The sequence below is a fragment of the Streptomyces sp. SID11385 genome, from assembly GCF_010548245.1.
In the GTDB taxonomy this organism is placed as follows: Bacteria; Actinomycetota; Actinomycetes; order Streptomycetales; family Streptomycetaceae; genus Streptomyces.
In genome coordinates this window covers 1-57,671 of record NZ_JAAGLR010000910.1, presented here as the reverse complement: position 1 = coordinate 57,671, position 57,671 = coordinate 1, and the positions used below count along the sequence as shown (strand labels likewise).

The following is a 57,671-nucleotide window of genomic DNA, read 5'->3' as shown; positions in this document are numbered from 1 at the left end:
CTCGCTGTCCGCCACCGCGGAGATACGCGTGTACACGCCCGGGCTGCCCGCCTCGGCGCAGCCGCTGCCCCAGGACACAAGGCCGATGAGCTTGCCCCCGGCGACGAGCGGCCCGCCGCTGTCGCCCTGGCAGGCGTCCTTGCCGCCCTCGCGCTCGCCCGCGCACAGCATCGTGTCGGCGTCGTAGGCACCGCCCCCGCTGCCCGGGTAGGCGCTGGCACAGTCGCTGTCCGGGAGCACCGCGATGTCGGCGGCGTGCAGGGTGCTGGCGTACGAGCCGCGTCCCGTCGTGTCCCCCCAGCCGTAGACCTGGGCGCGGGCGCCCGCCCGGTAGCCGGGGTCCCCGGAGAGGGCGAGCGGCAGGACGTGGCTCTCCGGCTGGGCGTCCTCCAGCGTCAGCGTGGCCACGTCGCCCGCATTGCTGTCCGGGTCGTAGTCCGGGTTGATCCACGTCTTCGTCACGCGCGCCTCCGTACCCGCCCGCCCCGAGAGGTCGTCGCGGCCGACGAGCACCCGCAGGTCCTTGAGACGGCTCAGCGGGACGCCGAGGACCTTCCCGCTGAGGCAGTGCGCCGCCGTGGCGACCGTACGAGGCCCGACGAGCACGCCGCCGCAGTACTGGCCCGAGCGTTCTGCCCCGAAGCGGCTGCGGCTGGAGAGGGCCACCACCCAGGGGTGATCCGCCACCGCCACCTGCTTGCCGCCGACGATCACTCCGTCGGCGGCCGCCGGTCCTGGGACGAGGACGGGGCTGAGCGCAGCGGCGGTGGCGAGCACTCCCGCGCTCAGCCGGGTGCGAAGTCCGCGAAGCGGCATACCGTACTCCTTCACTCTGGGTACCGAACTCGCACTCAGCGTGATTCAGCCACCCGAAGAGCGCACGCCCAGCCCCGGCGCTTCGGGCAACCGGCCCAATCCGCGCACCGGACGGGCGCACGCGCACGCCGAAGGCCCCGCCGGTCGAAACCGGCGGGGCCTTCGCGGACCTGCTCCCGGGCCTGTGGCCCCGCGGATCAGTCCAGGTAGTCGCGCAGCACCTGGGAGCGCGAGGGGTGCCGCAGCTTGGACATCGTCTTCGACTCGATCTGGCGGATGCGCTCGCGCGTCACGCCGTAGACCTTGCCGATCTCGTCGAGGGTCTTCGGCTGACCGTCGGTGAGGCCGAAACGCATCGAGACGACGCCCGCCTCGCGCTCGGAGAGCGTGTCCAGGACGGAGTGGAGCTGCTCCTGGAGGAGCGTGAAGCTGACCGCGTCCGCCGGGACGACGGCCTCGGAGTCCTCGATGAGGTCACCGAACTCGCTGTCGCCGTCCTCGCCGAGCGGGGTGTGGAGCGAGATGGGTTCGCGGCCGTACTTCTGGACCTCGATGACCTTCTCAGGGGTCATGTCGAGTTCCTTGGCCAGCTCCTCCGGAGTGGGCTCACGGCCCAGGTCCTGGAGCATCTGCCGCTGCACCCGGGCGAGCTTGTTGATGACCTCGACCATGTGTACCGGAATACGGATGGTGCGGGCCTGGTCCGCCATCGCGCGCGTGATCGCCTGGCGGATCCACCAGGTCGCGTACGTGGAGAATTTGTAGCCCTTGGTGTAGTCGAACTTCTCGACCGCGCGGATCAGACCGAGGTTGCCCTCCTGGATCAGGTCCAGGAAGAGCATGCCGCGACCGGTGTAGCGCTTCGCGAGGGACACCACGAGGCGGAGGTTCGCCTCCAGGAGGTGGTTCTTCGCGCGGCGGCCGTCCTCGGCGATGATCTCCAGCTCGCGCTGGAGCTTCGGCGCCAGCTTGTCGCTGTTGGCGAGCTTGTCCTCGGCGAAGAGACCGGCCTCGATGCGCTTGGCCAGCTCGACCTCCTGCTCCGCGTTGAGGAGCGGCACCTTGCCGATCTGCTTGAGGTAGTCCTTGACCGGGTCGGCGGTGGCACCGGCCGCGGCGACCTGCTGCGCCGGGGCGTCGTCCTCGTCGTCGTCGGACAGGACGAAGCCCTGGCTCTCACCACCGGCGGCCGGCTCGGCGGCCTCCTCGCCCTTGCCCGGCGTCTCCTCGGTGTTCTCCTCGTCGAGGAGCTCGTCCTTCTTGCCGGTCTTCTTCGCAGTGGCCTTCTTGGCCGTCGTCTTCTTGGCGGCGGTCTTGCGCGCCGTCGTCTTCTTGGCTGCGGGCTTCTTCTCGGCGGTCTCGTCCTCGACGGCCACCGCGGCGGAGGCGGAGGGAGCGGTCACGGTCGCTGCCGCGGTCTTCTTGACCGCCGTCTTCGTGGCCACCGTCTTCGTAGCGGTGCGCTTCGCCGGACTCTTCGCTGCGACGCTCTTGCGGGTGCGCTTGGGCTCCGCGGCACTGACCATCAGCGTCACACCCTCTTCCTCAAGGATTTGGTTGAGGCTGCGCAGTACGTTCTTCCACTGAGTGGCCGGAATCTGGTCAGCTTCGAAGGCCCGACGCACATCGTCACCGGCGATCTGCCCATTAGCCTTTCCCCGCTCGATGAGCGCCATGACAGACACAGACTCGGCGATCTCCGGCGGGAGCGTACGGGATGTGCTGGCCGACACGAACAACCTCTCGGAACGTTGGAAAACGGCTTCCGGCTCTCGCCCGAAGGGCGGGGGCCGACGACCGCCGGTGGGGATGACCGACGACGCGGGCGGGCGCCGCGGGGACCACAGCACCGGAACCAGTGGCCGTATTCCCCTGAGCGACTCTCACCTCTTAGGTCATCGCGCTGTACCCGGGAGCGTTACGCACAATCTGCGTGGCCCGAGTCACACACCGAAAGGACACAAGGAGGCACATAGACGAGCATATGCGGTCGTCAAACGTTCTGGAGTGGTCGGTGGCGGACGAGGAAGAGTCATAGACAGACGACGAGCCCCGGAGGCGGGCAAGGGTCCGGCTCCGAGACGGAGTCGGCGGTGCGGGCCTGCCCGGCCGACCTGGTCCGGCCTCCCCCGCAACGCCCGGGGCCCCTCCTCCGATACGGAGAGGGGCCCCGGGCCAAGGTCGCGCGCGACTAGTGCTGCTCACGGGGCCCGGGCACGACGCGCTCGCCCTCGGGGTGCACGGTGAGAAGCTGGCGCATCGCCGCCTCGGCGCCGACCCCGTCTCCCGAGGCGAGGGCGTCGACGATGCGGGCATGGTGGGCGACGGACGCCTCGTTGGGGCGCTCGCAGCCCATCGCTGGGCCGCCCGAGACGTGCAGGGCGGCACTCACGATCCCGGAAAGGTGCTCCAGCATGCGGTTGCCGCCGATCTGGATCAGCAGGGAGTGGAACTCGGCGTCGGCCCGCGAGAACGTGATGCCGTCTCCCTGCCCGAGCGCGTGCCCCATGATCTCGACCATGTCGACAAGTCGCTGCTGCACGTCCTCGCGGCCGTGTCCGGCGGCGAGCCGCGCGGCGAGTGGCTCGATGCTCCACCGCAGCTCATTGAGTTCGCGGCGCTGGTCATCGCGCTGAGGTCCGTAAGCACGCCATTCGATGATGTCGGGATCGAGCAGATTCCAGTCACTGACGGGACGCACCCGGGTTCCCACATTGGGACGGGCACTCACCAGGCCCTTGGCCTCCAGTACGCGCAGGGATTCCCGCACGACGGTACGGGACACCTCGAAACGCTGGCCGATCTCCTCGGGAACGAGGGGGCGGTCCGCACCCAGGTCACCGGAGACGATCATCTGGCCGAGCTGCTGGACGAGTTGGCCGTGCAGGCCGCGGCCTCGGCTGGCACCGCCGCGTCGCGGCACCCGGCCAAGTTCCGGCTCCGCGGCACCCCAGGAAGGAACTCCGATCCTGTCCTGGGCGGCCTCGGCATAGGGGTAGCGGTCGATGTCGCCCGGGCCGGCGAGGCCGGAGTCGGCGGAGCGGGCGGCGGTCATCATGGTGTGCGCAACGGTACTCACAAAAGGTTTGTCGGCGCTCTCCCCAACGGCCTTGAGTTCTTTGGTGAAAAGCACACGAAAGGGTGATCGCTTACCGTTGGCCAATTGACGCTTTATCGGAAATTACCGAGCAGCGGTCGGGTAGTTGCGCGCGTTTTCCCTCAGCTTCCCTGCATACAAGGCATCTTGCGGTACAGTCCGCGCCCGACGCCCGCCACAGCGGCCCAGCGACTCCCAACAGGCCCGTCGCTGCCCCGGTTTCCGGCCGCCGCAAGATCACGCAACGGAACGATCCCGAGAGAAAACCCTGTTCGGGTCGCACAGATCGCTACCCTCCGTGAGAAACGCACTCTTGTGCGCACCAAGGGAGCCGACCAGGCAACCCCGTGAGCGACCGGGCGGAAAGGGGTACGTGTCAGATCTCGGGGCGCAGCATGGGCGGATTCAACAGGGTGGCGCCGCCCGCCCGGAAAAGCTGTGCCGGCCTGCCGCCCTGCCGGGTCGTGGTGCCGCCGGTGGGCACAAGAAATCCCGGCGTACCTGTCACCTTGCGGTGAAAATTGCGGGGATCGAGCACCACTCCCCAGACAGCCTCGTAGACCCGGCGGAGTTCGCCGACCGTGAATTCCGCAGGGCAGAAAGCCGTGGCAAGCGAGGAATACTCGATCTTCGATCGGGCACGCTCGATCCCGTCGGAGAGAATGCGCGCGTGATCGAAGGCGAGAGGCAGTAGTTGCTCGTCCTCGCGCCCCGCGCCCTCTTCTCCCAGAAGCCGCTCGGCCGGCGCCCACGTGGCACCGCTGGCGTCACCGCCTGCCGTGGGCGAGGGAAGATCGGGGGCGAGCGCGAGATGGGCCACGCTGACCACGCGCATCCTGGGATCCCGGCCCGGGTCGCCGTAGGTGGCGAGCTGTTCCAGGTGCGCGCCGTGGCGCTCCTCGTCGGAGCCTTGCGTGCACTCACCGTCGTGAGCGCACAGACCGGTCTCCTCCTCCAGCTCACGGCCCGCCGCTGCCGCCAGGTCCTCCCCAGGACGGACAAACCCCCCGGGCAGGGCCCATTGCCCCTGGTACGGGGCCTCCCCGCGGCGGACGAGGAGCGCCCGCAACCCGTTGTGCCGCACCGTGAGCACCACCAAATCCACGGTGACAGCGAAGGGCGGGAAGTCGGAGGGGTCGTAGGGAGCCATGTGACCGATCATAGTCGTCCACCTGACGATAAACACGTCGTTCGTCAAAGCCCGTGGACGCCCTCGCCCCCTGACAAGGCCGCCGCTTTCACCAGCCCTCAGACCCCCGGACCAGGGCCACCGACCACGGTAGCGCCGTCGCGTGCCCCGCGTCTCAGGCCTCTTTCGCCCCGTGCATCCGCCTCTCGGCCAGGGCCACCCCGCACGAGCGCCGAGCGGCGCCACCTTCAACTACCCACACTCTGGGACCCTTTGTTCGGCCCGACAGACCTCGCACGCCGCGAACCGTCGCTCCCGAGTCGGCATCGGGCGCGTCAGTCCGTCGGCCGCACTTTCACGCCCGCAATTGCAGACGCCCAGGCGCCTCCTCCACCATCACGAGCCCGAGCCGGGTGACCCGCGCGGAGAAGCTCTCCCCCGCGACACTGAGGCCGGTCAGACCCACTTCGCCGAGCGGCGCGCCCCGCACCGGCCGCAACGCGACGGACCCTTCGGGCACATCGGGCCGGATGCCCACGAGTCCCGCGATCACGTGCACCCCGGCAGCGGCGGCCACGGCAGCCGGCCGACAGGCGGAGGGGTGCGGCCAGGGTCTGCTCCCCTCCCCCCGCTGCTCACCGGCGAACATCTCCGGCAGCCGGTACTCGAAGTGCTCCGCCGCCGCGAGCAGCCCCCGCAGCAAGGCATGGGACTGCACCTCGTAACCCGCTGCCGCGAGCCCCGTCACGGCGATCGCCGTCTCGTGGACCCGTACAGCGCCGCCCCGGTGCCCGAAGGGGCTGTAGCCGTACTCCTTCGCCCCGAGGCTCCGCAATCCCCAGCCGCTGTCCATCACCGGGGCACCCAGGAGGCGCGCGAGCTGTCCTGTCCGCGCCGAGTCGAGCAACGACGGGGCGGCCTGTCCCGCCGGGCCCAGGCCGCTGTCGAGCAGGTGGGCCGCCGCACTGCCCAGATGCGGCACCGGACGCCCCGCGGTGTCGAGCGCGGCGGGCGGGCGGCCACCACCTCGGTCATCGCACCAGAACTCACCCCGGAAGCGTTCAGCGAACTCAGCTGCCCATTCGCGGAGTTCACCGCATCCGGGCCGGTTGATCCCGTCCAGGAGGCCCGCTCCGAGGAGGGCGGCGCGGTAAGCGTGCGCCTGCGTCTCGACGCGCGCCATGCCGCCGGTCTCCCGGTCCCGCACGTAGGCGTGCCGCTCGGTCTCGCGCCGCAGCCACCCGAGGCAGGACTCGGCGACCGGGGCGAGTTCATCGACCACGGAGGCGTCGAGCCCCCATCTCCACGCCTCTGCCAGCAGCGCGGGGAAGAGCAGAGTCGCCTCCACGCTCGTGCTCCCTGGCGGCAGGTGCGGGCCTGCATCGCGCAACGGCCCTGGAATACGGCCTTGTTCGGGCCCCTCCGCCACCTGCGTACGCGCCAGGACCCGCAACGTGCCCGCCGCCAGCCGGGTGCCGAGCGGCAGGGCCATGCGGGCGGCGGCCAGCGCCTCGGCGGGAGCGAGGCCGCACCGCCAGGGCGCCCCCGCCGCAAGGTGCACCTCCCCCGCCTCGCCCGGCTCTCGCACAAGCAACGCGTTGAGGTCTCCGAGCGAGGCGCGCAGCAGGGCGGCAGCCCGCGGATCGTCCCCGGAGGCATCGGCCTCGGTGAGGACCGGTGTCCCGCCGCGTGCCACCGGCCGCCCGCCACCGCGGAGTTCCGGCCTCAGCCGCACCTCGATGGACTGCCTGCCTCCCGCTGGGATCTCCAACTCCCAGCGCAACAGGCCCGAGGCCGCCACGACATCGGCCGCGGGCGGCTCGGCGAGGAGCGCCACCTTGCCCGCCGGGGACGACCACTGCAACCCGGCGCCGTACACGGAGGCCCGCAGAGCGGGGACCCGGCGGCCGGCGGCCAGGGCCCCGAGGTCCGCGAGGTCGCACCCCAGGGTGAGTTCGACCACGAGTCGCAGCGGGCGCACCGACGTGCTCCGCAAGGTGATGCGCTCACTGCCCTCCGCGTGCCGCTCGCGCTCCACCAGCAGATCGGGATCGGGCCCGGGTCCACCGAGACCCCGCAGCACACCCGCGAACCGTGTCCGGTCCGCGCCCACAGCGCGCGCCTCCACGGGCAGGGGCTCCCGCCCCGCGACCTGGAGCCGGCACAGCGAGAGCAGCCGCTTCCCCGAGTGGTAGAAGCCTTCGAGCCCTTGCCCGGTCAGCTGCCCGTGCTCGGCGGAGATCGCCAGGCCCGGCAGGGCGACGGCGGTCAACGTCCGGTGTGTCGCGGGAGGTTCCGCCGGAGAGCGGACCCCTTTGCCGTGCGGGCCGAGCGCGGGCCCCGGCCTCCCCGGTGCGGATCGGTACTCGCGACCACCTGGCCGTGGTGCGGTCAAGGACATCAGAGGCTTCTTCCGCGTGCCGATCGAGAGAGGGGCGGGAGCGGGGGCGCAGGGTCCCCACGACTCCGCCACGGAATGAACGCCCGAAGGGGGGTATGGGTCACGGGCGCCGGACCAGTTGCCCCGACATTCCTCCGGCCGTCCGTCATAGCTCCCGTCCCGATCCGCCGGGCCACCGTCCGGTGCCCGGAAGCCCTTCCTCCACCGCACATCCCCCTCCCCTCGCGCCCCGGGAATCCGCCGCTGTTCCGCGCCGATCGAAAAGCCCTGGTCACCGCCGGGGGCGCTCCCCTGGACAGCATCACCTCCTGGCCGGACTCTCGCCGGCTAGCCATCACACCGCGGCTCGACTCCGGCTCGCCTAAAGTGCGTCCAGGTGGCCACTGCCCGGCCCCGTCCTCGGATTCTTCTGGCCTTCCTGCTCCGGACCGGACGTAAGGTCCTGCTGGTTTTCCCTGCCCGAAGCGGACCTGCGAGTCTCCTGGCTCCCGCGCTCCGCATCGGGTGCATACGTCTCGTGGCCTCCCTGCTCCGCATCGGGAGCCACGGTCTCGCGCTCGTCTGCCGCCAAGTCCTGCGCCGCCGCCTCCCGTCCGGGGAACCCCGGGCGCGGTCCGCCGCTCGTCAGGGGGGACTCGATCCGGTCCTTGGGCTGCGCGCGGTCCGCTTCCCCCTCCACTTCCCAGGGCCACACGAAGGCGTCCGAAGGCTGCGGATCGGTGTTCCCTCGCCCGTTCCGCGGCGAGCGGTCGACCGCGGCGCGACGATCGCTGGCTCCGGACTTCCCGATTTCGCGTTCCCGCTGTTCCTGCTCCTGCGAGCGCGCCCCTTCGCAACCGGGAGGCGATGCGGCGAGACGTCGCCGGGTCCGCGTGTACGCCTCCCTTCCACCGCCTTCCCTCCGCTTCACCACCTTGGCCCCGGGACGCCCCGGCGCGGCTCCGCCGGGCCGGCTCCCACTGCGTCGTCGCGTCGCCGGGCGGCCAGCGGAGCCCGTACGAGCGGCAGGGCCCGTCCTTGCGGCAGAGCCGGCGCCACGGCGTCCGCCGCCAGACTTTCCCTCGGCCGTCTCCCGTCCGGCGCCACTCTCCGGCGCCCCCTCGGCGTTCAAAGGCGCTCCCGGCCCCCGGTCGCCCGCAGGGACCGGTCCCGTGCCTTCGGCACCGAAGGTGGTGCGTGACGACGAAGGCTTGGCGGGGGAACGACGCGGGACCGGGGGTACCGTGCGCCCGCGCAACTGCTGCCGAATCTCGTCCGGTTCGACTCCCTTGTCGAACGCCTGGTCCAGGAGCGCCGCGAACACGTAGTGCGGATCGACCGCGAGCGACAGGTGCAGGGCCAGCCGCGCCTCGCCTTCGTCGCCGAGCGCCCAGGCCGTCCAGCCGACGAGCGAGAGCGGCGCCGCCGCGTGCTCCTTGTACGAGAGCACGCACCGGCGTGCGAGAGCGCGCCACAGGCGACGCGCGGCGTCGGGGAAAGCGAGGAAACTCGCCGCCTCGTCCCGGGCCTCCCGGTCCTGGAGGCCGATGACGAGCCGCGCGGCTTCCTCGTGGGTGAGCGCCTCGTCGTCAGCGAGGTCTGCTTCGAGCGGGTCCGGGAGGACGGGCACCGTCGCGAAACGTGTGAGGACGTTGTCGAGCAGCCCGATCGTCCCGCGCCGGATCTTGAGCACGTTCTCCCGGCTGCTCAGGATCTGCGGAAGGAGGTCGAGGGCGACCAGGTCGAGGACGCGTTCCTGTGCTTGCGCGGCAGCAGTGCGCCAGGGCAGCAGTCGGCTCTCCAGCACCGCGGCAGGGAGCGGAATCGGCACTCCCTCGTAGACAGAGGTCGCGGCGAGGACCGAGCTTCCGGCCGGCAGCAGGGCGGCGCCCGCCGGCTCCTGCTCTTCGAGCGGGGTCACGTAGGACCAGGAACGTCCGGTCGAGACACACAGCGCTTCGACGACCGGGACGTCGAAGCGGCCGCAGGCGACGCGGATGTGCTGGGCGAGGGGGCGCAGCCGCTCGCGCACCTCCGTGGCACCGGGCGGCGGCACGGCGCCGGGCCTGGCTTCCTCCGGCTCCTGGAAGAGAAAGGCGATGACGCCGTCGGGCAGGGAGCCTCCGCGCCGCTTCCGCAAGAAGGTGGTCACTCCCCTGCCGGGGCCATCTCCGGGGGAGTCGAGGAGCATCGTGGCCGCCCGCTCGGCGATCTGCGGCCACTGCGCCGGATCATCCGGGATACGCACGGCCGTACGTCGCCCGAGTCGGCCCCGTTCGCCGTGCAGCGCGAGCAGGACGACGCTGTTGCCGGGTACGTAGCCCAGGAGGTAGGGGAGGGAATCGGTGAGATCCGCGAGGGATTTCAGCGAAATCGCATTCCGTTCCGGGAGCGCCTTCTTGCAGGACTCCGCTTCGGGCACGAAAGCGGAGGGACCGGCGTGGGAGGCCGTGAAGGGGAGGGGCTCGTCCCACGGGACCGAGGGGTCGTGCTCGGGCGACCGCCGCTGCGCGGGGACCCTGGGATTCTCGGGCGGCGAGGCCGGAGAGTGCTCACCCCTGCGCTGCGCGGGAACGACGACGTCCGGCTCCTGCGCCGCCGCGGAGTGACCAGGCGGCGGCCCGGAGGGAGCCGATTCGGCGGCAGAGGCGGGCGACCGGGGCTCTTTCGTGGTGGAAGGCTGCTCCTGACTGGAGGGGCAGTCCTCGGTCGTGTCCGGCAACTGGACCTGGAGTGAACCTGAGGACCGGTCCTCAGCGGCGTCGTGGCGAGTGGCGTCATGGGGCTCCGGCGGAGAAGCGTCCCTCGCTTCGAGGCCGGTCGTCGGCTCAGCGGCCTGGATGGAGGGCTGCTCTTCGGGCGGAAGGGCGGACCGCTCGGTGGTAGGGACGGCGGGGAGTTCCGTGGAAGGGGCGACAGACTGCTCGCCGAAAGGGACAGCGGACTGCTCGGCGGAAGGAGTGGCGGACGAGTCGGATGCGTCGTTGCGATGCGTCATGGAGAGCACTGTGCACGGAAAAGCAAAATTCGTCCTCGCCCGCCTGTGGATAACCACTCGTATTGAGTTTTGTCGCACACATGATTTATCTGATTTTCCAAATCATCTCGCGCTCGTTCATCCGATGATCTCCGGGTGGGGAAGTTATCCACAGCTCGCGACGCCCTCGTTCGCCGGTTGTCGGTTCCATCAGGTTGCATGGGGGCATGAACGACGAAGACCTTCGCACTACTGCCGACGCGGTTCTCGCCCAGCTTGTGGGGGACCCCACCGGGCGAGCACGGCTGCGCGAGGACCAGTGGCAGGCCATCGAAGCGCTGGTCGTACACCACCGCAGGGCCCTGGTTGTGCAGCGTACGGGCTGGGGGAAGTCCGCCGTGTACTTCGTGGCCACGGCGCTCATCAGGCAGCGGGGCGGCGGCCCGACCGTCATCGTCTCTCCGCTGCTCGCCCTCATGCGCAACCAGGTGGAGGCAGCCGCCGCGGCGGGGATCAAGGCACGCACGATCAATTCGGCGAATCGCGAGGAGTGGGACGCGGTCCAGGAGGAGATCCGTGCCGGAGAGGTCGACGTGCTCCTCGTGAGCCCAGAGCGCCTCAACCATCCGGTGTTCCGCGACGAGGTCCTCCCGAGTCTCACGGCGGCGACGGGCCTGCTCGTGGTCGACGAGGCACACTGCATCTCCGACTGGGGGCATGATTTCCGCCCGGACTACCGGCGGCTGCGCACGATGCTCGCCGAGTTGCCGACGGGGGTTCCCGTGCTGGCCACCACGGCGACGGCGAACGCGCGGGTGACCGCGGACGTGGCTGAGCAGCTCGGGACCGGCGGGGGCGGGGACGGTGCTCTCGTACTGCGCGGACCGCTCGACCGCGAGAGCCTCAGCCTCGGAGTGCTGCGTCTGCCCGACGCCGCTCACAGGCTCGCATGGCTCGCGGATCACCTCGACGAACTGCCGGGCTCGGGCATCATCTACACCCTGACCGTCGCCACGGCCGACGAAGTGGTCGCCTACCTGCGCCAACGCGGCCACGAAGTGACCTCTTACACCGGACGCACGGAGAACGCGGACCGGCTGGAGGCCGAGCAGGCCCTCCTCGCCAACCGGGTGAAGGCGCTCGTGGCGACATCCGCCCTCGGCATGGGCTTCGACAAGCCGGACCTCGGCTTCGTGGTCCATCTCGGCGCCCCCTCCTCCCCCATCGCCTACTACCAGCAAGTGGGCCGCGCGGGGCGCGGGGTGGAGCACGCCGAGGTACTGCTGCTGCCGGGCAAGGAGGACGAGGCGATCTGGAAGTACTTCTCCTCTCTGGCCTTCCCGCCGGAGGAACAGGTACGGCGGACTCTCGACATTCTCGCCAACTCCTCCCGGCCGATGTCGACCCAGGCTCTCGAACCGCTCGTCGATCTGCGGCGCACCAGGCTGGAGGCCATGCTGAAGGTGCTCGACGTCGACGGGGCGGTCCGCAAGGAGAAGGGCGGCTGGACCGCTACCGGACAACCTTGGGCGTACGACGCGGAGCGTTACGCCTGGGTGGCCGGGCAGCGGGCGATCGAACAGCAGGCGATGCGGGACTACGTGACGGGCACCGGGTGCCGGATGGAGTTCCTGCGTCGTGCGCTCGACGACGAGGCAGCCGTTCCCTGCGGCCGGTGCGACAACTGCGCCGGCACACGTTTCGGCACGGAGGTGTCGCCGGTCGCGCTCACCTCCGCGCACGGCGAACTGGAGCGCCCCGGGGTCGACGTGGAGCCGCGGCGTATGTGGCCGACCGGCCTGAGCGCCGTCGGCGTGCCGCTCAAGGGGCGCATTCCGGCCTCGCAGCGGGCCGAGACGGGACGAGCGCTGGGCCGGCTCTCGGACATCGGCTGGGGCAACAGGCTCCGTCCCCTGCTCGGCCCCGACGCCTCCGACGGGCCGGTACCCGACGACGTGCTCCAAGCGGTGGTCGCGGTACTCGCCGACTGGGCCAAGGGGCCGGGCGGGTGGGCCTCGGGCGAGAAGGACGCGCTCACACGCCCGGCCGGGGTGGTCACGCTTCCTTCTCGAACTCACCCCGAATTGGTGCACTCGCTTGGCGACCGTGTCGCCCGGATCGGTCAACTGCCCTTCCTCGGTGGGCTGGTCCTGCGGGAGGACGACGAGCCGAGGCGTGCGCACCGGGGGAACAGCGCGCAGCGACTCCTCTCACTGCGGGGAGCCCTCGCCGTGCCCGCCCCGCTCGCCGAGGCGCTGGCCGAGCATCCCGGGCCGGTCCTCCTCGTGGACGACTTCACGGACACGGGCTGGACGATCGCCGTGGCGGCGGGCCTGCTCAAGGACGCCGGAGCGGAGGAGGTACTGCCGCTGGTGCTCGGGGTCCAGGGCTGAGGAGCGGGGGCAAGTTGCTGAAAAGCACCTGCCGGGTGCCGTCGAGGACTGGATGGTCGGAGCAGCTACTTGGCGCTGGGGTGTACCGCATTGCGGACAGCGGAGCGTTGACGGGATGGACAGCGGGGAGGGAAATAGGGAATGCATCGTCAGATATGGGTCCGGCTTGGCGGAAGCTCGTTGCCGCAGCTCCCTCGTCGTACGAGAATTGAAGTCGCTCCCCGCACGGCGATTCCGGCTCCGGTGCTGTCGTTTGGTGGTGCGCTCTCCCACGTCCCGATCCCGCCCGCAGTGCGGGCGCGCAGCCGAAGGGAGGACCGTGACCTTCGGATTCGCTCCGTCCGCCGCGTCGAGGAAGACGCCACCGCCCCCGTCCACAGCCCCCTCGCCCCTGGTGCCGGTGCCGTCCCTGCCTGCCGAGCCGACCGGCTCACCACCTCGTGTGGTCGGTGCGCAGGAGTGGTCCGCCGCGAACGTCCCGCTGCTCGGCAATCCGCGGGAGGTCGTGACGGGGCTCTACGAACGCCACAACCCGGCGGCCGGAACGGTCGTGGTGGGGGTTCTCGACCCGGACGAGCGCCTCAGGGCGAGCGCGTCCTTCACTCGTCGCCCCGGCGAGTCCGACGGCTGGGTCTTCCGCAATACCCTGCTGGCGCAGCTGCGTCGGGTCATCCCCCACGACCTGCGCCGCAGAACGCCGGTGCGCACGGCGGTGTTGCTGCACTGCCGCGAGGGCGAGTCCCGCTGGACGGTCGAGGACGGTGCCTGGATGTGGGGGCTGCGCGACGCCTGCACGTTGCACGGTTTGCGCTGCGGCGCGTACGTGACGCTCACCGGGGCGGGCTGGCAGGTCCTCGGCGAAGGGCGTGGTGGACGCCACCCTCAGCTCGGCTCTCGTGCGAGCCTGTTCGTGCCCCACGCGGACAAGGTCTCGCCGCTCCCGGGGCAGTTGGGACCGCTGCCGGAGCAACGTGCCCACCGCGCGGAGCGCTTCGGGCCGGGCAGAGAGGTGCCGGAGCAGCGGCCGGGACGTGCGGAGTCCCTCACGGAGCGGGCAGCCGGGCTGCTGTCCCGGCCGATCGACACGACGCGGGAGCAGTGGCCGCGTACCGCCGTGCGCTGACCGCGACGCGCCTCCTGTTCGCAGACCGTGCGGGAACGCCTCGCGGCCGGCCCACCGGTAGTGGTGGCCGGCTCCGCTCCGCCCGGCCGGTGGCGGCCGGGCGGGGGCGGTGTCGGTCAGACGCCCGCGCCCAGCACCGCGTTGACGCGCTGCGGATCGCCGCAGACGATCAGCAGGGTGTTCGCACGCTCGCGAGCGAGGGAGAGGACCGTGGTGACGGCGCTGTCCGTACCGCCGTTGAGGGCCACCACGACGACCGGGCGGGAGGCGAGACGAGCGACGTGCGCGAAGTCGGCGTAGAAGACGTCGTCACCGGCGTCGTGCTGGGCCCAGTAGGCGGCCTCGCCGAAGGACAGCTCGTGGGCGGTCCAGGGGTGCGCCTCGCCTGTGGTCACCACGAGCACCTCGCCGGGCGCGCGGCCCGAGTCGAGAAGCAGGTCGACGGCCTCTTCGGCGGCATCGAGCGCGCCGTCGGCGGGAGCCGGGATCAGCTGGATCTGCGTGGCGGCCGGAGCCGGGGGCTTCGGCTGCTGCTCGCGCTGGGCCGGAGCCTGGCGCGTGGGCCCCGGACGACCGGGGCGAGGCGGCGCCGCGGGACGCGGGCCGGGTACGGGGCGGGGGGTCTGGGCGCTGCGGCCTGCGGCCGGAGTCGCGCGGGGACCCTGGGCACTCTCGGGAATCTGAGGCTCCTCGGGACTGAGAGGCATGACATGACTGGTGGGTTGGTCGCCGGGGTCCGTCCCGGCGGCCTTGCCCGTACGGGCGATCGAACGATCAGAAGTCGAAACCGAGCTGTCCTTCGATCGCCGCAGGGCTCCCGTCCGTCCCGGCGCGCACCTTCTTCAGATGCCGCCATCGGGGCATCGCGTCGAGGTACGACCAGGAAAGCCGGTGGTACGGGGTGGGACCCCGTTCCGCCAGGGCCGTCTTGTGCGCCGGCGAAGGGTATCCGGCGTTGGCGGCGAAGGCGAAGTCTTCGTGTTGAGCGCCGAGTTCGGCCATCAGGCGGTCACGGGCGACCTTGGCGAGTACGGACGCGGCGGCGACCGACACGCAGGACTGGTCCCCCTTGATCACCGTGCGGACGTTCCACGGTGCTCCGAGGTAGTCGTGGTTGCCGTCGAGGATCACCCAGTCGGGACGTACCGGGAGTCCGTCGAGCGCCCGGATGGCGGCGAGCCGCAGGGCGGCCGTCATACCGAGTTCGTCGATCTCCTCCGGCGAGGCGTGACCGAGTGAGTGGGCGGTGACCCACCGCTCCAGCTCCATGACGAGAGCAACGCGTCGTTTGGGAGTGAGGAGTTTGGAGTCGGTCAGCCCCTCGGGGGGTCGCCGCAGCCCGGTGACGGCGGCGCAGACCGAGACGGGCCCGGCCCAGGCCCCACGTCCCACTTCGTCGATGCCTGCCACGACCTTGGCTCCGGTCGTGGCGCGGAGCGAGCGCTCAACGCTGTGGGTGGGTGCTTCGTACGGCATAGCGGGTGACAGCGTACGCGCCCTTCATCCGGCGCGACACCCCGGCTCCCCTCCGCTGCCGTAATGAGACCTACTGGAGATCTTCACCCGGTGGGAGGGGCCAGTCCGTGGGTGTCTCGTGGGCGAGTTGGGCCCAGGCGGGGAGGGGCTCGGTCTGCCGGCGCCAGGCGTGCGGCGGGGCGCCGGCAGGGCTCGACGCGACGATCCCGCCGACGATGGCACAAGTCGTGTCGATGTCCCCTCCCGCACGGGCGGTCGTCCAGAACGCGCGCTCGAAGTCGCCGAGCGAACGGGCGGCTGACCAGATGGTGAAGGGCACCGTGTCCTGGGCCGTCGTGCGGCGTCCGCAGCCCAGGACAGCGGCGACGGTGGTGACGTCTTCGTAGTCGAGCATCGAGGCGGCCCGGCGCAGTCCGATTTCGACGGCGCTGCGGGGTACGAGTGCCAGGACCGCGTCGAGCAGCGCGGCGGGCTCCGGCACAGTGGCCCCCGCGGCCGCGACGAGTGCTGCCGTCACGGACACTGCCACGGCCCCCGCGATGCCCTCGGGGTGCTGATGGGTGGGGCGCGCCGAGAGGACTGCCTGGCGTGCGGCTTCCCTCGGATCGTCGGCGTACCAGGCTCCGAGCGGGGCGACGCGCATGGCGGCACCGTTGCCCCACGACCCCTGGCCGCGGAAGAGCCCCGTGGAGAGTTCCCTCCAGTCGCCGCCTTCGCGTACGAGGCGCAGGAGCCGATTGGCTCCCGGGCCGTAGCCGCGATCGAAGTCGTGGTGGCGGGCGAAGGAACGCGCGAGAGCGTCCTCCTCGATCCGGCCTTCAGTGGCCAGGACGGTCACGACCGAGCTGGCCATCTCGGTGTCGTCGGTCCATTGCCAAGGCCCCGGAGGCAGCTCTCCGGCTGTGAGGAGGGGACGGTTCCCCGGAACGAAGAACTGCGAGCCGAGCGCGTCGCCGATCCGGAGGCCGCCAAGGCTGGCTCGGGCGCGGGCGAGACGCGCGGGGAGAGAGGAGGTGTCGGGCGAAGTGCCTTCTTCTGCGGTCATGGCCGCATCACTCTATCCAGCGACGACGCGTAGGCCCAGGTGGAAGAAACGATTCCCCTCCCAGGAATGACACCTCCCTCACGGTTTAGCTGGTCACGCCGTACGGCTCAGGTTCACGCCATTTCACGAAGGGGCGGTCGAGGTGATAGCGACCGTCGAGGCCGAGTTCGAGACAGCGGGTCTCACCGTTGTCCGGGTTGGAGAGCGACTCGAATTCGGCCACTGTCCAGTGGAACCAGCGCATGCAGAAAAGCCGCATGGTCAGCCCGTGGGTGACCAGGAGCACGTTCGGCGGGTGGTCCGGGGCCTCGAAACTGCGGAAAAGGCTCTCCAGGAAAGCACCGACCCGGTCGTACACGTCGGCGCCGGATTCGCCCTGCGCGAAGCGGTAGAAGAAGTGCCCGTAGGCGTCCCGGTACGCCTTCTGCAAACGCACGTCGTCGCGGTCCTGCCAGTTGCCCCAGTCCTGCTCCCGCAGCCTGGGCTCCTCGCGGATCCGGACGTTCGCGGGGTCGAGGTGGAAGAGCCCCAAGGTCTCGTGGGTCCTGCGGTACGGGGAGACGTAGACGCTGACGCGTTCGTCGCCGAAGAGTGTGCGCAGCCGGTCTCCCGCGGCGAGGGCCTGGGCGCGCCCGGCGGCGGTCAGGGGCAGGGCGTGGTCGGGCTCGCGCTCGTACACACTGTCGTCAGCGTTGCCGTCGGACTCACCGTGCCGGACCAGAACGATGCGTCGTGGTCGTGCCATGCCGTCCAGCCTAGGACGCCCTCCGCGCGGAGGTGCGGCGGGGCGGACTCCATCCGGAGCAGCCACGGCCGCGGCGAGCTGGAGGGCGGGACCGGGTCAGACGGTCCAGGAAGGTTCCAGGTCGACCATGGCCCCGTCCAGCCCGAGGAGGTCTTCCTCCGCCTCGGCGCGCGTCGAGAGCCGGTGCAGGCCCTCGGGCCGGTACTTGCCTCGTTCGGCGGTGGACTGCCACATGGAGAGGACGAGGAATTCGCTGCCGGGAGCCTCGGCGAAGAAGCCGCGGACCATCCCGGGCGAGCCGGCCATGGCCGGATTCCAGATGCGGCGCTGGGCGAGGGTGAAGTGCTCGACGCGCTCGGGACGCACCCGGGTGTGCGCGATCCGGACGAGGTCCACGTCGTGGAAGAGCGGCTCGAAGCCGGTCTTCACGTCGAAGCGGTGATCGAAGAGCGTGGTGCGCACCTCTGTACAACTGCCTGCCTGGGCAGCGGCGAGCCGGTCATGGGTCCGCGCCATGAAGGAGTCGTAGAAGGCCCTGCTCTCCCAGAAGCCGAAGATGTGGGCCTGCCCGGGTTGTTCGCGGCTCCACCCTCCGGCCTGCCCCCTGAACCCCCGTACGTCGGCGAGTTCCACCCACCGCCGCTGGCCTCGGTCGAACCGGTTCCGGTCGGCGACCTCGCAGCGAATCCACTTGAACAGCACCGCGCCATCGTACGGCGGCGGGACGGGTACCGGTCATCCTGCGCTGGGGCTCCGACATTCGTTCGGCTCCCGTGCCACCATGGACAACGAATATGGCGAGCCGCTTGCCTGACAAACAGTCAGACATACGGTCGCGTAGTCGTCCCGAGCGAAGGGAAGGCCCGATGGAGAGCTTGAGCAAGGGACTCACGAAGGTCGAGGTCGCCCTCAAATGGGACCCGAGCCCGCACGGCGCCCCCGCGATGGACCTGGATCTCGTCGCAGCGGTGTTTACTCTCAGCGACCCGCACGGCGCACCGGCTTACGTCGTGCACTTCGACCACCGTGCGCCGGACGGCACGATCACCCTCAACCGCGACAGCCGGACGGGCCAGGGTCTAGGCTTCGACGAGGTCATGGTCCTGGAGCTGAACAGGCTCTCCGAAGCGTACGGGAGGGTCGCGGTCGGCGTGGTGATCCAGCAGAACGGCGGACACCGCACCTTCGCGGACGTGCACCAGCCCGGCATCCGGCTGCGCGAGGGGTACGACGAGCTGGGTCCGGTGGACTTCACGAACGTGGCTGGTGCGACGGGGGCGGTGGTGGCCGAGTTCCAGCGTGGCGAAGAGGGGGCGTGGGGGTACCGGCCGGGGGTGCGGGGGTACGACACCGAGCTGCCCGACTTCCTGAGGCTGCTGCGCGGCAAGCCCGAGGCCGGCTGACTGCCGGGCTCGCCAGGGCTTGGTCGGCGCTGGGTGCGATCTGACAGGTCACAAGCTCCTCGACTTGGGAGCGCTCCCAGACGGAGTAGGTGATCAAGGACGCGCCACACCGATCCCCGCGTTGCTTCACTTTCCGCTCTATCACCCTTTCGAAGGAGGATTCGAGCGCAGGACCGTTTCGGCGGATTTCCCACTGGCAGGATTGCTTTCACGAGGCCCGCTGCGCCACCGCGGACGTTGAAACCTTCGCCGTGGACATGGCCTCGTACACCCCGGGAGGAGCCGGCCTGCCGACTCTTCTCCTCCCGGGGTCCTTGGTCCCACTCCGAGGTCGTCCCTTTTCCCGCCAGTGAGCCGACGCTCTCACTCCGGCGGAATCGGTACGGGCACACGGCCGAACTTCTCCTGGCACTCCCGCAGCCATGCGTGCCGGGGATCGGTTACGTACTCCAGGAAAAGCCGCAGCGCGAGCCGGTACGTGCTGATGGTGGAGAGCCCGATGGGACGCTGGGCGGAGCGGAGGTGGGCGGAGAGCAGGTGGTCGAGGAAGGCGTCCGCCTGCCCCGGTTCCCACTCCCAGGGGTAGCGGTCGGTGTAGACCGCGAAGCGATAAACGAGGTCGAGTCGCGACTGGACGGTGTACGACGGCAGGGAGCCCGCCCGTTGCTGGCGTGTCCAGCCGTCCAGCATCGCTTCGAAAACCGGCTGGGCATGCGGGCTGTGGGCTGCAGTTGTCACGACGCGCACAACGCGCGAGAGCGGGCGTGGTTACGCCCGGGAAGAGGAGGGACACGCGAAAGAAGACACCAGCGGGCGGCGGGCTGACCTGCTGGTACTACAAAGAGGCGGGCAGAAAGTGGGCATCCCGGGGCAAGGCCGCTCCCCCGCGAAGGCTGCGGGTCGCGGGGACGGCCGTCCTCGGGGTGGGCGAGGCGGGCATGAACGAGGCACGGCACCGGACCTTCCCCGGTGCGGCGCCCCCACCCGCCGAACGCCGCCGCGTGGCCGGACGGCCCTCGGCCGGGACCGCACCCAGGGGGCTCGACTCAGCCCGCGAGCGGGCCCCAGCACCTCGTCCTCAGGGGCAAGCGTCCCCCTGAGGGCGCATCCCGATCCGCTCCTGGGTGGCCTCGTACGGTTCAGCGTCGACCGTAAGCGGGCCCCCGGGCGGCGGAAGGGAAACCCGGCCGCCCACAGCACGGCGGGGCCACAGCAGGAGTGAGGGGCCGTCCCCTGGGGACGGCCCCTCACTCACCCGCGCGCCGTGTCACGCACGGCGCGTCGCTTGCGGGCACCTCCGCGGCGGATGCTCACCACCGGCCAGCCTCTGCGGCAGCTGGTTCTCCGCGGGGTCAGCTGCACCCGCTCGTGGAGCCGCAGCCCTCGCAGATGTAGCAGGAGCCGGCGCGCTGCATCTTCGTACCGCAGGAGAGGCAGAGCGGAGCGTCCGCGCTGATGCCGAGCTGCATCTCGACGAGTTCGGCAGAGGTGTGGGCTTCGCGCGGGGCCGGGGTGGCGGCCTCGTCGGTGCCGGTCACGACCGTCGTCTTCTGGACCGGCGCGGACTGGGCCGGCGGCTCGGTGGCGGACTCCTCCTCCGCCGGTTCGTAGGAGCCGGTGTCGAGGTGACGCTGGCGCTCCTCGGCGGAGTGGATGCCGAGGGCGGAGCGGGTCTCGAAGGGCAGGAAGTCCAGGGCCAGGCGCCGGAAGATGTAGTCGACGATGGACTGCGCCAGGCGCACGTCCGGATCGTCGGTCATACCCGCCGGCTCGAAGCGCATGTTGGTGAACTTCGAGACGTACGTCTCCAGCGGCACACCGTACTGGAGGCCCACCGAGACGGCGATGGAGAAGGCGTCCATCATGCCCGCGAGGGTCGAACCCTGCTTGGACATCTTGAGGAAGACCTCGCCGAGGCCGTCGTCGGGGTAGGAGTTGGCGGTCATGTAGCCCTCGGCGCCGCCCACCGTGAAGGAGGTGGTGATGCCGGGCCGGCCCTTGGGCAGGCGCTTGCGCACCGGGCGGTACTCAACGACCTTCTCGACCGCCGCGCGGATGGTCTCCTCGGACTTCTCGGCGATCTCGGCCTTCTTCTCCTCCTTCTTCTTGGCGGAGAGGGGCTGGCCGACCTTGCAGTTGTCGCGGTAGATCGCGAGGGCCTTGATCCCGAGCTTCCACGCCTCGAAGTAGATCTCCTCGACCTCTTCGACGGTGGCCGATTCGGGCATGTTGACCGTCTTGGAGATGGCGCCGGAGATCCACGGCTGGATTGCCGCCATCATGCGCACGTGGCCCATCGGCGAGATGGCGCGGTCGCCCATCGCGCAGTCGAAGACCTCGTAGTGCTCGGCCTTGAGCGCGGGCGCGTCGACGACGTTACCGTTCTCGGCGATGTGGGCGACGATCGCCTCGATCTGCTCCTCCTGGTAGCCCAGACGGCGCAGGGCCTGCGGGACGGTGCCGTTGACGATCTGCATCGAGCCGCCGCCGACGAGCTTCTTGAACTTGACCAGGGCGAGGTCCGGCTCGACACCGGTCGTGTCGCACGACATGGCCAGTCCGATGGTGCCGGTCGGGGCGAGCACACTCGCCTGCGCGTTGCGGAAACCGTTCTTCTCACCGATGCGGAGGACGTCCTGCCAGGCTTCGGTGGCCGCGGCCCAGACCGGGGTGTCGAGGTCGTCCATGCGGACGGCGACACCGTTGGCGTCGGCGTGCTGCTTCATGACGCGCTTGTGGGCCGTGGCGTTGCGGGCGTAGCCCTCGTAGGGGCCGACGACCGCGGCGAGTTCGGCGGAGCGGCGGTAGGCCGTGCCGGTCATGAGTGAGGTGATGGCTCCGGCGAGCGCGCGACCGCCCTCGGAGTCGTAGGCGTGGCCTGTCGCCATGAGGAGGGCGCCGAGGTTGGCGTAGCCAATGCCGAGCTGGCGGAAGGCGCGCGTGTTCTCGCCGATCTTCTCCGTGGGGAAGTCGGCGAAGCAGATGGAGATGTCCATCGCGGTGATGACCAGCTCGACGAGCTTGGCGAAGCGCTCCACCTCGAAGGACTGGTTGCCCTTGCCGTCGTCCTTGAGGAACTTCATGAGGTTGAGCGAGGCCAGGTTGCACGAGGTGTTGTCCAGGTGCATGTACTCGCTGCACGGGTTCGAGCCGTTGATACGGCCGGACTCGGGGCAGGTGTGCCAGTTGTTGATGGTGTCGTCGTACTGGATGCCGGGGTCCGCGCAGGCCCACGCGGCTTCGGCCATCTTCCGGAAGAGACTCTTCGCCTCGACCTCTTCGATGACCTCGCCGGTGAGGCGGGAGCGCAGGCCGAACTTCCCGGCGGTCTCGACGGCCGTCATGAACTCGTCGTTGACGCGGACGGAGTTGTTGGCGTTCTGGTACTGGACGGAGGTGATGTCATCGCCGCCCAGGTCCATGTCGAAGCCCGCGTCGCGCAGAGCGCGGATCTTCTCCTCCTCCTTGACCTTGGTCTCGATGAAGTTCTCCACGTCCGGGTGGTCGACATCGAGAATGACCATCTTGGCCGCGCGGCGGGTGGCGCCGCCGGACTTGATGGTGCCGGCCGAGGCGTCGGCGCCGCGCATGAAGGAGACGGGGCCCGAGGCGTTGCCGCCGGAGGTGAGGAGTTCCTTGGAGGAGCGGATGCGGGAGAGGTTGAGGCCGGCGCCCGAACCGCCCTTGAAGATCATCCCCTCTTCCTTGTACCAGTTCAGGATCGACTCCATGGAGTCGTCCACGGAGAGGATGAAGCAGGCGGAGACCTGTTGCGGCTGCGGGGTGCCGACGTTGAACCAGACCGGGGAGTTGAAGCTGAAGATCTGGTGGAGGAGCGCGTAGGCGAGCTCGTGCTCGAAGATCTCGGCGTCCGCCGGGGAGGCGAAGTACTGATTCTCCTCGCCGGACTTCCGGTAGGTCTTCACGATGCGGTCGATGAGCTGCTTGAGCCCGGTCTCGCGCTGCGGGGTGCCGAGGGCACCGCGGAAGTACTTGCTGGTGACGATGTTGACCGCGTTGACCGACCAGAAGTCGGGGAACTCGACGCCACGCTGTTCGAAGTTGATCGAACCGTCACGCCAGTTGGTCATGACAACGTCGCGCAGCTCCCAGCTCACCTCGTCGTAGGGGTGGACCCCCGGGGTGGTGTGGATGCGCTCGACCTTGAGCCCCTTGCCCGCCTTCGCGTTCTTGCGGGTCCCGCGTGCCGGACCGCTCGCCGTCTCTGTCATGCCGCCTCCTCGTACCAGGCTTCAACGCCTCGTAGCGCCTCAGACTTCCGTCCTGGCGCGGTTTTCTCCGCATTTCCCCGGGGCCTCCCGGGGACCATGGGCCCCATGCGTCGTCCGCCGCCGGGACGCGGCGCACAGGCCCGACCTGGTACGGAGCGCCGGTGGAACACTCCGTACCGCTCCCGGGCTCTTCGCTCGCCCGGGCCCCCGCTTTCGTGTCTCTCCGTGCGTAGCGCGCCCCCTCGCGGGCGGGCAGCGCACGCCTGACCACGCCCCGTCACCAAAGGCGTGAGTCCATCAGAGATGGTTACTTACAAAACAAGATCAATCACTTTGAGTGACCAATCGGGTGTGGAGAAACGCCTCACAGGATGCGGCCGCATTCGGACCCATCCTCTCGGGGCCTTCCGGCTATGTCGCGGGCGGGCTGCCGTTCACGCGCGCCCTCACTCGTGCACGCCCGCCGGGGCCGGAACCTCGGGATGCACGCGCAGCTCGGCGATGGCCGCCTCGAAGTCCTCCAGCGAGTCGAACGCCCGGTACACGGACGCGAACCGCAGGTAAGCAACGAGGTCCAGTTTCTGAAGCGGTCCCAGTATGGCGAGACCGACATCGTGCGTGCTCAGCTCGGCGTTGCCCGTCGCCCGCAGCGCTTCTTCGACCTGCTGGCCGAGCAGAGCCAGGGCGTCCTCCGTGACGGGGCGACCCTGGCACGCCTTGCGCACTCCGTTGATCACCTTCGTACGGCTGAAGGGCTCCGTGACGCCACTCCGCTTGATCACCATCAGTGAGCAGGACTCGACGGTGGTGAATCGGCGGGAGCAGTCCGGGCACTGTCGGCGACGGCGAATGGCCGCCCCGTCGTCAGTGGTCCGACTGTCCACGACACGGCTGTCCGGATGCCTGCAGAAGGGACAGTGCACGGGACTCCCCACCCTCCTAGATGACACGACACACTCTGTGCTCACCAGGAACTCGCGCCCCTGGAAGCAGCCCCCAGCATAGGTGATGCCGGAACCGGCTCATCACCCGGACCACAAGTTCTAGGCTGCACCACCCGGCTGACCACTAGATCTTGGGCCTCGGGCGACCCCGCAGCTGAAAAGAGCGTCCGCGTGTCGCGGGGAGAACGCCCGGAGGGCACGGGGCGGCATGTCTGGCGCCCCTGAAATGTGGAACCGAGCGGAAGACCCGCGGCCTCGCTCTTCGCCCGTACGGAACCGCGCGAGCGGCGCTCCAGAGTTACCAGGCCCGTGGATTGGCCACTCGTACCACGAAGGTGCTCACGGAACGTGATGCTCGGGCGAGCGGTGCACGGTGTGAGCGTACGTCGCGCGTGTCGGGTGGGGAGACCGGGGGTGGCCCGGCCGGGGGCCGGTGCGGGTGACAAACTGGGGGCACCTCTTTTCGCGCGCGAGACTTCGTGCGCCAAGACTTCACGTACGAGGTCTTCGCACGCGGGGAGCACACGAGGAGAGGGACCCCCACCGCCCACGTCAACACTCCACGCCCCGATCCCCGCTCCCCGTCACGCTTCACGCGCTCAGCGCCGCCTCAGGTGTTCGAGTGCGGGCCTCGGCGAGAGGCCCGCACCGCGGTGCCGAGTCCGCGCAATTCCCTTTTATCCGCACGAAATAGTCCTGCCTCTATACACCTGTGGCCCTGTTCTCGATAGGTAAGTGCGGGTTTTTCACTCGAACGTGTGTTTGGCGCAACCTTTCGAAAGCCACTACCGTTGTGCAGCCAGGGAGACCATTCGAGAGGGGCCCAATGTGACCACCACAGCCGACAGTGCCACCATCACTGCCCAGGACCGCTCCCAGGGACGATTCCAGCCGGCCCGGGCGCTCGGCAATGAGAGCGCCACGCATCAGGAGGGCGGTAAGCCCGTGCGCTCACTCCCTGGACGACCTCCTGGTATCCGGGCGGACAGCACCGGACTGACCGACCGGCAACGACGGGTCATCGAGGTGATCAGGGATTCGGTACAGCGACGGGGCTACCCGCCGTCGATGCGTGAGATCGGCCAGGCGGTCGGGCTCTCCAGCACCTCTTCCGTGGCGCACCAGCTCATGGCCCTCGAACGCAAGGGCTTCCTGCGACGCGATCCGCACCGCCCCCGCGCCTACGAGGTCCGCGGCTCGGACCAGCCGAGCCCGCAGCCGGCCGACACCACCGGCAAGCCCGCCGCCTCCTACGTCCCCCTGGTCGGCCGGATCGCGGCCGGCGGCCCGATCCTCGCCGAGGAGTCCGTCGAGGACGTCTTCCCGCTCCCACGGCAACTCGTGGGCGACGGGGAGCTGTTCGTCCTCAAGGTGGTCGGCGACTCCATGATCGAGGCGGCCATCTGCGACGGCGACTGGGTCACCGTGCGACGCCAGCCCGTGGCCGAGAACGGTGACATCGTGGCCGCGATGCTGGACGGCGAGGCCACGGTGAAGCGGTTCAAGCGCGAGGACGGTCATGTGTGGCTGCTCCCGCACAACGCCGCGTACCAGCCCATCCCCGGCGACGAGGCAACCATTCTCGGCAAGGTCGTGGCCGTCCTCCGGCGTATCTGACCACCGCCCGGCGGGCATCCCGCCCCGCCTCCTTCAGCAGGGCCCTGAGACTCACTGCGCCGGTCTCGGGGCCCGTCGCGCGCGCTCGCCCGCCTCGCGCGACCGGGGCAGAGCCCGTACGAGCCCCGCTACAGGCCCGCTCTCAGCCCTCCGCGACGGCACCCACCTGCTGCCCCGAATCCGGCTCCGGCTCCTCAGCCCTCGCGACCGGCGTCGACGTACCGGCCTCCACCGCCTTCGCGGCCGCGTCGATCGCCGCGAGGGAGCGGCGGACCTGGTTGCGGTCGTTCGTGTACCAGAAGTCGGGGAGCGAGGCCCGCAGGTAGCTCCCGTACCGGGCCGTCGCGAGACGGGGGTCGAGGACCGCGACCACTCCCTTGTCCCCCGTGGCCCGTACGAGACGGCCGGCGCCCTGGGCCATCAGCAGGGCGGCATGGGTCGCGGCGACCGCCATGAAGCCGTTGCCGCCGTTCTGCTCCACCGCCTTCTGCCGCGCGCTCATCAGGGGATCGTCGGGACGCGGAAAGGGAATCCGGTCCATCACGACGAGCTGGCAGCTCGGCCCCGGCACGTCCACGCCCTGCCACAGGGACAGCGTGCCGAACAGGCAGGTGCGTGGGTCCTCGGCAAAGGCCCTGATCAGCTCGCCGAGGGTCTCCTCGCCCTGAAGGAGTACCGGGACATCGAGCCGCGAGCGCAGTTCCTCGGCCGCCGCCTGGGCGCCGCGCATCGAGGAGAAGAGCCCCAGCGTGCGCCCGCCCGCCGCCTCGACCAGTTCGGTCAGCTCGTCGAACATGTCCGTACGGGTGCCCTCGCGTCCTGGTGGGGACAGATGGCGTGCCACGTAGAGGATGCCCTGCTTGCGGTACTCGAAGGGCGAGCCGACGTCGATGCCCTTCCAGACCGGCAGTTCGTCCGTCTCCGGGGCCCCCGAGCCCGCCACCCCCTCCGGGGCGAGGCCGAGCGAGGCCCCGACTCCGTTGAAGTCCCCGCCCAGCTTGAGCGTCGCCGAGGTGAGCGTCACCGAACGGTCGGCGAACAGCTTCTCGCGGAGCAGTCCCGAGACCGAGAGCGGCGCGACGCGCAGTGAGGCGCCGAAGCGGTCGTGCCGCTCGCACCACAGCACGTCGTACTCGGAAAGCCCCGTCATCCGCTCGGCCACGCCGTGCACGGACTCGACCGAGGCGAGAGCCTGCTTGCGTACTGCGTCCTCGTCCTGCACCGAGCGATCGCGGGTGTTGCCGATGGCGGTGATCACCTGCCGGGCCGCGTCGCGGAGGGCGGCGAGGGCGTAGCCGAGATCGTCGGGCAGCGTTTCGAGCCGCCCCGGCAACGCCAGCTCCATGACCCGTTCGAAGCCCTCGGCCCCGGCCTGGAAAGCGTCGGCGACCTTCTCGTCCACGAGCTTCGCGGCGCGGCGCGCGGCCCTGTTGACCTGGTTCGGATTCAGTTCGCCGGTGGCCACGTTCGTGACCCGCCCGACGAGCTCGTGGGCTTCGTCGACGATGAGGACCTCGTGCGAGGGGAGCACGGGGGCGCCCTCGATGGCGTCGATCGCGAGGAGCGCGTGGTTGGTGACGACGACGTCGGCGAGCTTCGCGCGCTCGCGCGCCGTCTCCGCGAAGCACTCGGCACCGTAGGCGCAGCGGCTCGCCCCGAGGCACTCGCGCGAGGAGACGGAGACCTGCGCCCAGGCCCGGTCGGAGACGCCGGGGCTCAGGCCGTCGCGGTCGCCCGTCTCGGTCTCGTCCGCCCAGTCCCGCAGGCGCAGGAGGTCCTGTCCGAGTTTGCTGGACGGCGCCGCCGCCTCGAACTGGTCGAAGAGCGCCTCTTCCTCGTCCTTCGGCATGCCCTCGTGGAGGCGGTGCAGGCACAGGTAGTTCGAGCGGCCCTTGAGCATCGCGTACTCGGGGCGGCGGCGCAGTACGGGGTGCAGGGCCTCGACCGTACGGGGCAGGTCGCGCTCCACCAACTGGCGCTGAAGCGCCAGGGTGGCCGTCGCGACCACCACCCGCTCCCCGTGCGCCAGCGCCGGCACCAGGTAGCCGAGCGACTTCCCGGTGCCGGTGCCGGCCTGGACAAGGAGGTGGGAACCGTCGTTGATGGCCGTTTCGACCGCCTCGGCCATGGCCACCTGGCCCGGCCGTTCGGTGCCGCCCACGGCGGCGACGGCGGCGTGCAGGAGCTCGGGGAGTGAGGGCTTCGTCATAGCCAGACCACCCTACGACGCGGCACCGACAGCTCCCGCCGCTCCATCCACAGGCCCGGTCCGATCATGTGGCCGCTCCTGTCCGAGGACGTCCGCTCCCGTGGCGCCCGCTTCTGTTTCCGCCTCGCGCCCCCACCTCGCACGTGGCCGGAAAGCGCTCCCGTGCAGCGGGTTCGCCACGACGCCGTCCACCGCCGCGTGGGGCCGCTCGGCACGGTCCCGGTAGCCGTCGAGGTGGAGGCGGTTGCGGTTGAGGCAGAGCCGCTCGATCTCCGGGCCGAGCAGTTCGAAGAGCTCGTAGCGCTCCTTCAGCTCGGGAAAGCGTGCCTGGTAGGCGAGGATCTCGGCCCGTACGAGGCCCCAGAAGTCCTCGTCGGGGACGCCGAGCTGGGTGCGGCACAGCGGGGCGAGATAGCGGAAGACGCCGACGAAGAGACCGGAATGGATGAACTGCGGGAGGAAGGAGGGCTCTTCCGTCAGCAGGATGTCGCGCACCTCCCGGGGCATGTCCTCGTGCTCGGGGAGTGCTCGCGCACTGAGGTTGACGTCGTCGACGAAGTCCTTGACCGCGAGCCGCGTGGGGACGTCGCGCGCGTCGAAGACGACGATCGCGTTCTCGCCGTGCGGCGAGAAGACCGTGCCGTGGCGGTAGAGGAAGTGCAGGAGCGGCGGCAGCAGGGCGCCGAAGAGGCGGCGCAACCAGTCGTGCGGCGCGAGGCCCGAGCGCGCGACGAGTTCGGCGACGAAGGCGCGGCCTTCGCGGTCCACGTGCAGGAGCGAGGCGAGGGTCCGCGCGCGTTCGTCCGGGTCGAGAAGCGGCGCGAGCGGTTCGCGCCAGATCGCCCCGAGGAGTTCCTTGTACTGGTACGGCACCTCGGGCAGCACGTCGTAGAACGGGTGCCGCACGGCGACGGAGGCGACCTCGCCGAGCAGCACGACGCGGCACTCCTCGCGCAGGTAGGGGTCGTGGTCGCGTACGGACTGCACCCAGGCCGTGACGGCGGGCGCGGCGATCGTCCGGCGGGTCGGCAGTCCGCGCCAGACAAGGGTGTTGAGGACGGAGAGCGGCAGTTTGACCGTGTGCCGCGTGGGGTCGTCCAGGTTGAGGAAGGTGCGGATGGACTGCTGAGGCAGGCGGCGGGCGCCGTCCGAGGGCAGCGGTACGAGGTCGCCGGCGGCGACGCCCGCGGCGTGCAGGGGGAGCACGGTGCTGTCCCACTGCCAGGGGTGTACCGGCAGGTAGAGGTAGTCGGCCGGGTCGAGGCCGCGCTCGGTTAAGACCGCGTCGAAGGACTCTCGTACGGCGGGCGCCAGTTCGGCGGCGTAGAGCTGCTCGGGCGTGTCGAGTCCGGGGACGCCGCGGTAGGTGGCGAGGTGGTGGCGGACCGCGAGCCACGGCAGGCGCGCCTCGGCCCGGCCTTCGGGGGCCCAGCGCGCGGCGTCGGAGGCGCCGAAGCCCATGCGGCCCTTGTTGAGGACGATCCAGGGGTGCCCGGTCTGATGGCCCTCCAGTTGCGCGTACCCGAGTTCGGCGAGGTCCGCACTGGTCAGGGCGGTGTGGAGGAGGCGCGCGTCGGCGGCGAGCGTCGCGTTCAGCTCGCGCAGCAGGTGGCCGAGCGTCGCGCCGTCGAGGCCGAGGACGTGACGGGCGCGGACGAGGAAGTCGAGCGGGTCGGTGGCGGGGGACGGGGCAGTGTCGGCGGACGCAGTGGTGAGGGCGCGGCCGTCAGCGCCCACCGTGTCCGCGGCCTCTCTCGTGTCCAGGCGCAGGCTCTCGGGTGCGACCTCCCAGTGCCCGTAGGCGCTGCGGGCGGCCCGGAAGAGGAGCGCGGGCTGCCCCGCGGTCGCTGCCACGGCCTCGGGGTCCTCCCCCGCCGTCCCGCCGCGACGGTCCTCCAGCGTTTCCTCCTCTGCGCCCCCCTCCCCGTGCGGCGCGCCCTCGGGCCGCCCCAGCGGCAGCCGGTACGCGCGCTCGTGGAAGGGCACGTCGGGCGACTCGGGGTCCTCGGGGCGCGGGGCGAAGAGACCCTCGTACGAGAATTCCGCGACCATCTTGGCGAGGAGCCGTTTCCCTGCCTCGCGCCACAGCTCGGGAGTCAGCTCGGCGGGGGCGAAGAGCCCGTGCGGCGGGGGGCCTTCGGGGGCGGTGAGAGGCGGGAGCGCGGGCCCCGTGGCCTCGTCGGCGGATGTCCAGGGACGCGGTGCGGGGAGGTTCTGCACGAAGGGCTCCTTCGGTGGCGACCGGTGTGCGGACGTGCGGATACGACGGAAGGCGTACGTGTGCGGGGAAGGCGGCAGGGCGTGCGCGAGCGGGGCGCCGCGGTGGGTACCCGGGTACGTACCCGCGGCGCGCGAAAAGGACCACGGGCGGACGGCGTGGAGGAGAACGGCGCGTACGCGTCAGGCGGGAGACGTCGGGGCGCGGTCCCTGATCATCAGGGCGGCGCGTTTGCCGGGCAGGTCCAGCTCGCGGTCCTTGCGGTATCCGGCGCGCAGGAACGCGGCGACGGAGCGGACGTTGCGCACGTCCGGTTCGGCGAGGACACGGGTGGCGTACGGGCGGTGCGCGAGGATCAGCGACGTGACGGCGCGCAGCAACCCCGTACCGACGCCGCGACCCCGGTCGGTTCCGCCGCCGAGGAGCAGGTGGACGCCGATGTCGTGCGGTCGCGCGGGGTAGTACGGGGTGAGGACGTCGTGGTCGGCGCGGTAGATCTCCCAGTAGCTCATCGGTCGTCCGTCGAGCAGGCCGAGGCAGGGCACGCTGCGTCCGTCGCCCTCGGTCTGGGGGCGCACGTGGGCCGCGGTCACGGCGGGCGGGCCGGCGAGTTCCCAGAAGGCGGCCACTTCCGGGTCGTTCATCCACGCCGTGAGCAGGGCGAGGTCACGCGGCAGCACGACGGGCCGCAGCCGGAAGAGGCCGTGCGGCGTGGGGACGGGCGCCCAGTCGCCGGGCGGGGCGTCGGCGACGGGCGACGCGTCTTCGGGGTCAGGGCCGGGGTGTCCGGCCCTGGCTATGCCTGGGCCCGGTGCCTCGTCCTCGGCGACGGCGGACGCGGGCGGCGCGGCCCCCGCGAGGGGGGTGTCCGCTGTGGGCATGGTGCACTCCTCGGTTCGGGGACGGGCGCGGCGGTAGGGCGGTACGGGTGCGGGGCCGGGTGGGTGAGGCCCGGCCCCGCGCGTGGTCCTCAGTGGTGCAGCGGGTTGCGGAAACGTACGTACACGGACTGGGTGTCGACGGGGCCGACGAGTTCGTCGAGTCCGTGCAGCCGCGTCAGCAGATTGGCCTTGCAGCGCAGGACGGGGCTGTCGAGCAGCAGGGCGGGCAGCCCGGAGCCGAGGGCTTCGGGGCCTTGAGCGGCTCCGGCGAGGAAGCCGCGCAGGGCGGCGAGCAGCAGCTGTTCGTCCGCGAGGCCCTGCGAGCCGAGGGCACCGACGAGGCCGAGGACGTTGTTGATGGCGAGGTAGTACGTGAAGCGCTCGTCCGTCACGTCGTCGGGGACGAACGTGTCGCTCTCCGCACCGATGCCGGGCAGTCGGCGTTCCAGCGCCTCGCGGTGCGAGTCGCGGAAGTAGTAGCCCTGGTTGTCGCGGTACCTGCCGCCGCTCGGCCAGCCCTCGGCGTCGAGCAGGACGACGGTGTTCTGCTGGTGCGCCTCCAGCGCGACGCCCGCGTGCCCGTCGAGCCACAGGATCGGGCGGACGACGCATTCCAGGTAGCGCAGGAACCACTCGGTGGCGACGGTGCCGCGTGGCCTGCCGGTGCGCTGGGCGAGCCGGGTGATCAGCTCGCTGAGCCGGGAGCGCATGGGCTGCTGGGCCTGTGAGCCGTGTGCGAGGAGTCCGCTCGGCTCGGCGGGGTGCCCGCCGATCGGGGGCAGGGGGCGCGGCGAGACGAGGCCGGCGAGGCAGGCGGCGTCGGTCGCCGGGGTGAAGGGATTGTGGCGGATCATGACGTCCACCCCGCGCAGCGGTTCGCCGTCCGGGCCGTCGACGGCGATCCAGGCGGGGTCGCGCACGATGTCGAAGCAGGGGTGGGCGGCGTGCCACTCGGCGCCGAGTCCGGTACGGAGCAGGCGGTGCACCTCGACACCGCGGCGGAGTTCCTTGCGGAGGTTCTCGCGGCGCGAGTTGGTGATGCGCAGGCCGAGCGAGAGCTTGAGCATGGCCGGGGCCTCGGCCCGGTACACGGTGCGCACCGAGGAGGTGGGCGACCACGGTTCCCCGTACGGGCCGAGGGGGGTGAGCAGTCCGGCGTCGGCCAGCGCGTGGACCTCCGGGCGCTGCGCCAGGTCGCGGGCCTGCCAGGGGTGCAGGGGCAGCGCGACGGTGCCGGGTGGGAGGGCGAGTCCCGGCCCTGCGAGGCGCTCGGTGAGCGCGCCCGCCGAGACGGTCCTGCCGCGCTCGGTCCAGGCCGAGTCGGTGGCGAGGACGTCCTTGTGCACGGCCAGCCAGTGGAGCGGGAAGGCACCGCGCAGCTCGGGCGAGTAGAGCCGGGCTTCCGCCTCGCTGAGCCCCTGCCTGCTCTTGGGGGTGGGGTGGAGCGGGTGGCCGAGGAGGAGCGCCTGCTCGGCGGCGAGGAAGGGAGTGGACGAGTCCTCGGCGTGGCGGCGGCGGAAGGAGAGGAAGACGGCGGTCCGGCGTACCGAGTCCCTGACCCGTGCCACGAGGTCGTCGTCGGCGGCGGACGCGGCCTGCCGGGGGACGGTGGGGGCGGGGCCGCCGGACGGTACGGGGTTCTCCGCGGCACCGTCGGTAGCGCGCCGGCCCGTACTGTCCGCCGGCGTCCCGCCCTGGCCCGGACCGTCCGTCACCGTCCCCGCGTGGACCTCCTTGCTCAGCACCTCGGCGACCGTTGCCGCGTCCAGTGGCGCGGTGAGGCGCGGTGCCCTGCCCTGGCGGACGACGGCGCGGCGCGGGAAGGCGCTGCCGCTGTGCACCGGGGCGGGGCCGTGGTGTTCGAGGCGGGGCAGGCCGAAGCGGTGCAGCCCGGCGGCGGACCAGTACCGTACCGGGACGACGAGCGTCGCCTCCTGGGCCGGCAGCGAGATGCGCAGCGGCCCGTGCTCCGCCGCCTCGACACCGGTCTCGCGCACCCAGCAGCGCAGCAGCGACTCCAGCGCGGCGGCCTCCGCCGCGGTCGGCACATCGGGGTGTTCGAGGAGATCGACCGCGGCACCGTCGAGGTGTTCCGTGGGCGCGGCCGTGTGCTGCCGGGGGACGACACCGTCTTCGGGGCGTGCCGAACTCGTACTTCCGGCCTCGGGTGCGAGGGGGTACCGGCCGTCGGGTGCGGTGTTCGGGTTCACGGGCGCTTCCTTGAGGGACGTGATCGTGTGGCCCCGCGGCTGAGGGGAGGGGGCCGGTGGGGGGACTGGCACGCGGAAGGGCGCGCTCAGACGGGTGGGGTGCGCGGCGCCCGTACGCGTGGATCGCGGTCCACGGCGTCGAGCGCGTCGGCGAAACGGTCCAGGACGGCGGTGGCCTGGTCGTCGGTGAGCGTGAGCGGGGGCAGCAGCCGGACCACGGCGGAGTGGCGACCGCCCAGCTCCACGATGAGACCGCGGCGCAGGCACTCCCGGCGCACGGCGACGGCGCGCGCGGAATCGGCGGGTGGCGGTCCCGCGGCGCCCGGCCTGGCGCCCTCCGGGTCGACGAGTTCGACGCCGAGCATGAGCCCGCGGCCGCGCACGTCCCCGATCCAGGCGTGGCGGCTCGCGAGGGAGCGCAGCGCGGCGAGCATGCGGGCGCCCAGGACCCTGGCCCGCTCGGCGAGTCCGTTCTCGCGGACGTAGGCGAGGGTCGCGGCGCCCGCGGCCATCGCGAGCTGGTTGCCCCGGAAGGTCCCGGCGTGGGCACCGGGTTCCCAGACGTCGAGGTCCTCGTGGTAGACGACGACGGCGAGCGGCAGGCTGCCGCCGATCGCCTTGGAAAGGACCATGACGTCCGGCACGACGCCCGCGTGGTCGACGGCCCAGAAGGCCCCGGTGCGGCCGACGCCGGTCTGCACCTCGTCGGCGATGAGGGGCAGTCCGTGGGCGCGGGTGAGGGCGCGCATCCGGCGCAGCCAGGTGTCCGGCGCCGGGTGCACGCCGCCCTCGCCCTGGACGGGCTCGACGATCATTCCCGCGGGTCGCGGCACGCCGGACTTGGGATCGTCGAGGTAGCTCTCGGCGAGCCTGGCGCCGAGCGCGGCACCGGCCTCACCGCCCACCCCGAAGGGGCAGCGGTAGTCCTGCGGGTACGGGAGGCGCAGCGTGTCCCGTACCGAGGTGGCGGCCGAGGACACGTCGAGCGCCCCGGCGGTCATGCCGTGGTAGGCGCCGGTGAAGCCGAGCACGGCCTGCCGGCCCGTGGCGCGCCGTACGAGCTTGAGCGCGGCCTCGACGGCGTCGGTGCCCGCGGGGCCGCAGAACTGGATGCGTCCGTGGGCCGCCAGTTCGCCCGGCAGGGTGCGGAACAGCTCGGTGACGAAGGCGTCCTTGACCGGCGTCGCGAGGTCCAGGACGTGCAACGGGGCCTCGGAGTCGAGGACGTCCCTGATCGCCTGGAGCACTACGGGGTGGTTGTGACCGAGGGCGAGGGTGCCCGCCCCGGAGAGACAGTCCAGATACCTGCGGCCGTCCGCGCCCTCGATGGTCAGGCCCCGGGCCCGGACGGGGACGATGGGCAGGGCACGGGCATAGGTCCTCGCGGCCGACTCCCGCAGGGACTGCCTGCGCAGCACCCCTTCCTGCGTGGTCGTCGGTGCGATGGGCACGGACTCGGTCACGGCCAAGGCGGTAGGTCCTCCCGCGGTGCGAACGGCGTGTCGGGGCCGAGGGCGGGCATGCCGACGACCCCCGTTCGTACCAACGACGCGGACCGCTCCGGATAACGGCTCATCCGAAGATCCTTGCTGTGCGCGGCGAAGTCGGCCGGAAACCATCGGTGCGTCCTGAACGCGACCTCTGGGGCGGGGTGTTGCACGTGAGGTTCGACTGCCGGACCGGGGCCCTTTCACCGTGACCCAACTGTTGCCGCCGCGCAGCGAGGCCGTTGAAGCCCCGCCATACTGTGGGGTCGCCAACATCCAGCACGTCCAGGGGGATCGAGAATGCGCACCACACGGGCACGGACAACGGGGCGGGGAACGCGTCGCGGCTCCTGGCCGATGGCGATCGGGGCCGCCCTGAGCCTCACGCTGACACTGGCCGCCTGCGGTCCCGAGGACGACTCGGCGAGCGGCGACGACGGCGCGAAGCCCATCGTCTCGGAGTCCTCGGCCTCGGCGGGCGATCACAAGATCCGTATACCCGACGGCGTGCGGGACCGGCTCAAGGAGCACGGCATCGATCTCGGGAAGTGGGAGAACGGCGCCTGGCGCAAGTGGGACAAGGACACCTGGCTGCGCAAGGCCGAGGACTACGTCAACCCGATCATCGACGGCCTGTGGGACCCCGACCGGATGCGGCGGGCCGAGGACCCGCAGAAGAAAGTGGACGACAGCGACCTCGGGGACGACCAGGGCGTGACCGACCCGACGCCGGCACCGGTGAAGGCCGCCGCCGTGACCCCGCCGTACCATGACGCGCTGCCCGAGGCCGGGAAGGTCCTCTTCGACTCCCCCGAGGGCTCGATGGTCTGCTCGGCGACAGTCGTCGAGGACCCGGCCCACCTGGGGAAGTCCAACCTCGTGTGGACGGCGGGCCACTGCGTGCACGCCGGGCAGAAGGGCGGCTGGTACCGCAACATCGCCTTCGTGCCCGCCTACAACAACGCGGGGAAGTCGACCGCCGAGTTGGAGAAGGCGACGCGCGAGGAGATCGCTCCGTACGGGGTGTGGTGGAGCGACTGGGCGCAGACTTCGAAGGAGTGGATCGCGAGCGGCGGTCCGACGGGGGGCGCGGGGGCACCCTACGACTTCGCCGTCCTGCACGTGACGCCGGAGCACAGCGGCGGGAAGTCGCTGGAGGAGACCGTGGGCGGCGCGCTGCCCGTGGACTTCGCCGCGCCTTCGGCGGCGAAGACACCATCCCTCACCGCCTCCGGCTACCCGGCGGCACCGCCCTACGACGGCCAGGGCCTCTACCAGTGCCCCGCGAAGCCCGGCCGTCTCTCGCTCGCTCCCGAGCAGCCGACGATGTATCGCATCGGCTGCACCATGACCGGCGGGGCCTCGGGCGGCGGCTGGATCGGCAAGAACGCGGGCGGAAAGCCGGCCCTCGTCTCGAACACCTCGATCGGCCCGGTGACGGGCGGCTGGCTCGCGGGCCCACGTCTGGGCAAGGAGGCGGAGGACATCTACCGCGCGGTGAGCGACAAGGCGGACAGCCTCTCCTGAGGCGAGCGGGTTCTCCGGGCCGAGGACGTTTTCCGCGAGGAGTCACGGGGGCGGTACGGAGGAACTGCGACGGTACGGAAGAGCCGCGGCCGTGCGGGAGTTGACCGCGACTACCGCCTCCACTCCGGCCACCTCCGCGACACGAGCCGCATTCGGTGACGAGACGGCCGAAGGGCCCGCGCCCCTCTCGGGGGTACGGGCCCTTCGGCCGTCTGCGCGCCCGCGGCGGTACGGGCGGCAGGCCGCCGCCCGCGGGCTCAGTGCGAGCCGACCGGGCTGAACCTGTGCAGTTCCGCGGCCAGTTCCTCGTGCACCAGCGCCTTGAGCCGGGTGCCCTCGGGGGTGTGCTCCTCGGAGAGGACCTCGCCCTCGACGTGCGCCCGGGCGATGTACTTGCCCTCGGTGTAGGGGACGAGCACGTCGACCTCGACGGCGGGGCGCGGCAGTTCCTCGTCGATGAGCGCGAGCAGTTCCTCGATCCCCTGCCCGCTGCGGGCGGAGACCGCGATCGAGTGCTTCTCGACGCGCAGCAGCCGCTGGAGCACGACGGGGTCGGCCGCGTCCGCCTTGTTGATCACGACGATCTCGGGCACATCGGTGGCCCCGACCTCCCTGACCACTTCGCGCACGGCGGCGAGCTGCTCCTCGGGAGCCGGGTGCGAGCCGTCGACCACATGAAGGATCAGGTCGGAGTCGCCGACCTCCTCCATCGTGGAGCGGAACGCCTCGACGAGGTGGTGCGGCAGGTGCCGTACGAAGCCCACCGTGTCCGCGAGCGTGTAGAGCCGCCCGCTCGGCGTCTCGGCCCGGCGCACCGTCGGGTCGAGGGTCGCGAAGAGGGCGTTCTCGACCAGTACCCCGGCACCCGTGAGGCGGTTGAGCAGCGAGGACTTGCCGGCGTTGGTGTAGCCGGCGATGGCCACCGAGGGGACCTTGTTGCGCCGGCGTTCCTGGCGCTTGAGGTCACGCCCGGTCTTCATCTCGGCGATCTCCCGGCGCATCTTCGCCATCTTCTCGCGAATGCGCCGCCGGTCGGTCTCGATCTTGGTCTCACCGGGACCACGCGTGGCCATGCCCCCGCCGGAGGAGCCGGAGCCACCGCCACCCATCTGCCGGGAGAGCGACTGCCCCCAGCCTCGCAGGCGCGGCAGCATGTACTGCATCTGCGCGAGCGACACCTGCGCCTTGCCCTCTCGGGACTTGGCGTGCTGGGCGAAGATGTCGAGGATCAGCGCCGTGCGGTCGACGACCTTGACCTTGACGACGTCTTCGAGGTGGATGAGCTGTCCCGGACTCAGCTCACCGTCGCAGACGACGGTGTCGGCGCCGCTCTCCAGGACCAGGTCCCGCAGTTCGACGGCCTTGCCGGAGCCGATGTAGGTGGCCGGATCGGGCTTGTCCCTGCGCTGGATGACCCCGTCGAGGACGAGGGCGCCCGCGGTCTCGGCGAGCGCGGCCAGCTCCGCCAGGGAGTTCTCCGCGTCATGGACGCTGCCCGAGGTCCAGACGCCCACGAGGATGACCCGCTCCAGACGGAGCTGGCGGTACTCGACCTCGGTGACGTCCTCCAGCTCCGTGGAGAGCCCGGCGACCCTGCGCAGCGCCGCGCGCTCCTCGCGGTCGTACTGCTCGCCGTCCCGCGCGCCGTCGACCTCTTGGCTCCAGGCGGCGTCCTCTTCCATCAGGGCATCGGCCCGCAGGCCGTGGCTGTGGGACGGCTGCTGTCCCCGCGGGTGCGTCTCGTTCACGGTGTCCTCCGCGCCGAGGGGCGCGTCCTGGTCTCCGGAAGTGTCCTGGGAAAAGGGAGGGGTGTGGGTCATTGGTTCCTTAATGACGAGTGCGGTCGGCGAGCGGACCCGGTCCGCTGCTGTGAGCAACGCCCGGAGAGCCCCGGGAATTCCCGGGCCCGTGGGCGTCGCTCGCCCGGAAATGGTCCCACGGCGCTCCTCGCGGCGTCACGCGAGTTATCCGGCGGGGCGCCGGGACCGGCAGGCGTGCGGACGGCCGGACCGGCCCGCTCCGCGAGGGCCGGGGACCCCAGTGCCCCGCGAGCGCCGGACCTGCCCTCCCCCACGCCGGATCTGGCCGCCTCGCGAGCGCCGGCCCGGCCGCTCGCGGGCCGCCGGCCCCCACGGATCGCCACCACGGCGCCGCCTGGCACGTACGCGCACCTCCGAGGTCATCGCGTCCGTGGTGGTGCGGCGAGGCGGTGCGGAGTCGTGCTTCGCGGCTGTTCCGCGTCGGGCGCGTCGGCGGTCCAGTCCGGGTGGCCGGGCATCGCTGGCGTCTTCGCCCCGTACAGCCATGGGCGGAGGAACGCGCCGAGATCGCGCCCCGCGACGTCGGAGGCGAGCCGGACGAAGGCCGCGGTGTCCGCCGTGCCGTCGCGGTGCTCGGCGACCCAGCGGCGCTCGACACGGGCGAAGGCGTCCGCCCCGATCTCCTGGCGCAGGGCGTAGAGCACCAGGGCACTGCCGTCGTAGACGACGGGACGGAAGATGCTGATCTTGCCGTTGCCGGGTGCCTTGGGGCGGGCCGGCGGTCCGCCCTCCGCCCGCCACCCGTCGCTCGCCCCGTACGCCTCGCGCATACGGCTCTCCAGCGTGGGGCCGCCCCGTTCCTCGGCGTAGAGCCCCTCGTACCACGTGGCGTGGCCCTCGTTGAGCCACAGGTCCGACCAGGTGCGCGGGCTCACGCTGTCGCCGAACCACTGGTGCGCCAGCTCGTGCACGAGGACGGAGTCGACGTACCACTCGGGGTAACGGCGGTCGGTGAACAGGCGCCGCTCGAAGAGCGAGAGCGTCTGTGTCTCCAGTTCGAAGCCCGTGTTCGTGTCGGCGACGAGCACTCCGTACGCCTCGAAGGGGAAGTTCCCCACCCGCTTCTCCATCCACCGCAGCTGTCCCGGTGTCCTGCGCAGCCATGGCTCCAGGCGCTCACGATCGGCCGCGGGGACGACGTCGCGGACCGGGAGGCCGTGCGGCCCCGGCCTGCGTGGCACGACGGAGCGGCCGAGGGAGAGCTGGGCCAGTTCGGTGGCCATCGGGTGCAGAGTGCGGTACGTCCAGGTCGTCGCGCCGCCCGCCGCGTCGGCCCGGCCCGCGAGGAGGCCGTTGGCGACCACGGTCACGCCGCGTGGCGCGGTGACGCGGAAGGTGAAGTCCGCCTTGTCGGAGGGGTGATCGTTGCCGGGGAAGACCCGGTGGGCCGCGTCCGCCTGGTTGGCCATGGCCAGGCCGTCCTTCGTCCGGACCCAGCCGCCCTCGCCCTGCCCGGCCGCCGGCGGCCGTGGATCGCTCGTGTGCCGTACGACGATGCGCAGCCGCTCTCCGGGGCGCACGCGTTTCCCGGGCGTGATGACGAGGTCCTGTCCGGCGCTCTCGTGACGGGCGGTGCGGCCGTTGACGGTGACGGCGCGCACCTTGCCGTGGGAGAAGTCGAGGTTGAGCCGGTCGAGGGACGCCTCCGCCCTGGCGGTGATACGGGTGACGGCCTCCAGCGGTGCGCGGTTGTCGCCCTCGTACGTCAGCGAGAGGTCGTAGGCCAGCACGTCGTAGCCGGGGTTGCCGAGGGCAGGGAAGAGCCGGTCGCCGATCCCCTGGGGTGCCGGGGAGGGTGCGGCGGCGGCGATGAGCGCGAGGCAGACGGCGAGCACCGGCACGAGCACGCGGGCCGTGCGGCGGGCACGGCGGCGCGGACGGGACGGGACCGCGCCGCCCGTGCGCTCCGCTCCGCCGCCGGGCCCCGGCCTCGCCGAGGTGTTCGCAGAAATGCACTCCAGGTTCATGACTCGGAGTTACCGCAACGGATACGCACAGCAACCATTCAGCGCGCAGAACAACCCGAAGGAGTCAGTTCCTTCTCGCCTTGCTGACGTCTTGGGCGCAAACGGCTCACGGCGCATCGGCGCCACCTACATGCTCCGTCCCCCGCGTGATGCCGGAGCAGAAACCTCTCTGCTGGAGGCTGGTACCGGTCCTGCCTCAGACCCCGGACGCGGGCGCCGCACTGCGCGCCCTGCTCACGTCGTACACGCCCGGCACGTCCCGCATGGCGCGCATGAGCCCCGGCAGGCGGGTGGCGTCGGGCAGGTGGAGCGTGTACGTGTGGCGTACGCCGTGCTCGCTCGGAGGCTCGACCGTGGCCGAGATGACCGCGACGCCCTCCCCCGCGATCGCTTCCGTGAGGTCGGCGAGCAGGTGGGGCCGTCCGAAGGAGGCGGCCCGCAGGGTGACGCGGCAGTCGCCGGTGTCGCCCCAGTCCGCGCCGACCGTGCGCCGGCCGGCCGCGGCCATGCGTACCGCCCGGGGGCACTCGGCGCGGTGCACGGTGACCGCGTTGCCCCGTACCGCGAACGCCGTGACGGCGTCGGGCGGCACCGGAGTGCAGCAGCCCGCGAGGCGCACCGTCGCGCCGGGCTGGTCGACCGTGACGCTCGCGGCGAGCGTCCGCGCGGCGGGGGCGGGGAGTGTGGGACGGGAAAGGGGCTCTTCCCGCCGCGCGTCCTCGGCGGGGGTGTCGGCGGGGTGCGCCGTGAGCCAGCGGCGGATGGCCAGCCCGGCGGCGGGGGTACGTACGTGGTCGAGCCACTCGGGCGAGGGGCCGCCACCGGCGGCGTCCTGGCCCATGAGGAGCTGGACCGTGTCGCCGTCCTCAAGGACGGTGCTCAGTGGCGCGAGGCGGCCGTTGACGACCGCGCCCATACACGCGTGCGCGTCTTCGCCGTACTGCGCGTACGCGGCGTCGACGCAGCTCGCGCCCGCAGGCAGCCCGAGCGCCCCGCCCCCCTGGCGGAAGACGGTGATCTCGCGGTTGTGGGCCAGATCCTCGCGCAGCACGGACCAGAACAGCTCCGAATCGGGCACCGCGCTCTGCCATTGCAGGAGCCGGGAGAGCCAGCCGGGGCGGGTCGGGTCGGCCCGCTCGGCATCGGCGGCCTCCGCCGCCTCCGCGGTCTCCACGGGTTCCGTGCCGAGGGCCGGTTCGGCGGCCTTCCCGTCGAGAGGCGCCATGTCCGGCGTGCCCTGCGGGTCCCGGCCGCCCGGCCCGCCGTGCGCGGCGCCCCGTCCCGTACCCCCTGGTCCTTGGTCGGCGCCCACCGCGTACGGATTGCCGAGCGCGACGACACCCGCCTCGGCGACGCGGTGCATCTGCCGCGTACGGATGAGGACTTCCGCGATGCCGCCCTCCGGCGTCGCGAGAGCGGTGTGCAGGGACTGGTACAGATTGAACTTCGGGACCGCGATGAAGTCCTTGAACTCGGCGACCACCGGGGTCAGGCAGGTATGCAGTTCCCCGAGTACCGCGTAGCAGTCGGCGGTCTCGCCGACCAGGACGAGCAGGCGCCCGAAGTCGGTGTCGCCGAGCCGGCCGCGCTTGCGGTGGACACGGTGGACGGAGACGAAGTGACGGGGCCGGAGCTGTACATCCGCGCTGAGATCTGCCTCGCGCAGCACCTCGCGCACTCGTTCGGCGACGGCGGCGAGGGGATCGGGCGAAGCGAAGTGGTCGACGATGAGGCGGCGCGTCTCCTCGTACTCCTCGGGATGGAGGATGGCGAAGACCCGGTCCTCCAGTTCGGTCTTGAGCGTCTGCACGCCGAGCCGTTCGGCGAGCGGGATGAGGACGTCGCGTGTGACCTTCGCGATCCTGACCTGTTTCTCGCGCCGCATGACGCCGAGGGTGCGGACGTTGTGGAGGCGGTCGGCGAGCTTGATCGACATGACGCGTACGTCGTTGCCGGTCGCGAGGAGCATCTTGCGGAAGGTCTCGGGTTCGGCGGCCGCACCGTAGTCGACCTTCTCCAGCTTCGTGACCCCGTCGACGAGGTAACCGACCTCGCTGCCGAACTCGGCGCGGACCTGGTCGAGGGTGACGTCGGTGTCCTCGACCGTGTCGTGCAGGAGCGCCGCCGTCAGGGTCGTGGTCTCCGCGCCGAGTTCCGCGAGGATCAGCGTCACGGCGAGCGGGTGCGTGATGTAGGGCTCGCCGCTCTTGCGCATCTGGCCGCGGTGCGAGGACTCGGCGAGGACGTAGGCGCGGCGCAGCGTGTCGACATCGGCGTCGGGGTGGTGGGCGCGGTGGGCGTCGACGACGTGCGCGATCGCGTCGGGGGCGCGGTCGCGGCCGGTGTGGCCGAGGAGTGCCGCCCGGCCGAGGCGGCGCAGGTCGATGCGGTGCCGGGCGCGCTTGCGAGGCTGCGCGGCGCCGGCTGCCTGGAGGGCATCGGGAGGCCCCCCGGGCGTCGCTGGATTCATTGCCTCCGCACTCATGGGCACCTCCGGCTGCGTCGACCGGTCGACGGGATGCCCGGAGCACGGGGCCCCGGGACAGCGGGCGGTGTCCCCGTCCGGGCCGGTGCTTGATGCTATCGAGCCCACCACGCGCCGCCGACCGCCTCTCGCCGAGCGTGAAAGGGATCACCCATTCGAGCGAAGTCGGCGGGCGACACGGGCGTGGGGAGTGACCTTTGCGGCGCTCGCGCGTTGCCCCGGTTACGCGTCGGGCGCCCGCCGGGGGGTGCGGCGCCCGCGCGGCTAACCTCTCCCGGAACCCCGCCCGGGTACTCAGGCGGTCAGCGCCGCCAGCCACTCCCGGTCGATCGTGCCCTCGGCGACGAGGACCGCGGGCCCGGTCATCTCCACGACTCCGTCGGCGCGTTCGGTGATGGTGAGCCGGCCGCCGGGCAGGTCGACGGTGTACGTGGCGGAGCGGCCCGTACGCGCGGGGTCGAGGCCGTCCCTGCGCGCGGCGGCCACGGCGACGGCGCAGGCGCCCGTACCGCAGGAGCGCGTCTCGCCGGAGCCGCGTTCGTGCACGCGCATCGCGAGCGCTCCGGGGGCACGGTCCACGACGAACTCGACGTTCACGCCGTGCGGGTAGGCGCTCGCCGGGAGCACCTCGGGGGCGGTGCGCAGCTCACCGGCCTCGGCGAGGTCGGTGACGAAGGTGACGGCGTGCGGATTGCCCATGTCGACGTGCGTGGCGGGGCGCAGCCCGGAGCCGACCCGGACCTCGACCTCGCCCTCGGGCAGCCGTGCGACGCCCATCTCCACGGTGATCTCGCCGGGGATGCCGGGCGTCTCCTCCTTGGCCAGGTGGGCGCGCTTGATCCCGGCCCGCGTCGCGACCGCCAGTTCCCCGGCGCCCACGTGTCCTGCGCGCTGGAGGTACCGGGCGAAGACCCGGACGCCGTTCCCGCACATCTCGGCGACGGAGCCGTCCGCGTTGCGGTAGTCCATGAACCACTCGGCCTCGTCGGCGTACGCGCGGGCCTCCGGGTGCGCGGCGGAGCGCACGACGTGCAGCAGCCCGTCGCCGCCGATCCCCGCGCGCCGGTCGCAGAGGGCGGCGACCGCGGCGGGAGCCAGGTCGAGGGCGTTCTCCGGGTCGGGAATGATCACGAAGTCGTTCTGCGTGCCGTGGCCCTTGAGGAAGCCGATCGCGGTGCTCATCCTTCGATCGTACGGGGCGGAGCGCGGGGTCCGCGCGGCCGTACGGGGCGGAGCGCGGGGTCCGCGCGGCCGTACGGGGCGACGGCGCCGATGTCCGCGCGCGGGGTGGAGGGGGTGGGTCCGCAGGCGTACGGGGCCAAGGGCCCCCCGGGGCCGGGGCTCGGCGCAGGCGCTCAGCGCAGCCGCGCGACGCGCCAGACAGCGAGGCCCGCGACGACGAGAACGACGGTCATGTAGAGGCCGATGGCTCGCCACTGGCGCTTTCCGCCGCCCTGGGCGAGCCCCGGCCAGTTGTAGCCGACGCGGCGGGCCGCCATCACGGCGCCGCCTGCCGCGGACGAGCTGAGCAGGAGGCCGAGCATCGCGACGACGGCGCCGCCGTCACCGGCCTCGAAAGCGAGCGGGAAGGCGAACATCAGCGAGCCGATCGCGGCCAGCACGACGATGGGCGCGAGCTGCCACAGGCGCAGTCTGCGCTGCGGCCTCAGCTCGACCTCCACGGCGCCGTCCTCGACGACCGCTTCGTCCGCCGCGACGTCGTCGCGGCCCGAGGGAAGCACACCCAGGGCCACTGCCTCACCGTCCGCCACTACCCGGTCGGCGATCGGCGGGGGGTCGTCGGCTGGGCCGTCCTGGACGAGCTGCTCCCGCTCTTCGCGTCCGGTGTCACGAGGGCCGGCCTCCATCGCCACTGTGCCCTCCCACTCGGACTCCGCCAGGTCGATCGCAGCTTGATGATGGCACGGCGTCGGGGGCCCGTAGGACGCCCGGAGCGTCCCGATGCCATCACGTGATCAGGCTGTAACCGCCCGTTCGACCAACGCCAGAGCACGTCCGGAAAGTTCCTCTCGTCCGGAGAGTCCCCCATCGAGCCAGTGGATACGGGGATCGCGCCGGAACCACGTGTCCTGGCGGCGCGCGAAGCGCTTCGTAGCGCGCACGGTCTCCGCGCGCGCCTCCTCCTCATCGCACTCCCCGGCGAGCGCGGCGAGGACCTGCTGGTAGCCGAGCGCGCGCGACGCGGTGCGGCCCTCCCGTAGTCCCTGCCTCTCCAGCGCGCGGACCTCCGCGACGAGGCCGCGTTCCCACATCACGTCGACGCGCCGGGCGATGCGTGCGTCGAGTTCGGGCCGAGCGACGTCGACCCCGATCTGGAGCGTCTCGTAGTACGCCTCGCGCCCCGGCAGGTTCGCGGTGAAGGGCTTGCCGGTGATCTCGATGACCTCCAGGGCGCGCACGATGCGACGCCCGTTGCCGGCGAGGATCGCGGCAGCCGCCTCGGGGTCGGCGCGCGCGAGCCGCGCGTGCAGCACGGCGGGGCCCGCCTCCTCCAGTTCGGCTTCCAGACGCGCGCGGACGGCCGGGTCGGTGCCGGGGAACTCCATCCGGTCGACGACGCCTCGCACGTAGAGCCCCGAACCGCCCACGAGCACGGGGACACGGCCTTCGGAGAGCAGCCGATCGATCTCGGCGCGCGCCAGCGCCTGGTACTCGGCGACGCTCGCTGTGCGGGTGACGTCCCAGATGTCGAGGAGGTGGTGAGGGACGCCCTCGCGTTCGGCGAGCGTCAATTTCGCGGTCCCGATATCCATCCCACGGTAGAGCTGCATGGAATCGGCGTTGACGACTTCGCCGCCGAGTCGCCGGGCGAGGAAGACGCCGAGATCGGACTTGCCCGCGGCGGTAGGCCCGACGACGGCGATGACCCGTGGGGTGGGGGGTGCGGTACTCACTGTCCCAGTGTCCCAAACCAGCAGGAGCGCCTCGAACGAGTTACGTGACGCGACGCGGGCCGCCTCGTTTGCCGTTGCGAGGTCCCGACCGTCGGTCGCGGGCCGCCGGGGCCGTGGCCGCGCGCAGTCTCTGCGCCGCCCCCGCCCGTGTCCACCTGTCACCACCTGTCCCTTGGAGCACGCAATGGGCCTCTTCTCCTTCCTCCGCCGCAAGCCGCAGGCGACCGATCCCGCGTCAACCCCGCAGGGGGAGGCCGCTCCGGCGGCCGAAGAAACCGGCGAGGACGGCACGGAGGGCCCTGGCGCGAAGACTGCCGATGCGCAGGCTGCCGGTACGGACGCCGCCGATGCGGACACTGCGGGTGCCGCCGGTGTGAAGGGTGACGCGGTCGGAACCGGGGCGGGGGCGGCCGAGCCGGAGACGGAGGGCGCGGCCCCGGCGGAGGCCGTCGCTGAGGGCGAAGGCGCCGGTGCGAAGGCGACCGGTGCCGACACGGCCGGTGCGGACGCGACAGAGCCCGCGTCTTCCGCGCCCGGTGTCGCGTCCGGCGAGGAGGGTGCCGACAAGGTGGCCGCCGGGGCGACGGAGACGGTCGGCGCCGCCGATGGCGCGAGCGACGGCGAGACCGCCGAGGGGGGCATCCCCAAGCAGCAGTCGGTCGACGAGGCCGCCGAGCGCGAGGCCGCCGACCACGTTCGTCGCTGAGCGCGAGCGGCACTCGCGCGCGCCTGCCGAGCCCTCCGGGACGGGCCACCTGCCCGGGGGCCCGACAGGCGCGCGCGGCCGATCCGTAGTAAGCCAGCAGTAGGCGCTCCGCGCGGGGCGTCGTCTTCCCGGTTTCCGGCGAGGAGGGACCCCATGGGTTTCATCGACAACATGCGGGCACGACTGTCCCCGGCGAAGGACAAGGTGGCCGATCTCGCGCAGCAACACGGCGACAAGATCGGCGACGGCCTCGACAAGGCGGCCAAAACCGTCGACGAGCGCACGAAGGGCAAGTACTCCGACCGCATCCAGTCGGGCACGGACAAGGCCAAGGACGCCGTCGAACGGATGGGCAAGAAGGACGGCGAGGCCGGTGGCGAGGGCCGGAGCGGTGGGTCGCAGCAGCCGCCGGGCTCCTCGGGAAGCTGAGGAGCCCGCGCGGGGTGGCTGCGCGCGCTCGTAGCCGCCTGTCAGCGGCCTGCGGGCGGGAGCCCTGCGGCGTCCGGCGATCCGTGCGGTACGCCGTCTGTCAGCCGCCCGCCTGGGCGGAAAAGGCTCAGGACCACGCGGCGACGAAGTAGCCGACCCCGTAGGGTGCCTCGTCGTACAACAGGCTGCCCGTGAGATCCGTGCCGCGCGCGGCACCGGCGAGCACCTGCCACGGGGCCCGCCCGGCACAGCCGAGCACCCGGGCGGTAGCGGGGTCGAGTCCGGCGAGGGTGTCGATGTCCGCGTCGGCGAGTGCCTTCGCGACGGCGCCGTCCCACGGAGCGGCCCGCTCGTCCAGGTATCCGGGAGCCTTGACCGTACGCGTTGCGCTCCCGTCGCCCAGGACCAGCACCGCCAGTCGCTCGTCAGGGACACGCAGCGACTCGCCGAGGGCCAGGCACTCCTTGGTCCCGCTCTCCTCGCCGACCGCGAGCCCGGAGACCGGCGCCGCCGCCCAGGCGGCGTGCTCCAGCAGCCAGGCGCCCACGGCAAGGGAAGCGGGCAGGGCAGGACCGGCCTCCGTCGTACGTGCCGACTCTGCCAGTCCCATCCGCGTGAGCCGTACGGTCACGGGCACCCCGAACCCGTGGAAGCCGCCTCGCGCGCCTTCGCCGTGGCGCACGGCCCCAGTCCCCGCCACGGGTCCGAGGACGAGCAGCCGGTCGGGCCGCGATGCGGCAAGCACGGAGAGCGCGTCGGCACACGCGCCCCGCAAGGCGTCGAGTTCCACGGCGGCCCCCGCCGCGATCCGGGGAACCAGCAACGGAGGACACGGGCAGACGGCAGCGGCGACAAGCATGATCGGCAGCGTAACCCGCGGGGAGCGGTGGGGCGGGGGGTAGCGGTGCGGGCCGGCACGGTGGGGCGGGGTGGGCTCGGTGGGATGGGTCGGCAGAAGCGGTGAGCTGGGGCAGGTGGATGGGGCGGCGGGTGCGGCGGTGCAGGGCGTCGGCGGCACTGACGGGGCGGGGTTGCCTCGGCAAGCGCGGCGGCGCGAGGTCATCGGCTGGCACTGGCACTGGCACTGGCACTGGCACTGGCGAGAGTGCCTCGGCAAGCGCGGTGGAGTGCAGACACCGGTTGACGTCGGCACCGGAGGCTTCGGCGAGTACGGCGCCGCGAAAGCCTGTCGGCTGGCCCAGCGGGGGGCGGCGAGACCCGGTGTCCGGGCCCGCGCTCGCGCAGGGCAGGACAAAGCTGCGCGGAGCGAATCCGCGCATGGCAGGACCGTGCGGGCGCGTCCGTCCGGTGTCGGAGGTGCTCCTACCGCCGTACGGTCGTGCGCCTCGGCCGACGTACGGTCGCTGGACCGTCCTCCCGGCACCGCCCTGACTTCAGCCCGGCCGCACTGCCCGCTGCGTGCGGGCTCGGTCCCCGCCCCGCGCCCGCTCGATCCCGTCGCACGGACTCCACCGCCCACCCGTGCGCGCTACCGCGCCTGCGCCGGCCCGCACGGGTGCGGCCTCTCCGTCCGGGCTCGGCCCCGCGCCCACGCCAGGGCATACCCCGCGTGCGCTCCGCGAAGCCCCCGTCGGAGGTCAGTCGCAGCCGCAGCCCTGCGTGACGGCGGCAGTCGGCTGAGGGGCCGGGGCGCCGATGGTTGGCAGTCCCAGCATCACGCCGGCCGGCTTGACGGTCTCGGCGGTCGTGCGCTTCTCCCAGGCGTCGCCCGCGCGGGTGCGCCGGACGCCGCGGGGAGTGCCCTCGGCGAGGAGGTGGTGGGGAGCCGCATAGGTGATGTCGACGGTCACGACGTCCCCTGGTCGCACCGGCTCCTGCGGCTTGGTGAAGTGGACGAGGCGATTGTCGGGGGCACGCCCCGAGAGACGGTGGGTCGCGCCGTCCTTGCGTCCTTCCCCCTCGGCGACCATGACGTCCAGCGTGCGGCCGACCTGCTTCTTGTTCTCCTCCCAGGAGATCTCCTCCTGCAGCGCGACAAGCCGCTCGTAGCGCTTCTGGACGACCTCCTTGGGAATCTGGTTCTCCATCTCGGCGGCCGGGGTGCCCGGACGCTTCGAGTACTGGAAGGTGAACGCCGCGGAGAAGCGGGCCTCGCGCACGACGTGCAGCGTCTGCTCGAAGTCCTCCTCGGTCTCGCCCGGGAAGCCCACGATGATGTCCGTGCTGATCGCGGCGTCGGGGATCGCCGCGCGGACCTTCTCGATGATGCCGAGGTAGCGGTCCTGGCGGTAGGAGCGGCGCATCGCGCGGAGCACGGTGTCCGAACCGGACTGGAGCGGCATGTGCAGCTGGGGCATCACATTGGGCGTCTCGGCCATGGCGGCGATGACGTCATCGGTGAAATCGCGGGGGTGCGGGGACGTGAAGCGGACTCGTTCCAGGCCCTCGATGCCGCCGCAGGCTCGCAGCAGCTTGCTGAACGCCTCGCGGTCGCCGATGTCGCTGCCGTAAGCATTGACGTTCTGGCCGAGGAGGGTGATCTCGCTGACGCCCTCGGCGACGAGCGCCTCGACCTCGGCCAGGATGTCGCCCGGCCTGCGGTCCTTCTCCTTGCCGCGCAGGGCGGGGACGATGCAGAAGGTGCAGGTGTTGTTGCAGCCGACGGAGACGGAGACCCAGGCGGCGTAGGCGGACTCGCGGCGGGTCGGCAGCGTGGAGGGGAATGCTTCCAGGGACTCGGCGATCTCGACCTGGGCTTCCTCCTGCACGCGGGCGCGTTCGAGGAGGACTGGGAGCTTGCCGATGTTGTGGGTGCCGAAGACGACGTCGACCCAGGGGGCACGGTCGACGATGGTCTGCCTGTCCTTCTGCGCGAGGCAGCCGCCGACGGCGATCTGCATGCCGGGGCGCTCGGTCTTCTTCGGGGCGAGGCGGCCGAGGTTGCCGTAGAGGCGGTTGTCGGCGTTCTCGCGTACCGCACAGGTGTTGAAGACGACGACGTCCGCGCCGCCGTCCTCGGCGCCCTCGGGGGCGCGCACGTATCCGGCACCCTCCAGGAGGCCGGCGAGCCGTTCCGAGTCGTGCACGTTCATCTGACATCCGTAGGTGCGGATCTCGTATGTCCGGGCCTGTGTCCCGGCCTGCTGAACGTCCACCACGGGGCTCCGGTCGCTGCTGCTCATGCGGACAAGGGTAGGCGAGCCGGGAGAAGCGGCCGACCGCCGGTGGGGCGGGCGGCGCGGGTGACCCTGAGGACCGGCAAGGCCGGCCCCGGGGGGCGGGAGTTCGACGGAGGCCTTGGGAGCGCTGGGGAGCGGCGCCACGTACCGGTCACCACCCCGAGTCCGCGCGGAGCCGAACCCTGAGAGCGGTGGCGCGCCCGCTCAGGGTTGTTTCAGGGATGCCCCTGAGCGGTCTCTCAGGGGCATCCCTGGGTGTGTCCCAGGGTGAACCCTGAGGCATCCCTGATCTCTGCCGCAACCGCTGGTTTTCACCCTGTGTGACTGGCAGGATCGTCGCCATGACCACGTTCCTCTCCCGGTTCGGCCGGGGCACGATGCTCGGCGGCGCAGCGGTGTGCGCCGTCGTGATCGGGCTGCTGCTGTGGTGGCTGCTGCCCCTCGGGAACGCCCAGCCGCGCGGAACCGTGGTGTTCAGCACAGGCGTGAGGTCGGGCGTCTACGAGAAGTACGGCGAACTCCTCAAGCACGCGGTGGACCGGGATCTGCCGGGTGTGCGCATGGAGTTGCGCGCGAGCGAGGGCTCTCAGGAGAACGTGGCGCGGGTGGCGACCGGGAAGGCGGACTTCACCATCGCGGCAGCCGACGCCGTGGAGAAGTACCGGGAGGACAACGGCAAGGGCGCGGGGAGTCTGCGTGGCTGCGCGCGGCTCTACGACGATTACCTCCAACTCGTCGTCGCCGAGTCCTCCGGCATCCACAAGGTCACCGATCTCCGGGGCAAGCGGGTCGCGGTGGGGCAGGTGGGGTCCGGGGTGCGGTTGATAGCGGACCGCTTGCTCACGACGGCGGGCCTCGACCCGGAGCACGACATCACCCCGGTGGGCATCGGGATCGACAAGATGAACGAGCAGCTGAGGCTCGGGAAGATCGACGCCTTCTTCTGGTCCGGCGGTCTGCCGACGGTCTCGGTGCGCGAGCTGTCCGAGACGTTCCCCGTACGGTTCGTGCCGCTCGGGGACCTCGTGGACGCGTTGCGGCACGCGGGCGGGGAGGGGCGCTTCTACCGGACGGCCGTCATGCCGCGCGACGCCTACCCCGCCGCGCACAACGACGGCACCGTGATGACACTCGCGGTCGCGAATCTGCTGGTCACCCGGGGTTCCCTTGACCCGGGTCTGACGGAGGGAGTCACGCGGACTGTCATCGCCAGCCGCGACGGCATAGGCCAGCAGGTGCACGCTGCGCAGAAGGTCGATCTGCGCACCGCCATCTACACGGACCCCCTCGAACTGCACGAAGGTGCGCAGCAGTACTACCGGTCGGTGAAGCCATGATCTCGTGAGGGCGGGGCAGCATGGGGCGGGACCGAGGGGCCGGGCGCGGGACGCTCAACTTCCCGGTCGTCGCGATCCTCGACACGGCGGACCCGTGCGGCCGGGCGCGGGACCGTGAGGGTGGGTGACCGTGGGGCGCATGGCGGGCTGTGCTCGTCGGCCGTAAGGCCGTGGTGCGGTTACCGCGGGCAGGGCCTCACGGCGGCGTGCCCCCGAACGGCGGGGGACAACGCCCGTGACGCTGCGAAGCCGTGATCCCGGACAGGGCTGAAGACGCAGCGATCCGCTACGCCTCCGCGTCCCTCCCGCCCTTCCCCCGTCGCCGTACTCGGCCTACTCCCCCGTCAACGGAGCTGTGCCGGCCGGGCGGTTGCGGGGAATGACGAGATCGGCGCTGAGGCCGTGGGGGCTGTGGTGGCGGTATTCAAGGGCTCCGCCGCCGGCTTCGAGGAGGGCGCGGGTGATGGAGAGGCCCAGGCCGGAGCCGTGGACGTTCTGGTGGCGGTTGCTGCGCCAGAACCGGTCGCCGATACGGCCGAGTTCCTCCTCGGTGAGCCCGGGTCCCTCGTCGGTGACGGTGATGACGACCTCGCCCGGTCTGGCCTCCACCGTGAGTTCGACGGCCGCGCCTGCGGGGGTGAACTTGAGGGCGTTGTCGAGTACGGCGTCGAGGGCGCTGGAGAGCGCGATGGGGTCGGCCCACCCGGTGACCGCGGGACAGGTGCCGGTGAGCCGGACGCCCTTCTCGTCGGCGAGGGGCCGCCAGGAGGAGAGGCGTTCCTCGGCGAGGGCGCCGATGTCGGTCAGCGTGAGGTCCGCCTCCGAGTGCTCGGCGAGGGCGAGGCCGAGGAGGTCGTCGAGCACGCGGGCGAGACGTTGGCCCTCGGTACGGACGGAGGCGACCTCCTCGTTGTCCTCGGGGAGTTCAAGGGCCAGGAGTTCGATCCGGAGCAGAAGTGCGGAAAGGGGATTGCGGAGTTGATGCGAGGCATCGGCTACGAAGGCGCGTTGCTGTTCGAGGACGCTCTCGACGTTGTCGGCCATCTCGTTGAACGAGGTGGCGAGGCGACGGAGTTCGGGCGGGCCGCCGGTCGGGGCGACACGGGACTTGAGCCTGCCGGTGGCGATGTCGTGGGTCGTGGCGTCCAGAACGCGTACGGGACGCAGCACCCATCCTGTCAGGCGCAGGGCCGCGCCCAGCGCGAGGAGCATGGCGGCGCCCTCGCCGACGGCGACGAGCAGCCATTTCTGGAGCGTGCGGGAGCGCAGGGCGCCGGTCGGGGAGTCGGTGACGACGACCGCGATGACGTCCCCGTCCCTTATCACCGGCGAGGCCACGATGAGACGGCGGCTCGTCTGCCAGGGCCACACCTGCTCGGGATCAGGGCTGCGCCGGCCGTTGAGAGCCTCGTCGTAGGCGGAGCGAGCCTCCTCGCCCGCGTCCTGGAACGGCTGCGCGCGGCTGTGGACGGAGCCGGTGGGCTCCGGAAGGGCCGAAGCGCCGTGGCCCTGGGTGGTGGTCGTCCCGGGAAGGGAGGCGTCCGCTTCCGGCGGTGGCAGTTGCCAGCTGTGCGGGGCGGTGGCGAAGGGCTCGCCGAGGCGGTCGAAGACACCGACATGGATGCCGTAGAGGCGGTAGTAGCGCCCGAGTTCGGTGTCGAGCGTGGCGCTGCGTTCGGTGTCCTCGACGGTCGCGCCCGCGCCGTCGCCGTCCGTGTTGACGAACTGGGCGAGGGAGGCGAATCGTGCCGAGTCGTCGATGCGGTCGACGATCACCTTCTGCTGCTCGCCCGCGGCCATGCTGATGGCGAGCGGGAAACCGAGGGCGAGCAGGACTCCGGCGAGCAGGATGATGAGCAGGGGAAGAAGCCGAGTGCGCACCAGGACCCGCTAGGCACCGGGGACGACGAGCTTGTACCCGACGCCGCGGACGGTCTCGATGAGGGTGGGTACCCCGATCTTGGCGCGCAGCGAGGCGATGTGGACCTCCAGGGTCCGTCCCGTTCCCTCCCAGCTCGTGCGCCAGACCTCGCTGATGATCTGTTCGCGACGGTAGACGACGCCGGGGCGCAGCGCGAGGAGCGCGAGGAGGTCGAACTCCTTGCGGGTGAGCTGGACGGGCACGCCGTGGACGCTCACCTCGCGGGTCTCCGGGGTGAGGCGGACCGGCCCGAGCGCGGTCGTCCCGGGCTCGGAAGCGCTGGAGTGGGTCCGCCTGGCGACGGCGTGGATGCGGGCGAGGAGTTCCCTCGTGTCGTACGGCTTGACGACGTAGTCGTCGGCGCCGAGGTTGAGTCCGTGGATGCGGGAGCGGACGTCGGCGCGCGCGGTGACCATGATGACGGGTACGGCGGAGCGCGTACGTATCTTCCCGCAGACCTCGTAGCCGTCCTGGTCCGGGAGTCCCAGGTCGAGGAGGACGACGGCGTACGGCTCCTCCTGCTCCTCGCCGGGGAGCAGGGCGCGCAGCGCGTCCTCGCCGTTGCGGGCGTGCGTCACCCGCAGGCCGTGGCGGGCCAGTACGGCGGAGAGCGCGGCGGCGACATGGTTGTCGTCCTCCACGAGCAGCAGTCTCACCGTCCGTCACCTCCGTCGGCTGGGTCGACCCGGGCCCCACCGGGTCCGGGTGCGCTGGTACGTACGCGATCCGCGCCGCGGGCGGTTCCCGCGGGCACGGAAGCACGCGGGCGGTACGGGCGGGAGCGCGCGGGGCGCTTTGGCATGTACTCCGATCCGCCCGGCATGCGTCAAGAGGGTTCGGGGCCCGGGCGCGTTCCGTTATCCAGCCGGTACGAGGAAGCGACGCGACAGGCACGCGACGTGCGCGGATGATCCCGGATCGTGATGCTCAATTTCCGCTCAGATGTGCTGACGGTGCTCGCGCCTGCTCACTAGGGTCCACCCAACCGAGGAGGACGGAGTTGTGAGCCGATGACCGCAGTATCGGTGTCGAAGGACGCCGCGCCCACGAGCGAGGACCTGGTGGTCCTGAGCAAGGTGAACAAGCACTTCGGCGCACTCCATGTGCTTCAGGACATCGATCTGACGATCGGGCGCGGCGAGGTCGTCGTGGTGATCGGTCCCTCGGGGTCCGGGAAGTCCACGCTGTGCCGCACCATCAACCGCCTGGAGACGATCGACGACGGGGCCATCACCATCGATGGCCTGCCGCTGCCGCAGGAGGGCAAGGAACTGGCCAGGCTGCGCGCCGATGTCGGCATGGTCTTCCAGTCGTTCAACCTGTTCGCCCACAAGACCGTGCTCCAGAACGTGATGCTCGGCCAGGTGAAGGTGCGCAAGACCGAGAAGGGGGCCGCCGAGGAGAAGGCGCGGCAACTGCTCGACCGGGTGGGCGTCGGTTCGCAGGCCGACAAGTACCCCGCGCAGCTCTCCGGTGGTCAGCAGCAGCGCGTCGCGATCGCGCGGGCGCTGGCGATGGACCCGAAGGTCATGCTCTTCGACGAGCCGACCTCCGCGCTCGACCCGGAGATGATCAACGAGGTCCTTGAGGTCATGCAGCAACTGGCCCAGGAGGGCATGACCATGGTGGTCGTCACGCACGAGATGGGCTTCGCCCGCTCCGCGGCGAACCGTGTGGTCTTCATGGCCGACGGGCGCATCGTGGAGGAGGCGACCCCGGACAAGTTCTTCAGCGCCCCGCGCAGTGACCGCGCCAAGGACTTCCTGTCGAAGATCCTCCAGCACTGAGCGAGCCGCGGCGCTGAACGACCCCCGGCGCCGAGCGATCCGCGGCGCGCCGAGCGTCCTTCGACGCCGAGCACACCCCGGACCGCCTGACCGCAAGCCCGACGACCGCAAACGACAACCGCGCAAGCCGGAGGTCGAGGGCCCCGGCCGCACAGCCCCCGGCCGCGCCGCCGCACACCAGGGCGCCGCACACCAGGTCGCCGCACACCAGGTCGCCGCACACCAGGTCGCCGCACACCAGAGGTCGCCCCCACCGGCCGCCGGACACCCACCACGGACAACCCCGCCTCCCCCAAAGGCACCAGCACACCACCGCACGGTCCCGCCGGTCACCGACGAGCACCGCGCAGATCGGCGGGCGTCCCCAGGCCCGTACCCGCCACCGCCGTTCCACCGATTCCGATCCGCCGTCGATCACGATCGACCGTTATCGAAGGACTCACCATGAAGTTCCGTAAGGTTTCCGCCGCCGTCGCCGTGGTCCTCACCGTCGGCCTCGCCGCGAGCGCCTGTGGCAAGAACGACGACGACAAGGGGTCGGGCGGCTCCGGCGGTGGCAAGAAGATCACCATCGGGATCAAGGTCGACCAGCCGGGCCTCGGCCAGAAGCTGCCGAGCGGCGAGTACGCCGGCTTCGACGTCGATGTCGCCCGGTACGTCGCGAAGGCCCTCGGCTACAAGACGAACCAGATCGTGTGGAAGGAAGCGAAGAGCGCCGACCGCGAGACGATGCTGGAGCGCGGCGACGTGGACTTCATCGCCGCCTCGTACTCGATCACGGACGAGCGTGAGGCGAAGGTCGACTTCGCGGGCCCGTACCTCCTCGCCCACCAGGACATCCTGGTCCGCGCCGACGAGAACGGGATCAAGGACCCGAAGGACCTGAACAGCAAGAAGCTCTGTTCGGTCACCGGCTCCACCTCCGCCCAGAACATCAAGAAGGAGCTGGCCCCCAAGGCGGATCTCCAGGAGTACGGCGGCTACTCCGAGTGCCTCACCGGCCTGGAGAACAAGGCCGTCGACGCGCTGACCACGGACGACTCCATCCTCGCGGGCTACGCGTCGCAGAAGGAGTTCCAGGGCAAGTTCAAGCTCGCCGGCTTCAAGATGACGAACGAGAACTACGGCATCGGCGTCAAGAAGGGCAGCGACCTCAAGGACAAAATCAACGACGCCCTGAAGAAGATGGTCGACGACAAGTCCTGGGACAAGGCCGTCGAGGACAACTTCGGTCCGGCGAACTACAAGAACGAGCCCGCCCCGGCGATCGGCGACGTCAAGAAGTAAGCGACGGCGCTCAGCAGATGACAGCTCGCGTGCGCTTCCCCGCCCGCTTCCGCGCGGCGGCGGGCGGGGACCGCGCGGGACAGTAGTCGGGGTGCGGTCGGTGCGCGGACGGTGACGTGCGCGCACCGGGCCCATCCCCCGCGTGGAAGCACGGGAGATCGTGTTCGACTTTCTTGAAGGTTACGACCTGCTCGGGGCGTTCTGGATGACGGTGAAACTCACCGCTCTCTCCGCCGTGGGCTCCCTGATCTGGGGCACCGTGCTCGCCGCCATGCGGGTCGGCCCTGTCCCCCTGATGCGTGGCTTCGCCACCGGTTACATCAACATCGTGCGGAACATCCCGCTCACGGTGATCATCGTCTTCACCTCGCTCGGCCTGTTCCAGACGCTCGGCGTCGACCTGGGCGCGAGCGACTTCAAAGCGATCAACTTCCGCCTGGCGGTGCTCGGACTCATCCTCTACACGTCCTCGTTCGTGTGCGAGGCGATCCGTTCCGGCATCAACACGGTTCCGATGGGGCAGGCGGAGGCCGCTCGGGCACTCGGCCTGAACTTCCGTCAGGTCCTCACGCTGATCATCCTTCCGCAGGCGTTCCGTTCAGTCGTCAACCCGCTGGCGAACGTCCTCATCGCCCTCACCAAGAACACGACGATCGCCGCGGCGATCGGCGTGGGCGAGGCCGCGGTGCTGATGAAGGAGATGATCGAGAACGAAGCCGAACTCTTCCTGATCGGGCTCGTCTTCGCCTTCGGCTTCATCGTGCTCACACTTCCCACGGGGCTCATCCTCGGCTGGGTCAGCAAGAAGGTGGCGATCAAGCGATGACCTCGGTGCTCTTCGACGCCCCCGGCCCCCGGGCCAAGGGACGCAACATCCTCTACTCCGTCCTCTTCGTCCTCGTCGCCGCCTTCGTCGTGTGGTGGATCGTCGTGAAGCTGGACGACAAGCACCAGCTCGACTGGGCGAAGTGGAAGCCGTTCTTCACGGACAGCCAGGCATGGACCACGTACCTGCTGCCCGGACTCGGACAGACGCTCCTCGCGGCGGCGATATCCATGGTCATCGCGCTGCCGCTGGGCGCGGCGTTCGGAATCGCGCGGCTCTCGGACCACGCCTGGGTACGGGTGCCCGCGGCGACCGTCGTCGAGTTCTTCCGCTCGATCCCGGTCCTGATCATGATGCTCATCGCCTTCGAGGTGTACGCCCAGTACACCTCGGTCTCGACCGACGACCGGCCGCTCTACGCCGTCGTCACCGGACTCGTGCTCTACAACGCCTCGGTGCTCGCCGAGATCGTCCGCGCCGGCATCCTCTCGCTCCCCAAGGGACAGACCGAGGCCGCGCACGCGATCGGGCTGCGCAAGGGACAGACCATGCGGTCGATCCTGCTGCCGCAGTCGATCACCGCGATGCTGCCCGCGATCGTCAGCCAGCTCGTCGTCATCGTGAAGGACACCGCGATCGGCGGCTCGCTGGTCAACTTCTCCGAACTGATCAACTCGGTGAGGCCGCTCTCCGCCGCCTACGGCGCCAACACCATCGCGTGCTTCACCGTCGTCGCGGTGATCTACATCATCGTCAACTTCTCGCTGACGAGCTTCGCGACCTGGCTGGAGAAGCGACTGCGCGCGGGCAAGAAGTCCACCGGCGCGGTCCTGAGCGCCGCCTCCGTGGACACCGGCGGCAGCGGCACGAGCGGCGTGCAGCCTCTGGCGAGCACCGACGCCTGACGGCCGGCCACAGACTCCCGGTACACCCGGGTCTCGCGGCCCGCGAGCGGGAGGCCCCCGGGCCTCCCGCGCCGGGTGCCCCGTCGGCGGCGGGGCACGCGACGCGGACGCGCACAAGAGGGCGGGACGAGAGCCTTGGGGGGCTTTCGTCCCGCCTTTGCGCGTGCCGTACCCCGGCCCCGCTCGCGCCACGTCGCGACGTACGGGCGCTGCCGCGCCGAGGGCGCGCCGGTTTCG

At 71.3% G+C, this 57,671-nt stretch carries 41 protein-coding genes (1 of these 41 running past the window's edge); 12 read left to right on the top strand and 29 right to left on the bottom strand.

Annotation, left to right across the window (positions count from 1 at the left end):
* From G3I42_RS27650 to G3I42_RS27625, 6 genes are all read right to left on the bottom strand, one after another.
* On the bottom strand, positions 1-816 hold the 5' portion of the coding sequence (locus G3I42_RS27650) for a serine protease (protein WP_203607419.1). 18 nt of this gene lie to the left of the window's left edge; only the first 816 of its 834 coding nucleotides appear in the window; it begins with the start codon at positions 814-816; the stop codon falls past the left edge of the window.
* Positions 817-1,013: 197 nt separating this feature from the next.
* Positions 1,014-2,555 (bottom strand): RNA polymerase sigma factor, encoded by a 1,542-nt coding sequence (locus G3I42_RS27645; RefSeq protein ID WP_164290397.1) that lies wholly within the window; start codon positions 2,553-2,555, stop codon positions 1,014-1,016.
* A 452-nt stretch (positions 2,556-3,007) separates the two neighbouring features.
* Complete coding sequence (locus tag G3I42_RS27640) at positions 3,008-3,895, bottom strand: FadR/GntR family transcriptional regulator (RefSeq protein ID WP_343244687.1); 888 nt, start codon at positions 3,893-3,895, stop codon at positions 3,008-3,010.
* Between the two features lie 394 nt (positions 3,896-4,289).
* On the bottom strand, positions 4,290-5,063 hold the full coding sequence (locus tag G3I42_RS27635) for an NUDIX hydrolase (RefSeq protein ID WP_164290393.1): 774 nt from the start codon (positions 5,061-5,063) through the stop codon (positions 4,290-4,292).
* A gap of 334 nt (positions 5,064-5,397) precedes the next feature.
* The gene (locus G3I42_RS27630; RefSeq protein ID WP_164290391.1) at positions 5,398-7,314 is read right to left on the bottom strand and encodes a glycogen debranching N-terminal domain-containing protein; all 1,917 of its coding nucleotides are present in this window, start codon (positions 7,312-7,314) and stop codon (positions 5,398-5,400) included.
* Between the two features lie 490 nt (positions 7,315-7,804).
* Positions 7,805-9,844, bottom strand: a complete 2,040-nt coding sequence (locus tag G3I42_RS27625) for a DUF4192 family protein (RefSeq protein WP_343244686.1) — start codon at positions 9,842-9,844, stop codon at positions 7,805-7,807.
* A 782-nt stretch (positions 9,845-10,626) separates the two neighbouring features.
* Here G3I42_RS27625 and G3I42_RS27620 point away from each other — a divergent pair.
* Together G3I42_RS27620 and G3I42_RS27615 are read left to right on the top strand one after the other, a co-directional pair.
* A complete protein-coding gene (locus G3I42_RS27620; protein WP_164290387.1) occupies positions 10,627-12,792 on the top strand; it encodes a RecQ family ATP-dependent DNA helicase in 2,166 nt (721 codons plus the stop codon).
* Positions 12,793-13,183: 391 nt separating this feature from the next.
* Positions 13,184-13,915, top strand: coding sequence for a hypothetical protein (locus G3I42_RS27615; protein ID WP_203607426.1), 732 nt, complete (start codon positions 13,184-13,186; stop codon positions 13,913-13,915).
* A gap of 116 nt (positions 13,916-14,031) precedes the next feature.
* Here G3I42_RS27615 and G3I42_RS27610 read toward each other — a convergent pair whose 3' ends face one another.
* The 5 genes from G3I42_RS27610 to G3I42_RS27590 form a co-directional block, all read right to left on the bottom strand.
* On the bottom strand, positions 14,032-14,622 hold the full coding sequence (locus tag G3I42_RS27610; RefSeq protein WP_164290385.1) for a hypothetical protein: 591 nt from the start codon (positions 14,620-14,622) through the stop codon (positions 14,032-14,034).
* 67 nt (positions 14,623-14,689) lie between these two features.
* Positions 14,690-15,391, bottom strand: a complete 702-nt coding sequence (locus tag G3I42_RS27605; protein ID WP_164290383.1) for a ribonuclease HII — start codon at positions 15,389-15,391, stop codon at positions 14,690-14,692.
* 70 nt (positions 15,392-15,461) lie between these two features.
* The gene (locus G3I42_RS27600; protein ID WP_164290381.1) at positions 15,462-16,436 is read right to left on the bottom strand and encodes an ADP-ribosylglycohydrolase family protein; all 975 of its coding nucleotides are present in this window, start codon (positions 16,434-16,436) and stop codon (positions 15,462-15,464) included.
* An 85-nt stretch (positions 16,437-16,521) separates the two neighbouring features.
* A complete protein-coding gene (locus G3I42_RS27595) occupies positions 16,522-17,181 on the bottom strand; it encodes a histidine phosphatase family protein (RefSeq protein ID WP_164290379.1) in 660 nt (219 codons plus the stop codon).
* Between the two features lie 96 nt (positions 17,182-17,277).
* Complete coding sequence (locus G3I42_RS27590) at positions 17,278-17,883, bottom strand: YdbC family protein (RefSeq protein WP_164290378.1); 606 nt, start codon at positions 17,881-17,883, stop codon at positions 17,278-17,280.
* A gap of 164 nt (positions 17,884-18,047) precedes the next feature.
* Between G3I42_RS27590 and G3I42_RS27585 the strand changes: the two genes are divergently transcribed.
* Entirely contained in the window at positions 18,048-18,584 is a 537-nt protein-coding gene (locus tag G3I42_RS27585) for a TerD family protein (RefSeq protein WP_164290376.1), read from the top strand.
* 363 nt (positions 18,585-18,947) lie between these two features.
* Here the strand turns inward: G3I42_RS27585 and G3I42_RS27580 are convergent, their stop codons facing one another.
* From G3I42_RS27580 to nrdR, 3 genes are all read right to left on the bottom strand, one after another.
* A complete protein-coding gene (locus G3I42_RS27580; RefSeq protein WP_343244685.1) occupies positions 18,948-19,322 on the bottom strand; it encodes an integrase in 375 nt (124 codons plus the stop codon).
* A gap of 614 nt (positions 19,323-19,936) precedes the next feature.
* Positions 19,937-22,816: a vitamin B12-dependent ribonucleotide reductase gene (locus G3I42_RS27575; RefSeq protein ID WP_164290374.1), complete on the bottom strand. Its 2,880-nt coding sequence runs from the start codon at positions 22,814-22,816 to the stop codon at positions 19,937-19,939.
* A 446-nt stretch (positions 22,817-23,262) separates the two neighbouring features.
* Entirely contained in the window at positions 23,263-23,739 is a 477-nt protein-coding gene (nrdR, locus tag G3I42_RS27570; protein ID WP_164290372.1) for a transcriptional regulator NrdR, read from the bottom strand.
* An 849-nt stretch (positions 23,740-24,588) separates the two neighbouring features.
* Here nrdR and lexA point away from each other — a divergent pair.
* Positions 24,589-25,377: a transcriptional repressor LexA gene (gene lexA / locus G3I42_RS27565; RefSeq protein ID WP_164290370.1), complete on the top strand. Its 789-nt coding sequence runs from the start codon at positions 24,589-24,591 to the stop codon at positions 25,375-25,377.
* 142 nt (positions 25,378-25,519) lie between these two features.
* Here the strand turns inward: lexA and G3I42_RS27560 are convergent, their stop codons facing one another.
* The 5 genes from G3I42_RS27560 to G3I42_RS27540 form a co-directional block, all read right to left on the bottom strand.
* Positions 25,520-27,586, bottom strand: a complete 2,067-nt coding sequence (locus G3I42_RS27560) for an ATP-dependent DNA helicase (RefSeq protein ID WP_164290368.1) — start codon at positions 27,584-27,586, stop codon at positions 25,520-25,522.
* 12 nt (positions 27,587-27,598) lie between these two features.
* On the bottom strand, positions 27,599-29,806 hold the full coding sequence (locus G3I42_RS27555) for an IucA/IucC family siderophore biosynthesis protein (RefSeq protein WP_164290366.1): 2,208 nt from the start codon (positions 29,804-29,806) through the stop codon (positions 27,599-27,601).
* 180 nt (positions 29,807-29,986) lie between these two features.
* Positions 29,987-30,685, bottom strand: coding sequence for a GNAT family N-acetyltransferase (locus G3I42_RS27550; RefSeq protein WP_164290364.1), 699 nt, complete (start codon positions 30,683-30,685; stop codon positions 29,987-29,989).
* A gap of 89 nt (positions 30,686-30,774) precedes the next feature.
* Positions 30,775-32,895, bottom strand: a complete 2,121-nt coding sequence (locus G3I42_RS27545; protein WP_164290362.1) for an IucA/IucC family protein — start codon at positions 32,893-32,895, stop codon at positions 30,775-30,777.
* Between the two features lie 86 nt (positions 32,896-32,981).
* Positions 32,982-34,364, bottom strand: a complete 1,383-nt coding sequence (locus G3I42_RS27540; RefSeq protein WP_164290360.1) for a diaminobutyrate--2-oxoglutarate transaminase family protein — start codon at positions 34,362-34,364, stop codon at positions 32,982-32,984.
* Positions 34,365-34,739: 375 nt separating this feature from the next.
* Here G3I42_RS27540 and G3I42_RS27535 point away from each other — a divergent pair, with 375 nt between their 5' ends.
* Positions 34,740-35,909, top strand: a complete 1,170-nt coding sequence (locus G3I42_RS27535; protein WP_164290433.1) for a hypothetical protein — start codon at positions 34,740-34,742, stop codon at positions 35,907-35,909.
* Positions 35,910-36,166: 257 nt separating this feature from the next.
* Here the strand turns inward: G3I42_RS27535 and hflX are convergent, their stop codons facing one another.
* The 6 genes from hflX to miaA form a co-directional block, all read right to left on the bottom strand.
* Complete coding sequence (gene hflX, locus G3I42_RS27530; protein ID WP_239096713.1) at positions 36,167-37,591, bottom strand: GTPase HflX; 1,425 nt, start codon at positions 37,589-37,591, stop codon at positions 36,167-36,169.
* A 497-nt stretch (positions 37,592-38,088) separates the two neighbouring features.
* Positions 38,089-39,696, bottom strand: coding sequence for a M1 family metallopeptidase (locus G3I42_RS27525; RefSeq protein WP_164290356.1), 1,608 nt, complete (start codon positions 39,694-39,696; stop codon positions 38,089-38,091).
* Between the two features lie 196 nt (positions 39,697-39,892).
* Complete coding sequence (locus tag G3I42_RS27520; RefSeq protein ID WP_164290354.1) at positions 39,893-42,181, bottom strand: HD domain-containing protein; 2,289 nt, start codon at positions 42,179-42,181, stop codon at positions 39,893-39,895.
* A 294-nt stretch (positions 42,182-42,475) separates the two neighbouring features.
* Complete coding sequence (gene dapF, locus G3I42_RS27515) at positions 42,476-43,363, bottom strand: diaminopimelate epimerase (RefSeq protein WP_164290352.1); 888 nt, start codon at positions 43,361-43,363, stop codon at positions 42,476-42,478.
* Positions 43,364-43,536: 173 nt separating this feature from the next.
* Positions 43,537-44,049 (bottom strand): hypothetical protein, encoded by a 513-nt coding sequence (locus tag G3I42_RS27510; RefSeq protein WP_164290350.1) that lies wholly within the window; start codon positions 44,047-44,049, stop codon positions 43,537-43,539.
* 108 nt (positions 44,050-44,157) lie between these two features.
* Positions 44,158-45,096 (bottom strand): tRNA (adenosine(37)-N6)-dimethylallyltransferase MiaA, encoded by a 939-nt coding sequence (gene miaA, locus G3I42_RS27505; RefSeq protein WP_164290348.1) that lies wholly within the window; start codon positions 45,094-45,096, stop codon positions 44,158-44,160.
* Between the two features lie 184 nt (positions 45,097-45,280).
* Between miaA and G3I42_RS27500 the strand changes: the two genes are divergently transcribed.
* Both G3I42_RS27500 and G3I42_RS27495 read left to right on the top strand, forming a co-directional pair.
* Positions 45,281-45,802, top strand: a complete 522-nt coding sequence (locus tag G3I42_RS27500; protein WP_164290346.1) for a hypothetical protein — start codon at positions 45,281-45,283, stop codon at positions 45,800-45,802.
* Positions 45,803-45,955: 153 nt separating this feature from the next.
* A complete protein-coding gene (locus G3I42_RS27495) occupies positions 45,956-46,231 on the top strand; it encodes an antitoxin (RefSeq protein ID WP_164290344.1) in 276 nt (91 codons plus the stop codon).
* A gap of 127 nt (positions 46,232-46,358) precedes the next feature.
* Here G3I42_RS27495 and G3I42_RS27490 read toward each other — a convergent pair whose 3' ends face one another.
* Positions 46,359-47,090, bottom strand: coding sequence for a class III extradiol dioxygenase subunit B-like domain-containing protein (locus G3I42_RS27490; RefSeq protein ID WP_203607416.1), 732 nt, complete (start codon positions 47,088-47,090; stop codon positions 46,359-46,361).
* 739 nt (positions 47,091-47,829) lie between these two features.
* Positions 47,830-49,374: a tRNA (N6-isopentenyl adenosine(37)-C2)-methylthiotransferase MiaB gene (gene miaB / locus G3I42_RS27485; protein ID WP_164290342.1), complete on the bottom strand. Its 1,545-nt coding sequence runs from the start codon at positions 49,372-49,374 to the stop codon at positions 47,830-47,832.
* A gap of 338 nt (positions 49,375-49,712) precedes the next feature.
* Between miaB and G3I42_RS27480 the strand changes: the two genes are divergently transcribed.
* Positions 49,713-50,708, top strand: coding sequence for a TAXI family TRAP transporter solute-binding subunit (locus G3I42_RS27480; RefSeq protein WP_164290340.1), 996 nt, complete (start codon positions 49,713-49,715; stop codon positions 50,706-50,708).
* Positions 50,709-51,041: 333 nt separating this feature from the next.
* On the opposite strand, the gene G3I42_RS27475 is transcribed toward G3I42_RS27480, so the two are convergent.
* Together G3I42_RS27475 and G3I42_RS27470 are read right to left on the bottom strand one after the other, a co-directional pair.
* On the bottom strand, positions 51,042-52,589 hold the full coding sequence (locus G3I42_RS27475) for a HAMP domain-containing sensor histidine kinase (protein WP_164290338.1): 1,548 nt from the start codon (positions 52,587-52,589) through the stop codon (positions 51,042-51,044).
* 9 nt (positions 52,590-52,598) lie between these two features.
* Positions 52,599-53,285, bottom strand: a complete 687-nt coding sequence (locus tag G3I42_RS27470; RefSeq protein WP_164290336.1) for a response regulator transcription factor — start codon at positions 53,283-53,285, stop codon at positions 52,599-52,601.
* 354 nt (positions 53,286-53,639) lie between these two features.
* On the opposite strand from G3I42_RS27470, the gene G3I42_RS27465 reads away from it, so the two are divergent.
* The 4 genes from G3I42_RS27465 (at position 53,640) to G3I42_RS27450 (ending at position 57,434) form a co-directional block, all read left to right on the top strand.
* The gene (locus G3I42_RS27465) at positions 53,640-54,416 is read left to right on the top strand and encodes an amino acid ABC transporter ATP-binding protein (protein WP_164290334.1); all 777 of its coding nucleotides are present in this window, start codon (positions 53,640-53,642) and stop codon (positions 54,414-54,416) included.
* Positions 54,417-54,860: 444 nt separating this feature from the next.
* Positions 54,861-55,703, top strand: a complete 843-nt coding sequence (locus G3I42_RS27460; RefSeq protein WP_164290333.1) for a glutamate ABC transporter substrate-binding protein — start codon at positions 54,861-54,863, stop codon at positions 55,701-55,703.
* 160 nt (positions 55,704-55,863) lie between these two features.
* A complete protein-coding gene (locus G3I42_RS27455; RefSeq protein WP_164290429.1) occupies positions 55,864-56,529 on the top strand; it encodes an amino acid ABC transporter permease in 666 nt (221 codons plus the stop codon).
* Positions 56,526-57,434 (top strand): amino acid ABC transporter permease, encoded by a 909-nt coding sequence (locus G3I42_RS27450; RefSeq protein WP_164290331.1) that lies wholly within the window; start codon positions 56,526-56,528, stop codon positions 57,432-57,434. Before G3I42_RS27455 ends, G3I42_RS27450 begins: the two co-directional genes overlap by 4 nt.
* The last annotated feature ends 237 nt before the right edge of the window (positions 57,435-57,671 follow it).

Bases quoted from the DNA above. Each gene is read 5' to 3' on its own strand.
- G3I42_RS27635 (WP_164290393.1), bottom strand. From the start codon at position 5,063: ATGGCTCCCTACGACCCCTCCGACTTCCCGCCCTTCGCTGTCACCGTG.
- G3I42_RS27620 (WP_164290387.1), top strand. From the start codon at position 10,627: ATGAACGACGAAGACCTTCGCACTACTGCCGACGCGGTTCTCGCCCAG.
- G3I42_RS27610 (WP_164290385.1), bottom strand. From the start codon at position 14,622: ATGCCTCTCAGTCCCGAGGAGCCTCAGATTCCCGAGAGTGCCCAGGGT.
- G3I42_RS27605 (WP_164290383.1), bottom strand. From the start codon at position 15,391: ATGCCGTACGAAGCACCCACCCACAGCGTTGAGCGCTCGCTCCGCGCC.
- G3I42_RS27600 (WP_164290381.1), bottom strand. From the start codon at position 16,436: ATGACCGCAGAAGAAGGCACTTCGCCCGACACCTCCTCTCTCCCCGCG.
- G3I42_RS27595 (WP_164290379.1), bottom strand. From the start codon at position 17,181: ATGGCACGACCACGACGCATCGTTCTGGTCCGGCACGGTGAGTCCGAC.
- G3I42_RS27585 (WP_164290376.1), top strand. From the start codon at position 18,048: ATGGAGAGCTTGAGCAAGGGACTCACGAAGGTCGAGGTCGCCCTCAAA.
- G3I42_RS27575 (WP_164290374.1), bottom strand. From the start codon at position 22,816: ATGACAGAGACGGCGAGCGGTCCGGCACGCGGGACCCGCAAGAACGCG.
- G3I42_RS27560 (WP_164290368.1), bottom strand. From the start codon at position 27,586: ATGACGAAGCCCTCACTCCCCGAGCTCCTGCACGCCGCCGTCGCCGCC.
- G3I42_RS27550 (WP_164290364.1), bottom strand. From the start codon at position 30,685: ATGCCCACAGCGGACACCCCCCTCGCGGGGGCCGCGCCGCCCGCGTCC.
- G3I42_RS27535 (WP_164290433.1), top strand. From the start codon at position 34,740: ATGGCGATCGGGGCCGCCCTGAGCCTCACGCTGACACTGGCCGCCTGC.
- hflX (WP_239096713.1), bottom strand. From the start codon at position 37,591: ATGGAAGAGGACGCCGCCTGGAGCCAAGAGGTCGACGGCGCGCGGGAC.
- G3I42_RS27525 (WP_164290356.1), bottom strand. From the start codon at position 39,696: ATGAACCTGGAGTGCATTTCTGCGAACACCTCGGCGAGGCCGGGGCCC.
- G3I42_RS27520 (WP_164290354.1), bottom strand. From the start codon at position 42,181: ATGAGTGCGGAGGCAATGAATCCAGCGACGCCCGGGGGGCCTCCCGAT.
- dapF (WP_164290352.1), bottom strand. From the start codon at position 43,363: ATGAGCACCGCGATCGGCTTCCTCAAGGGCCACGGCACGCAGAACGAC.
- G3I42_RS27510 (WP_164290350.1), bottom strand. From the start codon at position 44,049: ATGGAGGCCGGCCCTCGTGACACCGGACGCGAAGAGCGGGAGCAGCTC.
- G3I42_RS27500 (WP_164290346.1), top strand. From the start codon at position 45,281: ATGGGCCTCTTCTCCTTCCTCCGCCGCAAGCCGCAGGCGACCGATCCC.
- G3I42_RS27495 (WP_164290344.1), top strand. From the start codon at position 45,956: ATGGGTTTCATCGACAACATGCGGGCACGACTGTCCCCGGCGAAGGAC.
- G3I42_RS27490 (WP_203607416.1), bottom strand. From the start codon at position 47,090: ATGCTTGTCGCCGCTGCCGTCTGCCCGTGTCCTCCGTTGCTGGTTCCC.
- miaB (WP_164290342.1), bottom strand. From the start codon at position 49,374: ATGAGCAGCAGCGACCGGAGCCCCGTGGTGGACGTTCAGCAGGCCGGG.
- G3I42_RS27480 (WP_164290340.1), top strand. From the start codon at position 49,713: ATGACCACGTTCCTCTCCCGGTTCGGCCGGGGCACGATGCTCGGCGGC.
- G3I42_RS27465 (WP_164290334.1), top strand. From the start codon at position 53,640: ATGACCGCAGTATCGGTGTCGAAGGACGCCGCGCCCACGAGCGAGGAC.
- G3I42_RS27460 (WP_164290333.1), top strand. From the start codon at position 54,861: ATGAAGTTCCGTAAGGTTTCCGCCGCCGTCGCCGTGGTCCTCACCGTC.
- G3I42_RS27450 (WP_164290331.1), top strand. From the start codon at position 56,526: ATGACCTCGGTGCTCTTCGACGCCCCCGGCCCCCGGGCCAAGGGACGC.